Origin of the sequence: Pseudovibrio sp. Ad46 (genome assembly GCF_001623065.1) — a bacterium.
In the GTDB taxonomy this organism is placed as follows: Bacteria; Pseudomonadota; Alphaproteobacteria; order Rhizobiales; family Stappiaceae; genus Pseudovibrio.
In genome coordinates, this window is the sequence record NZ_LMCG01000005.1 from 344,259 (window position 1) to 399,413 (window position 55,155).

Genomic DNA, 55,155 nt, shown 5'->3' on the forward strand with positions numbered 1-55,155 from the left:
TCAAATGAGCGGGCTTTCTCGCAAAATCTATTGCTAGATCTTATTCGTCGTCGTTCTGCTTCTTCATAGCTGCAGCGAGGATGTCGCCGAGAGAAGAGGAAGCGTCAGAAGAACCGTACTGTGCAACCGCTTCTTTTTCTTCAGCGATTTCAAGTGCTTTGATGGATACACCAACGCGGCGGGTCTTCTTGTCGAACTGAGTGATACGAGCTTCGATCACATCGCCAACGTTGAAGCGGGTAGGATCCTGCTCACCACGTTCACGGGACAAGTCAGCGCGACGGATGAATGCAGAGAGGTCGCCGTCTACGAGTTTAACGTCGAGGCCACCGTCTTTGATTTCAGTCACTTCACACTTAACGATTGCGCCCTTACGAACAACATCGCCAGCGGATTCAAACGGATCAGCGTCGAGCTGTTTGATGCCGAGAGAGATACGCTCTTTCTCAACGTCAACGTCAAGAACGACTGCTTTAACAACGTCGCCCTTTTTGTACTCTTCGATGACCTGCTCGCCCGGACGGTTCCAGTCCAGATCGGACAGGTGAACCATGCCGTCAACATCGCCTTCAAGACCGATGAACAGACCGAATTCGGTCTTGTTCTTAACTTCACCTTCTACGGTGGCGTTAAGTGGGTACTGCTGTGCGAATGCATCCCATGGGTTCTGCAGAGTCTGCTTGAGGCCCAGGGAGATACGGCGTTTGGAAGCGTCCACTTCAAGGATAACCACTTCAACTTCCTGGGAAGTAGAAACGATTTTGCCTGGGTGTACGTTCTTTTTGGTCCAGGACATTTCGGAGACGTGGATCAGGCCTTCGATGCCTGGCTCCAGTTCTACGAATGCACCGTAGTCGGTGATGTTGGTAACACGACCGGAGAACTTGGAATCCAGTGGGTATTTGGCTTCGATGCCATCCCATGGATCGGTTTCCAGCTGCTTCATGCCGAGGCTGATGCGGTGTGTTTCCTGGTTCACACGAACGATCTGCACCTTCACGGTCTGACCGATTGTCAGAACTTCGCTTGGGTGGTTGATACGACGCCATGCAATGTCGGTAACGTGCAGGAGGCCATCGATGCCACCAAGGTCAACGAATGCACCGTAGTCGGTGATGTTCTTAACAACACCCTCAACGGTCTGACCTTCTTCCAGGCTCTGAACGAGTTCAGAACGCTGTTCAGCGCGTGTTTCTTCCAGAACAGTACGACGAGATACAACGATGTTGCCACGGCGCTTGTCCATTTTCAGGATCTGGAAAGGCTGTGGAGTGTGCATCAGAGGAGTAACGTCGCGTACTGGACGGATGTCTACCTGAGAGCGTGGCAGGAATGCTACTGCGCCGTCCAGATCAACGGTGAAGCCACCTTTAACCTGGTTGAAGATCTGACCAGTAACTTTTTCACCAGCTTCGAAAGCAACTTCAAGGCGAACCCAGCTTTCTTCGCGGCGAGCTTTGTCGCGGGACAGAACAGCTTCACCCATCGCGTTTTCAACGCGCTCAAGGTAAACTTCTACTTCATCGCCAACGGCCATTTCGCCGTCACGGCCTTTAGCGCCGAATTCCTTCATAGGAACGCGACCTTCAACCTTAAGACCTACGTCGATGACTGCGAGGTCTTTTTCGATAGCAACAACGATGCCTTTTACAACGGTGCCTTCAAAAAGGTCGGAAGTCGCAAAGGATTCTTCCAACAGAGCTGCAAAATCTTCAGCAGCAAAGTTTTGATTTTCCATAAAATCTCCTGATGCCATAAGAATGGCGCTCGCCGGCGGGTTTGTGTTAACACTAAAGGACAAGGGCTCCCGGTTTTCAACTCGCGTTGAAAAACAACCACTTACAAGTAAGTGGGCCGGCGAAAGCGGTCACACTTGTCCAAATTCGGTATCGTAACAGTCGCTTGATATAACAAACGCGAACTCCGAAGGCTGTTATGAAACAGCTGAATTCCGGGCGCGTTCGACGATATCCACAGCCGCACGAAATGCGGAGTCTATATCCATTTCTGTCGTATCAAGCAAGTGTGCATTTTCAGCGGGTTTTAATGGAGAGTCTTTTCTGGTGCTATCGCGCTCGTCGCGACGCTCCAGATCCACTAAGATTTCATTAAAATCTGCTGGAATTCCCTTGCCGTTCAACTCGTCTGTTCGGCGCTTTGCACGGGCTGCCGGAGAGGCGGTAATGAACAGTTTCGCGGTCGCGTCCGGGCATACAACAGTCCCGATATCACGGCCATCCAAGACTGCGCCCGGCTCTTGCTCAGCAAACGCACGCTGAAGGCTCACCAGTTCCTCGCGCAAGCCAGAAAGAACCGCAATGCGAGAGGCCGCCTCACCAATTTCATGGGAAGAGAGCTGATTGCGATCCAAATTACCCAGATCAAGGTTCTGGGCGACAGAGATTGCAACGTTTTCATCACCAAGTGGCAGGCCGCGCGCAAGCAGCGCAGCGGCGACAGCACGATACGTCAAACCAGTATCCAGATGGCGGAGTCCAAAATGCGCAGCGAGCTGGCGTGCGAGCGTTCCCTTGCCAGATGCCGCTGGTCCATCCAGAGCAATAATCATGCAGCTTCCTCATTTTTATTTTCAAGCTTGCCACCCAGCTCACCAAACATGGAGAGGAAGGTTGGGAAGCTTGTCGCGATTGGCGCTGCATCATCGACCTGAACCGGCTTGTGTGCAGCGAGCCCCAGAATAAGGAAGCTCATTGCGATCCGGTGATCCAGATGTGTTGTAACAGTGCCACCGCCAATATTGTTTGCCCCACCAGTAACAGTCAGACTGTCCTGTTTTTCAACGCACGGAATACCGTTTGCTTCCAAACCACGTGCAACAGCAGCCAGGCGGTCTGACTCTTTGACACGCAGTTCTTCAAGACCAAGCATGACAGTGTCACCTTGAGCAAAAGCAGCAGCAACAGAAAGAATTGGATATTCATCAATCATGGAAGGTGCTCGGTCCGCTGGAACCGTAATACCCTTTAATCGCGAATACTTGGCGTGAATATCGCCAATCTTTTCTCCGCCGCTTTCCCGTTCATTCGAGATGGTAATGTCTGCGCCCATTTCAAGCAGACTAGTAATAAGTCCAATGCGAAGCTCATTCAAAAGCACACCTTCAACGGTGAGATCAGAACCCGGTGTGATCAGGGCAGCAACAATCGGGAAGGCAGCTGAAGACGGGTCACCAGGAACCGTAATATCCTGAGGCTGCAGCTTCGGTTGGCCTTGCAGCGTGATGATACGCTCACCGCTCTCGTTCACTTCAACCTTCAGGTCTGCGCCAAAACCAACCAGCATTTTCTCTGTATGGTCACGTGTCGCAACAGGTTCGATAACAGTTGTTGTACCAGCGGTATTCAAACCAGCCAGCAACACAGCGGATTTCACCTGCGCAGATGCCATTGGCACGCGGTAAGTGATTGGAATTGGTGTGTCACTGCCGCGGATAGAGGCTGGCAGACGGTCGCCGTTACGCGCAACAACCTGAACACCCATCTCACGCAACGGGTTAAGGACGCGGCCCATTGGGCGTCCAGACAGCGAGGCATCGCCAGTCATGGTGACGGCAATCGGGTGGCTCGCAAAAATACCCATTGCCAGACGTACGCCTGTACCCGCGTTTCCAAAGTCAATTGGAGCTTCCGGCTCAAGCAAGCTACCCAGTCCAACACCCTCAACCGTCCATGTGTCATCTTCCTGACGAACACACTTGGCACCAACCGCATTCATAGCATTTGCTGTGCCAATCACATCTTCTGATTCGAGAAGGCCAGAGATGGTGGTTTTGCCAAGCGCCAATGCGCCAAACATCAGAGAACGATGGGAGATAGACTTGTCACCTGGAACTTTGATTTGACCATTGAGCGGAGAGCCGCTGTGAGCGGTCACAATTTGCGGTGACGAATTATGGGACATGTTCATTTCCGGGGTTGCGAGACTTAAAAAACTAGTTCCTCCTAGCACGGAAGAAAAAGACAGTCACCCTAGGGCGCATTGAACTATTGCGAAATTTCAGCAGTGAATGTACGACTTCGGGTAGATTTCTAAGATTTATCTTTGACATGATGGCCAACCTGAGGCTAAGGGGGCCGTCAACGAGATACAAACAAAGGTGAGAACCGTGGCAAGACCGGAACTCGGAACCAAGCGCCTGTGCGCGGCGTGTGGCGCTAAATACTACGATTTGAAACGTGACCCGATCATCTGTCCTAAGTGCGGCGACATGTTTGATCTGGGCATGACAGCAAAAACAGCCAAGGCTGTAAAAGCTGTTCAGAAAGAAGAAGCTAAGGAAGCATTGGTCAAAGACGATGCAGAACTGGTTTCTCTGGAAGAAGCAGACGCTGAAGCATCTGGTGAAGATATTCCTGAGCTGGAAGATGAAACTATCACTGATGATATCAGTGGTGATGACTCCGATGTGTTCCTCGACGATGAAGATGATGAAGACGCTGCCGTACCAGGCATCGTTGTGGCTCGCGACGACGACGAAGTCTAAAATTTCCACAGCTTGTGAAACTGCAGGCTGTTAAGAGAGTATTCTCTTGAAATGTGGGGGCGGCCCATCTATGTTCCGCCTCCATCGGCACACAAACTTCATTGAAGTTTCAGTGCCTAAGGAAGAAATGATGGGGCCTTAGCTCAGCTGGGAGAGCGCTTCGCTGGCAGCGAAGAGGTCAGGAGTTCGATCCTCCTAGGCTCCACCAAAGACATTTTGCAAAAAATGTCTGATGTTCTGCGAAGAATGTCTGGCATTTCGCAAGAAATGTATACCTTCCTTAAAGACTACGCAGCAGGGCAACCCAAGCCCGTTTTAAATGCTGCATGGTATGGGGCCTTAGCTCAGCTGGGAGAGCGCTTCGCTGGCAGCGAAGAGGTCAGGAGTTCGATCCTCCTAGGCTCCACCAAAATCCTTTTGCCAAAAATTCAGCTAAGAATATCCGGCTCTTTCAAAAAAGCTCCCAACAATGCTTTTAGATTATACCTGATCGTCCTCTCATCGTTTTTGGCTGACTTCACGTCGTTTTGGAACGTGTTTGACAAATCGAGCCAATCTCGCGGTAGTGACGGTTTGCGCACTATGAGAATTGAAGCTCTATCGCCATTGATACGCAAGGAAATTGCTATACATCTGCCGCAACTGGTTCTTTTGAGCAGAGGCTGTCGATGACTGCACCCGTTGTTATCCATTGGTTCCGTCAGGATCTTCGTTTGAGTGATAATCCTGCTCTGACTGCGGCCTGCGAGGCCGGCGCGGTTATTCCACTCTACATCCTGAGTGACGGTGAAAAAGGTGCGCGCGAACATGGTGGAGCGACGCAGAACTGGCTGCACCATTCTTTAAAAGCTCTCAATAAAAGCTTGAAGGGGCAGCTGTTGATAATGCGCGGTGACCCATCTGTCATTATCAAGAACCTTCTTCAGGAGACGGAAGGGACGGGCGTTTTCTGGAACAGATGCTACGAGCCCTGGCGCATAGAACATGATGCACAGCTGAAGTCTGATCTGGAAGAGATTGGCGTAACTGCTAAGAGCTTCAACGGTTCGCTTCTTTGGGAACCATGGCAAGTGGCAAAGCCAGATGGTGACCCATATAAAGTCTTCACTCCGTTTTATCGTAAAGGCTGTCTGCAAGCGGCTGAGCCGCGTAAGCCCTTACCTACCCCTGAACCCATGCGGTTACATCAGGTGAGTACAAATGGAGCGCTGTCTCTTGATGAACTGGGACTGATCGACAACTGTCCATGGTCAGTGCGACTGAGTAACTGTTGGGAGCATGGAGAGCAGGCGGCGCAAAACAGGCTCTATTCGTTTCTCGAAAACGGCATCTCCAATTACAAGGAGGGGCGTAATTTTCCCGCTCTCACGCATACTTCACGGCTTTCGCCTTACCTGCATTTTGGAGAGATTTCGCCCAATCAAGTCTGGTGGGCGCTCAGTATGCACGAAGAGACACATGACATTGACCATTTCCGGAGTGAGTTAGGCTGGCGCGAGTTCTCCTATTCCCTGCTGTTCCATAACCCAACGCTTCCTCAAAACAATCTCAATACTAAATTCGATCGCTTTCAGTGGGTTTCTGACGACCAACGCTTGTTGGCTTGGCAAAACGGGCAGACGGGTATCCCAATCGTAGATGCAGGTATGCGCGAGTTGTGGCAAACCGGTTATATGCATAACCGCCTGCGGATGGTCGTCGGCTCGTTCCTCGTAAAGAACCTGCTGCTGGATTGGCGCTCAGGTGAGGCATGGTTTTGGGATTGCCTGGTGGATGCAGATCTCGCCAACAACTGTGCAAGCTGGCAATGGATTGCTGGCTGTGGTGCAGATGCAGCCCCGTACTTCCGTATCTTCAATCCCGTGCTACAGGGCGAGAAGTTTGATGGCCACGGTGATTACACCCGTCGCTTTCTCCCGGAGCTCAAAGAACTGCCGGACAAATACCTCTACAAACCATGGGAAGCTCCCAAAGACATCCTGCAAGATGCGGGCGTTGTCCTAGGAAAAACGTATCCGTTGCCAATCGTTGACCTCAAAAAATCACGAAATGAAGCGCTGCGTGCTTTTGAGAAAACAAAATAAAATTCAGATCAGAGTGATCTGCCTTCAATTCCGGTCAGTATAAGAACTTGTGCGCGGCAGGATGTCGCAGCCAAATCTAATGTAATTCCCTGATTTACATCTCTGGGGAGTGGAGGGTTCTATGCGTTTATCTATGATTTCTTTTGTAAGCTCGCTTGTTCTTGCTGGATCAGTGAGTGCTAATGCAGGAACTATTGTAGAAGTAGCTCAAGGGGCAGGGCAGTTTAACACCCTTATCGCTGCAGCTCAGGCCGCTGGTTTGGACGGCGCATTAGCGAACGGTGAAAATCTGACGGTCTTTGCTCCGACCGATGAAGCGTTTGCTGCTCTTCCGGATGGAACAGTAGAAATGTTGCTGAAGCCTGAGAACAAGGATCAGTTGATCGCGGTCCTGAGCTATCATGTCCTGCCACGAAAGCTCGCGTCCACTGACCTTCCAGGCCGGACAATTCATGTGAAGACAATCAAGGGTTCTGGAGACAAGACACTTTCCGTCTCAAAAACATCGTCAGGTGTGACAGTCGACAAGGCAAACGTGATCAGCGCCGATATTCCTGCAGATAATGGAATTATCCATGTGGTCGATGCAGTATTGCTACCCTCCAACTAGTTTGGGGCATATCTTCAGTCTGAAGAAGCTCAACTTGGGGGCGTGGAGCGTAAGTTTCGCGCCTTCAGTGCTGTCACAAAACGCGATTAGATGACTCTATTTGATTGAAACGAATACATTTCATCTTTTCGAGCATGCAAACTTTTGCATTAGAAATTGCATTCGGTGAGTTGCACACAGTGCGCCTGTGGATAAGTTTGAGCGCCTTTCGCATTCGAAAAACTGCGCCTTAAAGCATTAAGACAGCTCATCCGCAGAAACGTGCAAGGCGCAAAAATAGATTTTATTCGCCGTCTAGGTATTTCTCCTTTATATCAAGTGATTAGCCGACAAATTTTTGCATAATGCTCAACATTCGAAATCTTTCGTATCGAATTTTTTCGAAACAAAACTTCCAATTTTAGACACTTCAATCATGCTGAACGGCAGAAAATATTGCATAAAAAACAGTCGCCTTGGATCGGTTTCACTTTTCCGAAACATGACAATCTCATGATAATTATGAAAAAAAACGAAGATCCAATTGCAATTCATCGAAACTTCAAGAAACTGTCATCCTAGTGTGAAACACCTAAGTGATATCGCAGATGAGGCGTAGGGGATGGATCGTCACTGCGATGGATCAGGTGTTAACTCCGCTTCGCATGTTAGATTTTTTCAACTTTCCCAATGGGGGGCAACAAAAATGACTCTTCGTAAAGCAACTGGTGTCGCAACCTTTGCAGCACTCGCAATGTCTTCAACAGCATCTTTCGCTGCGACAGAAATCAACTGGTGGCACGCAATGGGCGGCCGTCTGGGTGAAGTTGTCAACGAAATCTCCACCAAATACAATGCGTCTCAGGACGCGTGTCAGCTGACCCCAGTCTATAAAGGTAACTACGAAGAAACCTTGACTGCTGGTATTGCGGCATTCCGTGCTGGCGAACAGCCAAACATTCTTCAGGTATTTGATGCAGGTTCCGCTACCATCATCGGTGCAAAGGGCGCAGTTGTTCCAGCTGAAGACCTTCTGAAAGACGCTGGTGTTGAATTCAACATCGAAGATTACATTGCTGGTGTTCGTTACTTCTACGCTGACGCAGCTGGCAAAATGATCGGCATGCCGTTCAACTCCTCTACCCCGATCCTCTACTACAACGTAGAAGCACTGGCGAAAGTAGGCGTTGAAGCTCCTAAGACTTGGGAAGAGTTCGAAGCGATCGCTCCTAAGCTGAAGGCTGCTGGTTATATTCCTTTGGCACAGTCACACCTGCCATGGATCTTCACCGAAAACTTCATGTCCCGCCACAACCTGCCATTCGCAACCAACAACAACGGTTACGACGGCGCGAAAGGCACTAAGATCCTCGTGAACAACGATGCGATCAAAATGCACTTCACAAAGGTTAAAGGCTGGCTCGACGCTGAGCTGTTCGGTTACTACGGCACTGGCTGGGGTGACAACCAGAAGGTATTCCAGGACGGTTCCGCTGCAATGTGGCTCGGTTCTTCAGGTTCCTTCGGTGGCCTGACAAAATCCACAGACTTCAAATTCTCCGCAACCTACCTGCCTCATTGGGCTTCTGTTAGCGAAACAGGCACCAACACCTTCATCGGTGGCGCTGCACTCTTCGCAATGTCCGGTAAGCCAAAAGCAGAAAACGACTGTGTTGCGAACTTCTACTCCTTCCTGACTTCCGCAGAAATGCAGTACTACTGGCACCAGGAAACTGGTTACGTGCCAATCACCAACGCTGCATATGAGCTGGCAACTAAGGATGGGTACTACGACCGCGTACCTGCAGCTGAAATCGGCATCAAGCAGCTGACACTGCCAGGTGGAGACAACACCAAGGGTTACCGCATGGGCTTCTACGTTCAGGTGCGTGACGTGATGAACCGTGAATACGGTAAAATCTTCTCCGGTGACAAATCCGTAGACGACGCATTCCAGACCATCGAAGACGAAGCTAACAAGCTTCTGGCTCGCTTTGCTAAGACGTCTAACTAAGACTTAGCATTGAGACTTTCGCTAAGACCGGAGACGCTTTTAAGTGTCTCCGGTCTCAGGTTGTTTTGGAAATAGAATGTTCCCATGCGTCAAAGAGCGCAGTGAGCTTTTCTGAACAAGCGGTCAGGCTTGCTAAGCAACCGGCCACCACAACGAAAACAGCGACCAGGCCAGTCCATGAAACGAGTTCAATTCTCACATCCATTGATGCCATACATGCTGCTGCTTCCGCAGTTGGCAATTGTTGGCGTCTTCTTTCTGTGGCCAGCCGCAGAAGCAATCAGGGCGTCTTTCTATCTTGAAGACCCGTTTGGCTTCGGCTCCACCTTTGTTGGCCTAGACAACTTTAAAGATGTTGTTTCCGCGAGCGAGTACAGCAGAACTGCATGGTTCACGCTGATCTTCTCAGCTGCGGTGACATTCTTTTCTCTCAGCATTGCTCTTTTGCTGGCAGTCAAAGCAGACAACGTTATCAAAGGCGCCTCCACATACCGCACTCTGCTCATGTGGGTTTATGCGATCGCCCCTCCCGTCGCAGGCCTTGTAGGCGTGATGCTGTTTGACCAGCACATTGGCCCACTCAACGATCTTGCCCACGCCCTTGGTTGGAACATGCAGATCGGTGTGAACTATTTTGATACTGCATTTGCTATGACCGTGATTGCGGTTTGGAAGCAAATTCCGATCAACTTCATCTTCTTCCTCTCTGGTCTCCAGAGTGTTCCAAAATCCGTTCAGGAAGCAGCTGCGGTTGATTGTAGATCTTCTTCACGTCGCTTCTGGACTGTGACTTTCCCACTGTTGGCTCCAACCAGCTTCTTCCTGCTGATCATCAACATCACTTACGCGCTCTTTGATACATTCGGTATTATCGATCTGGTGCTTAAGGGTGAGCCAGGCAACAACCCTGTAACGCTCGTTTATAAGGTGTTCCTTGATGGCTTCCGCGGAAACGACCTTGGTGGGTCCTCAGCACAGTCTGTGATCTTGATGATACTCGTGTTCGCTCTCACTGTGGTTCAATTCCGCATGATCGAACGTCGCGTGCACTACAGTTAAGGAGGGATAGATGAAACGCTCACAGTTTTGGGATCACGTGATCCTCGTTCTCGGCGCCCTCTTTATGCTGGTGCCAGTTGTCTACGCACTCATGACGTCCAGTCATGATGCTGTATCCATTTACAAAGATGGCCTTCAGCTCTCTCCAGGCGGCCATTTCGTTGACACTTATAAGCAGGTGTTGACAGAAGCTGGCGGTTTTACCAAGTCTGTGACTGGTCTGACTATGCTGTGGAACTCTTTGGTTCTCGGCCTCGGCTTTGCCTTCGGTAAGATCATCATTTCCATGCTCGCGGCTTACGCAATCGTGTATTTCCGTTTCCCGCTTGGAACGTTCTTCTTCTGGATCATCTTCTCCACCCTGCTGCTACCTCTGGAAGTGCGCATTCTGCCTTCCTACGAGATCGTACAGGGCCTCGGTATGGCGAACACCTATTCAGGCCTGATCATCCCATTGATTGCGTCTGCAACAGGCACTTTCTACTTCCGCCAGTTCTTTAAGTCCGTTCCGGATGAGCTGGTTGAAGCTGCGCGTATCGATGGTGCAGGACCGCTGAAGTTCTTCATCGACATTCTTGTTCCACTCTCCAAGACCATGATTGCTGCAATCTTCATCATCATGTTCGTGTTTGGTTGGAACCAATACCTCTGGCCAACACTCATCACCACAGATGAAAGCCTCTTCACGCTGGTGCGTGGTATGAAGCAGATTCTGCAGGTGTGGATTGGTGCGCAGATCCCAGATACGAACCAGGCAATGGCGCTTGCAGTACTTGCAATGCTTCCACCTGTTCTGATCGTGGTGATCTTCCAGTCTTGGTTTGTTAAAGGGCTCGTGGAAAGCGAGAAATAAAAATGGCAGGCATTCAACTTAATACCCTTCGCAAAATCTACGCAGGCAACGTAGAAGCGGTAAAAGGCATCTCCATCGACATTAAGGATGGTGAGTTCATTGTTCTCGTCGGCCCTTCCGGTTGCGGTAAGTCCACTCTGCTGCGCATGGTGGCAGGTCTGGAAACCATCACAGATGGTGAGCTGTTCATCGGGGATCGCCTGGTCAACAATGTAGAGCCCGCTGATCGTGACATCGCAATGGTGTTCCAGAACTATGCGCTCTATCCGCACATGACCGTTTACGGCAACCTCGCGTATGGCCTGAAAAACCGCAGCATCCCTAAGGATGAGATCGAAAAGCGCGTTCGCAAAGCGGCTGAAATTCTGGAAATCGGAGATTTCCTTGATCGTCGGCCACGTCAGCTTTCCGGTGGTCAACGCCAGCGTGTTGCAATGGGTCGCGCGATTGTTCGCGAACCTGCCGCGTTCCTGTTTGATGAGCCTCTGTCTAACCTTGATGCAAAGCTGCGTGTGCAGATGCGCATGGAGATCAAGAAGCTTCAGAAAGAACTAGGCACCACAAGTCTGTACGTGACCCACGATCAGCTTGAAGCAATGACACTGGCAGATCGCCTCGTTGTTCTCAGCGGCGGTGTTGTAGAGCAGATCGGGTCTCCGATTGATGTCTACGAAAAGCCAGCGTCTACATTCGTTGCTACCTTCATCGGCTCTCCTGCGATGAACCTGCTGCCTCTGGCAAAGAGCGGCAATGAGTGGAAGCTCGACAATGGCGCAACCGTTGACGTGAAGCTAAACACAGATCTGTCTGACCTGATCCTCGGCGTTCGTCCGGAAGATCTGGTCATCGAAGAGCTGAGCGAGAAGTTCGACTCCGGACTGCACACTGCACTGACTGTGCATGTTGTTGAGCCTGTGGGCGCTGAGAGCTACGTTCACGGCACCATTGGTGAAGGCAGCGTTGACGTTGTTGTGCGTGCTCCTGGTAAGCTGCACTTCGAACCAGGCCAGATCCTGAAGGTGACAGCAAAGCCAGAAAAGCTTCACACGTTTGACACCAAATCCGGCAAACGTATCGAGCTGGAAGGCGCACTCGAAACAGCTTAAACGCTGCTCAGATATAACTTTCAAAAGGCCCGGCATCTGCTGGGCCTTTTTCGTGTGGTGCACATAGATGCAGTCGAAAACCTGTGCCATTTTATCGCACGTGAGCGAACTTCTCTTCTCAAAAACAAAACTTGATGTAGATACTCATATTTAGCCAGCGCATTGCGAGCCAACCAAATTAACAAAGCTAGGTTGACCGATGAAAGCTGCGCTGGAAAAGTTCTTCGCTCAGGAAACAGACGATCCTCTCCGCTATGCATTTGAGCGCCGTGGTGCCCATATGCCCGGCTCTGCTGGTGAGGCTGTGTCGGAAGAGGAGCACCAGCTTGTATGGCAGGAAATTCAACAATTCAAACGGTCAGGCATGGCCGTCATGTATTTGCATGTCCCATTTTGCGCCAATCACTGCCTGTTCTGCGGGTTCTACCGCAACAAATGGCATGAAGAACACTCAGCCCCATATGCTGATGCATTAATCAAAGAACTTGAATTAGAGGCATCTTCCCCCGCTTCTCAAAGCTCACCAATCAACGCCGTTTATTTTGGCGGCGGCACTCCGACAGCCCTACATGCGAAAGACCTCGCAAGAGTGATCCGTCGTATCCGAGAACTTTATCCTCTCTCAGCCGATTGTGAGATCACAGTTGAGGGGCGCATCTTCCACTTTGATGATGACAAGATTGATGCATGTCTGGATGCAGGTGCCAACCGCTTTTCAACTGGAGTTCAATCCTTCAACACTAAAGTCCGCAAGCGACAGGGCCGTAAGGCGAGCGGATCAGAAACAATCCGCTTTTTTGAAGGCCTGAGAGACCGCAACCGTGCTGCAATCGTCTGTGACCTGATATTAGGTCTGCCCTATCAAACCGCAGAAATCTGGCGTGATGATTTACGAACTGTTGTGGATCTGGGCTTGGATGGCGTCGATCTATACACACTCGCAGTCTTTCCCGGCAGTCCCCTTTCAAAAGCGATTGAGAAGGGGGCTTGCGACCCAGCAGCGACCTTACCGCAGCAGGGAGCCATGTACGGCGAGGGTTTAGAGTACATGCATCACCACGGCTGGAAACAGATTTCTTCCAGTCATTGGGGCCGACAGACCCGAGAGCGTAATCTTTACAACACATTGATCAAGTCTGGCGCAGACTGCCTAGCCTTCGGTTCCGGGGCAGGCGGCAACATCAACGGATATTCCTACGGCATCCATGGAGGAATCGTGGACTACATGCGGTGTCTGGAGGAGGGGGAGAAGCCATTGTCGCGTTTGCACAGAGCCGATCCATTGTCTTCTCCCCTCAATTTCCTGGCCGCTGGAATTGAAGAAATGCGCCTCGACCTCGGACATCTGGAGCGCACAGAAGTCAGGGCCCGTGGTTTTCGCAAATCCATAGACTCATTGTTGAGTAACTGGCAGTGCTCTGGCCTGATCGCGGGTGAGGAGATTATCTCCCTCACCACAGCAGGGCGCTTTTGGCACCAAACCCTTCTCACTTATCTCAAGGCTGCCTTTAAGCTGCACTCCGCAAGCTTGCAGCCAGAAACCAAAACCTATCAGGAAGAGGCAGCATGAACGCACAAATCGCAGAGCTAAAAGAGAAGCTTGCAGAAAACCCAGCAGGCATTCTGGAGAGCATTGCCAAAGAGCACGGCCTTTCAATGGCTGACACAATCCGCTGCCTGCCAGAAGAAATGTGGCGTGAACATTCAGGCGAACGTTTTGACGAAGTGATCAAGGCGATCCCTGCCTGGGGCAACGTCACAAGCATCGCAAACACTGGAGACATGATCTTTGAAGTGAAAGGTCCGTTCCCGGAAGGCAGCTATGCGCGCGGGTTCTATAATCTTAAGCAGACAGAAGGCGGCTTCTCCGGCCATATCAAGGCAGATGCGTGCCACTCTATCATGTTCTTGAAGCGCCCATTCTTCTCCAAGCTGGCGGTGTCCATCAATTTCCTGAATGCAGATGGTAACTGTTATCTGAAAATCTTCCTTGGCCGTGATGAGGAAGGTCAGATCAAGCCGGATCAGATTGAAAAATTTGATGAACTCGCGAGCTGGTGAGCCTGTGAGACGTCGAAAATCATAGACCACCGATTTCGCTCACGGTGATCTGTGAAAAGCAGAAGTCGGGGCATTGCCCCGGCTTTTCTGTTTGGGCGTTGAGGATCAAACAAGCATCGCCATTACGAGATAGCTGGCCATCCCATAAAGGCTGAGCAAGCTCAGGCTCATAAACAAGCCTCGTAGGCCGGTTTTGGCTGACAGATAACTGTAAGTGTAGCCAAGCCGGGCAACGGCAAATCCAACTATCCAAACCTGCACCATAAGAGTGGCAGGCGAAACGACAGCCACAACAGTTGCCAACAGCACAAAGTAGACCATGTTCTCGGTGGTGTTGCGATGAGCATTGTGACGACGTTCCAGCGCGTCACGAGCATCCTGAGCAATTGAAGACGGACGCCCGCCTTTCTGCTCCCATTCTTCTGGTGTTGTCGCCAGATCATGCTTAGCGCGCGTGAGCTCAGTGACAGTCATCAGCCAGGTGTGATTGCCAAGAAGCAGGACCGCAGCGATGATCAAGGCTTCGATTGCTTCTGGAGTGGGAAGAGTGATGACGAGCGGTTTAATGCCGAAGACGAACAGGTTGATGAGAAGGCTGATAGCGATCAGTGCAAACGGATAAGCCTTCACCATCAAAGTGGCACGTGAGTTATCTACCTCAGCAATGTCCATTCCTATCACTCCCCTTGAGGCAACATTCTCCAAAAGCAGACGCTACGATTTCTTAAGGGGGACGTAAACCTGTCATTCCCGGCATGGCAGCAGGGAAGGGAAACGAAGGACCAAACAGACCAAGGGCTCAAAGCAGCACTGTTTAAAGTCCTGCAAGTTTACCACCCAAGCTTGTTGTGGGGCCTGAGAATACCGTTGCGATCCGGGAGAATTAATTGAGTATCATTAAGTTAACTTGAAACCTTCGCCGCTAACCGCCATATTCCAGAGGAAAGACCGAGGGCGAGATGCTCTCACACCGGATGCCTAATGAGGGTCTGGAGCTGGGTCGCTTGAAGAAGGACTTGGATTATGACGCGAGTATCTGCGTTTTCGAGCCCATTTATGTTGGGGTTCGATGATATTGAGCGCGTATTGGACAGGGTGAGCAAAGCAGCCAATGATGGCTACCCACCCTACAATATTGAACGCCTCGTTGCCACTGAAGAGAAAGGTGAAGTCATCCGCATCACGCTTGCGGTTGCTGGCTTCACACGTGACCAACTGGATGTTTCTGTTGAGGAAAGCCAATTGGTAATCCGTGGTCGCCAACAAGAAGACAAAACTCGCCAATACCTACACAGGGGTATAGCTGCACGACAGTTCCAACGCGCATTTGTGTTGGCCGAAGGCATTGAGATTTTAGGGGCAGACCTGCGAGATGGTCTGTTGTCTATTGATCTTGCTCGTCCTGAGCCAGAGCGTATCGTTCGCCGGATTGAAATCTCGGCGGGGGACTGAATTAAAGGAGCAATCCTTTCTTCGCGCTGATCTGAATATTGAAGCGTATCTCCGGAAAGCGGAAAACCGATTTTTGGGCAAAGATGCGCGCGACTATAAAGACTTAGAGCTTGAAGCGAAAACATGCGCAGCCTGCTCTAGTAACTCTCAAGGAGAAGGCGATGACACGCGCCCCTTCTGTGCTGGCCGACGACCCGTACGAAAATTTTGAAGAACTCGGAGCTGGTGAAGTCGCCTATGTAAGGCGCGTTTCTCCAAATGACCTGAAGAAGATGTTCCCTGATGCAGAGCTGCAGGATGCAGACCTTCCTGCTTGGGCTCTTTTGGCTGCTGACGGAACACCACTGGTTCTGACTGATACACGCAATGCAGCAATTGCAAACGCAATTGAGAATGATCTGGAAGCTTTGAGCGTCCACTAAACCAATTACTGGGAGCTCTCAGAGGGAGTAATAGAGAAAGACAGCGTTTCAAAGCGTAGAAAAACTCTTCAGACCCAGTGAATTAGGCAAAGAAAAAGCCTGGATTGGAATGCGCCCGATCCAGGCTTTTTTGTTTTTGAGCTGACGTGCCTCAAGCTGCGTTAGGCGAAGCCTGTGGGTGGGTCAGAATAGAATAAATTGCAGCAGCATCTGTTGTTGCGCGCAGCTTGCTTGCAACATCAGAATCCCTCAAAAGTCGTGCAACACGTGCCAGAGCTTTCAAGTGGTCCGCTCCAGCGCCTTCTGGCGCAAGCAAAACAAAGATCAAATCAACAGGCTGGTCATCCAAGCTGTCGAACTCGATCGGTTTGTCCAGTCGCGCAAACAGGCCGTGTAACCCGTCAAGGTCCACGATTTTTCCATGCGGAATTGCAATGCCGTTTCCGACACCTGTAGAGCCGAGACGTTCGCGTTGCAGCAGCGTATCAAAGATATCGCGCTCAGTTTCTCCGCAAATCTCAGAGGCCCGTTCTGCAAGTTCCTGCAGGGCTTGTTTCTTGCTGTTTGCCTTGAGGTTGGCAATGACAGCCTCAGGACGAAGAAGTTCGTTCAGATCCATTCCTTGATCCGTGTCCATGCAAAATACAAAGCCGGTGAAAACCGGCTTTGTACAGGGTCGTGATGACCATGATTATCAGTTAGGAGCAGCCCCGTTAGCGAGATTTGGATCAATCCAGCCAACGTTTCCATCGTGACGACGGAATACGACATTTACCTCACCATTACCAGCGTTGCGGAACACTACAACGGGAGCTTCACTTAAATCTAGCTCCATAACTGCCATTCCGACAGTCAGTGTTTTCACTTTCGCTTCAGTTTCTGCAACCACAAGTGGGCTGTAGTCGGCAGGTACCTCTTCTTCCTGCTCAGGATCAGCAAGAACATACGATGTTGCGTCGTATGTTTCCCACTCTGCAGGGAGGCCATTTGTGTGGTGGTCGTTTAACTTTCTGTTGTAGCGCCTTAGCCTTTTCTCAATGCGTTCGGCTGCTTTGTCGAAACTTTGTCGCGGATCCTGACTGTCACCCGAAACCTGAAGCACAACTCCCGTGCTGAGGTGGACTGTGCAGTCGGATCGGAAGCCTGAGCCTTCGCGAGCGATTGTCACATGACCCGTGTATGCTCCTGGGAAATATTTATCCAGTGCATCGGAAATCCGGTCTTCAACGTGTGTCCTGGTTGCGTCACCAATGTCCACGTTCCTCCCCGAAATTCTAATTGTCATGGGAACCTCTTATGTTGTGTCGACTTATTCGCTGACAGGTTCTTCAGCCAAAGAGCAAAGAACCCTTCAACACATGTAGTTTGGACCAGCTAAGTTTAAAGTGCTACTGTTTTCGAGTTCTTAGAAAAATCTATGAGAACAGAGAAACATCCTATAGAGGTTATTAACTGATCGGGACCCTATTATGTCTCATTGAAACCATGAGAAATATCAGTGGGTTAGGTCAGGCTTTTCTTTTCTCTCCGACGCTGAACTGAGCTCGGAATCTTTAATGCTTCCCGATACTTAGCTACAGTTCGTCGCGCTATATCCACACCGTCGTCTTTCAAAATTTTTACAAGAGCGTCATCTGAAAGAATCTTCTTCGGATCTTCAGCGTCAATAAGTTGCTTAACTCGATAGCGGACTGATTCCGCTGAGTGCGATTCACCGCCCTCAGAAGAGGCAATTGCGGCAGAAAAAAAGTATTTCAGCTCGAAAATGCCACGTGGCGTAGCGATGTATTTGTTGGATGTGACACGGCTGACGGTGGATTCATGCATGCCAATGGCGTCTGCCACAACGCGCAGATTCATTGGCCGAAGGTGCTGTACACCATAAGTAAGAAAACCGTCCTGTTGACGAACAATCTCAGAGGACACCTTCAGAATTGTCCGCGCCCGCTGATCAAGGCTTTTGACCAGCCAGTTTGCGGTCTGCAGGCTATCGGTGAAGTACGCCAGTTCCTTATCGTTTCTGGAGCCCTGAGAAATCTCGGAGTAGTAACTCTGGCTCACCAGAACCTTAGGCAGGCTCTCTGTGTTGAGCTCAACGGTCCAGCCTCCATCTGAAGCAGGCCGAACAAATGCATCTGGCACAATCGGCTGGGTAATTTCCGTATTGAATGCAGCGCCAGGCTTCGGATTGAGCTCTTTTATCTCAAGGATCATGTCCTTGAGGTCTTCATCATCCACTTTGCAAATACGTTTGAGCTTTACGAGGTCATGCAAAGCCAGCAACTCAATGTTCTCGACCAGCGCCTGCATGGCAGGGTCGTAGCGGTCTTTTTCTTTGAGTTGCAGTTTTAGGCACTCAGACAAATCACGCGCAAACACACCAACCGGATCAAGCGCCTGCAAAGCAAGAATAACCCGCTCCAGATCTCGCTCTGAAACCCCGAGGCGCGCAGACATCTCAGCACCGTCAATGCGTAGATAGCCATTTTCATCAATGCAATCGACGAGTTGATAAGCGACCAGAACATCGGCAGGGTTCGTGAGCACAAAACCGAGCTGTTCTTGAAGATGCTCACTCAGGGAGATTTCTGCGGCGACAAACGCTTCAAGATTGTAGTCAGAGGCTCCTGAGGAAGTGCTGTGGCTCGGTGCCTGCCAGTTATCCGCCTTCTGCTGAACCGGATCAACGGCCTGGTGCTCGCCATTATCATCAGGGAAGACGTTAGAGAGTTCAGAATCCAGATTGCTCGATATTGCTTCCGGAGTTGTTTCCAGCTCGTTATTGAGCCAATCCCCCTCCTGCATCTCTGCAGGGCTATTGTCAGCTTCTGGAGTACTTTCTGAATTGGAGGTCTCTCCAGCGGGACCAGCGCCATCCGGGCTGTCATCTCGCTCTAGAAAGGGGTTACTTTCCAACTCACTATTAACGTGTGCAAGCAGGTCCACATTCGACAGCTGCAACAGCTTGATCGCCTGCATCAGTTGCGGCGTCATGACAAGCTGTTGGCTTTGTCTGAATTCCAATTTTGGACCGATTGCCATAGAGTTATTTCGTCCTCCAAGTGCTGCAAGCTAGCCTGCAACACTCTTCTACGCAATTCGGCATAGGTTGGAAATCAAAGAGTGAACTGTTCCCCGAGATACAAACGCCTTACATCCGGATCTGCAACGATCTGATGTGGCTTGCCTTCTGTCAGAACTTCACCTGCCGCGATAATATAAGCGCGGTCAATCAGCCCAAGCGTTTCACGAACGTTGTGGTCTGTAATCAGCACGCCAATACCGCGTTGGGTCAAATGACGTACGAGCTGCTGAATGTCACCCACCGCGATCGGGTCAATACCCGCAAACGGCTCATCAAGCAGCATAAAGGACGGGCGAGTTGCCAAAGCGCGCGCAATCTCGACACGGCGGCGCTCACCACCACTGAGTGCGATACTTGGCGATTTACGCAGGTGTGTGACACCAAATTCAGTTAGAAGCGAGTCGAGATCTTCCTCACGACGCTTCTTGTTCGGCTCCACCACTTCTAAAACAGCACGAATGTTGTCTTCAACAGAGAGACCACGGAAAATCGAGGCTTCCTGAGGCAGATAACCAACTCCCAGACGCGCACGGCGGTACATTGGCAGCTGCGTCATGTCGAATTTATCGAGGCGAATTGAACCATGATCCGGACGAATGAGACCGGTGATCATATAAAAGCAGGTTGTCTTACCAGCTCCGTTTGGACCCAGTAGTCCCACAGCTTCGCCACGCCGTACATTCAAGCTGACATGTTTGACAACCTGACGACGTCCGTAACTCTTGCCGATGCCATCAACTTCAAGCACCGCCTCTGATGGGTCGGCGTACTTGATGCCTTCTGGCTGGTGCGTTGGGATCTGAGGATCAATTGGGTGTGCACTCAAGAGCGTGGCCTATTTTGCTTTAGTTCTTATTTTCAAGGCTGTTCGGCTGCAAAAGCATCCGCACACGACCGGTGTTACCGCCAGTTTCGCTAGAATCCAGATTTGCTTTGCCTGTTTCCAGGTTGATCACAAGGCGCTTGCCAACAATTACGTTTGGTCCCTGGCTGAGAACAACGCGCTTACCGGTCATCACAACAACCTGCTTGTCCATGTCAAAGCTGGCATCGTCACCAGTTGCGACCTGATCCTTGGAGGAAATCAGGACCTTACCTTTTGCTTCAAGACGGGAAATGGACTGCTGAACGGCCTGGCCATCCGCTGTACCATTGGCCATGGAGCCAGCATAAAACACGATCAAGCGCTGGGTTTCCAGCTTAGTTTCACCTTGGGTAACAACAACATTGCCGCTGAATATAGCGCTTTTGTCTTTGTCACGAACCTGAAGGTTCGTCGCTTCAATCTCAATAGGTTCTTTATTGTTAGAACCAAATCCGGCAAATGAATCGGAGAACGTTTGTGCGTGGGCCATTCCAGCCAGCCCGAATGCCATAAGACAAGATAGAGAGAATATTCTCATCCGGTTAATCATTGACCGTTCTCCAGTGCCCAGGGCAGAAGCTTCATCTTGACGCCCCGGCGAAAATTCAAAACATTGTTTTTCTGATCAAATTCCATAGATCCAGCATCGATATAGCCACCATCAGACATGACATCAACTGTATCGTTGGTCTGGATTGTACCTGTCTTCATATCAATATCGAGATACTCAAATTCTGCGGAATAGCCTTTACTGTACGCGACCGTAATCCCATTGGTGAGATTCAGGGTTTCCATCTCTGTATCAAACGTCCCGTTTCGAGAGGTGATACTAACAGTTTCCCCGGGAGCTATTGTGATTTCGGCCACAATATTCTCCAAATCAATCACTTGCGGGTTTGTGATACGCTGAATAGCCCGATCCGCCTGAACGTTGTATGAACGATCACCATCATTTCCCGACAGATGCGGGTTGGACATGACCAGTCCTTCGGTTGTCAGGCTGATATCTCCAATGCTCAGGCCGGCAAGAATGTTTTGGAAAACGATCATGCCAATCACACCAGCGGCGATCAGTAATCCGCCAGCAGGAAGAGCAAATCGGAGAATGCGAACGAGAATGGAATGTCGACGCGCAGATTTGCGCGCTTTTTCAAGCCGTGTTTGCGCTTCATTCGCAAACTCTTTGGGCATGTTTTCCATTGTTGTCATTCATAGTCCTGGAACATTCTGGACGCGATACAGACGGGGATCGCTGTCCGGTTGCCATTTTCCGGTCTCTCGTACAGTGAGTAACCAGTATCTTACAGGCACAAGCCGCTTCCGTTGATACGCAAATTTTCAGGTAAAAACCCGAAAGGAAGCAGTAAGTACACACTAGCTGCCTAAATGGGGGGGCTTCAACAAATTACAAATGCTGAAGCCCATTAAACCGCAAATACTGGTAGAAAACTCGAGTTTCACTTAAGAATGTGCGAAAATATCGTTCTCAGGCCATCCTGCAAGGTCAAGCTGCGCGCGTGTCGGCAGAAATTCGAAGCACTTCTGCGCAATTTCGGTACGCTCTTCACGTTCCAGCATAAATTCAAGGCGTTCTTTAAGCTTATGAAGGTGCAGAACATCTGATGCAGCATAGGCCAGCTGTGCATCTGTCAGCTTTTCAGCTGCCCAATCAGAGCTCTGCTGCTGTTTGGAAAGGTCAACGCCAATCAACTCGCGGCAAAGATCTTTCAGACCGTGACGGTCTGTGTAGGTACGCACGAGCTTGGAAGCGATTTTTGTGCACCAGACCGGAGAAACGGAAATGTCCAGGTACTCTTTCAATATGGCAACATCAAAGCGGGCAAAGTGAAAAATCTTTGGCTTGCTCTCATCTTCAAACAGCGCTTGCAAATTAGGAGCAACCAGCTGGCCGCGCTCAATCTGCACCACGTCAGCAGAGCCGTCGCCAGAAGAAAGCTGCACAACGCACAACCGATCCCGGTGTGGGTTCAGACCTAGAGTCTCGGAGTCTACTGCAACAGCGTCAGCTGAAGCATAATTGGAAAGGTCTGGAAGATCGTTCTTGTGATATCTGATTGTCATTGTTGCTCTCGAAGAATAAGCGCGATTTGGTACATGAGACGTGTTTTGTCTCTTCTACACCAAACGGTCAAGTTACTCTGTAATTTTTAGGGAGAGCTTTGTGAAGAAAAGATGGTGCCCAGAAGAGGACTCGAACCTCCACGCCCTTGCGGGCACTAGCACCTGAAGCTAGCGCGTCTACCAATTCCGCCATCTGGGCATATCATCTTTTTCTTTCAGAGGGTTGCTGCTTGGCAGCGCCGCTCTGTGAGGCTGGGTTCTAGTGATCTGGGTTGAGATTGTCAATCACACATTTGCAAAGAGTTTTAATTTCTCCACAGAGTGCCTTCACATCCCAAAACCTTGAGCGTATTAACATCCCATGAATTATAGCTTTTTTGAGGGTTATGCGCGCTAATACGCGTACCTGCAAAATTTTGGCAAAGGTGGATGAAAATGGCGCAAGCGCTTAACGGGAAACTTATAACCGTTTTTGGCGGGTCAGGATTTATTGGTCGTCACGTTATCAGGATCTTAGCAGAGCGCGGATACAGCGTCCGCGCCGCTGTTCGTCATCCTGATCTTGCAGAGCATTTGCAGCCGCTGGGGGCTGTTGGGCAAATCATGCCTGTCGCTGCGAGCGTGCGTAACAAAAAATCTGTCGAGCGCGCCGTTGAAGGCGCCTGCGCAGTTATCAACCTTGTGGGTATTCTCTATGAGAGTGGTGCTCAGAAGTTTGACAGTGTTCAGGCAAAAGGCCCTGCAACAGTGGCTGAGGTCTGCAATGAGCAGGGCATTGATAATCTGGTGCACGTTTCTGCAATTGGCGCGGATGAAAATAGCCCAGCTGTTTATGCAAGAACAAAAGCTGCAGGCGAGAAGGCCGTTCTGGATGCAATACCAGATGCCGTCATCTTCCGTCCGTCCATCGTATTCGGTCCAGAAGATGATTTCTTCAACCGCTTCGGCAGCATGGCGCAGCTCTTCCCGGTATTGCCTCTGATCGGCGGTGGTCACACCAAATTCCAGCCTGTTTATGTGGGTGATGTTGCACTCGCTATTGCGAATGCCATCGAGGGCAAGGCTGAAGCTGGCAAAATTTACGAGCTAGGCGGCCCTCAGGTCGCGACCTTTAAGGAATGCTTGCAGCTGCTGATGCAGGTCATTCATCGCAAACGCATGCTGGTTACTTTGCCGTTCCTGATCGCCCGTATTCAGGCAAAGTTCATGCAGATGCTGCCAAAGCCAATGTTGACTGTTGATCAGGTCAATCTGCTGAAGAGCGATAACGTTGTAAGCAAGGAAGCTCAGTCAGAAAAGCGTACTTTTGAAGGGCTCGGCATTGAGCCGCATTCCATGGAAGCAATTCTACCAACGTATCTCGATAAATTCCGCCCACATGGGCAGTACGATGCAAAAAGACCTGCTAAGTCATAGTGGTTTTGTAGATTTTAAGCCACAAAGCCCCGCCTCTGGCGGGGTTTTTTCGTGCCTGAAATGACTGTGATTTGCGTAGTCGCAACCTCAATGGAGCGGCTCATTCAATTTTAACCTAAGCTCACAGGTGCTGCATAAGCATATGTTCACCACCAGTTCTAAAAGCCGTCCTGCCTTCATCATACTAGCGCATATTGTTCGATACTAAGTAGTTTCCTTAGCAGTAGAGCTTTCAAAACTGGAATGAGACCATGCCGCTGACCGACTTGACCCCAGAAGAGCATCGATGGACAGAGGATATGTTTAAACTCCTGCGTATCAATGCAGGCGGTGCAGAAGGTGCAGAGACAGGCGAAGCATCAGCTGAAGCTGCCTTACCTGCGGACTTTTCTCAGCTAGAGCATTCTATTTCTGAACTAAATGCTAAAAGTGACATTCTGAGAAATTATAAGGCACTGAATTCATCTTTCAAAAAATGCGATAAAGCGACTCAATCCGCTCTCAAGGCGGCTTTGGCTGCGATCCATGATAAGAATGAGAATGCTGTTATCTCTTCCGTCTCCCTCTTGCAAAGGTGCGTTTCGGAACACTCAAAACTGATCAATGATGCAGAAAGAACGCTCTCTGAACTGTCAGATGAAGTGGGCGGTCTGCGAGAAGAATACAATGAACATGCAGACCGTAAGGGCGAGTTTGTGAAGCGTGCTTATTTTAGTAAGGCCAATGCTAAAAAGCTTAGCAAGTTCACATCAGCTTGTGAGGATATAAACAAGGAGCTCACCCACGCAGAAGCATGCGTTCAGGCCCGCAACATTGATGATGTCAACAAGGCACTTAAGTCAGGCAACAAATCCCTTCAAAAGCTCCGTAAAGAGATGGATTGGCTGGATTCAGCGGAAGCAAGCAAGCCTGAAAGCAAGCGTGTGGGCGATGAAAAGCTTCAGGGTAGCCTTACTGCTGACTATGACAAAAAGAAAGAAAGCTGGCGCCCGCAGGTTTGCTACAACGCGGCAATGAAAGTCGGTGTCATAGAGGGCAACCTGCCAGAGTTTTTGCGATCGAGCCTGATGGGGGAGAACAAGGTAAATGGCTACCCGGAAGGATATCCTGAGTTGATGGGCGTATCTCCCGAAACAGTCGAAAAAGAGTTCGACCACACCAAAGTGGAAGAGTCTGGTGTTCTCAATTTTGTTGATGATAAAACGGGCCACATCTCTCATACCGCCTATCTTCAAAAGACGGACAAAGGATCCGTCGAGCTTTATCACACCAACTGTCAAACACTGGACATGGCCTTGCTGCGTAAAGATCAGGATATTCCAAAGTCTGGACTGGTTACTCATTACGAGCTCAGCGATCCCGACACACAAAACAGGTTTCAGGAATGGTTGAACAAAGGGTACAGCTTCAAACATACCCCGGCTTCTGATCTGAAATAAAAAAGCGCCGCATGTTTGCGACGCTTTGAAGATGATTTGTAGATGCGGTTAGCTCTGAGTGAGAATGAGACCCAACAGTCCAAGCCCGCCTACAATGATGCGCCACCAGCCGAACAGCGCGAAGCCGTGTCTGGAGACATAATCCAACAAGCTGCGCACAACGAAGAAACCGGCAATGAAGGAAGAGACAAGCCCGATGATAATCAGGGTCCAGTCATCCTGCCCCAAGGCGTCCTTGTTCTTCAGAAAATCAAAAACAAACGCACCAACCATGGTCGGCATTGCAAGGAAGAATGAAAACTCCGCCGCAGACCGCTTGTCCGTGCCCATCAGCAAGGAAGCGACAATCGTAGCGCCACTACGAGACACGCCGGGGATCATAGCCATGCACTGAGCAAAGCCGATCTTGATGTAAAGCGAAAGTGGGTAGTCTTCCACGTTGGTATAGCGCGCTTGCAAAGGCATTTTATCAATCAGCAGCATGATGATGCCACCGAAAATCAGCGTCACGCAGACCAGAGCGGGAGTTTCAAACAAAACCGCTTTGATGAAATCGTAGGCCAGTGCGCCAATCGCTGCAGCAGGCAGAAAAGCAAGCAGAACGCCAAGTGTGAAATGCCGGGCTTTTGCACTTGTTGGCAGTGCAACTGCAATTCTTGTGAGCCGTGTGAAGTAGACAGTCAGGATAGCTGCAATAGCTCCAAGCTGGATCATCACCTCAAAGGCGCGACCTTCACTTTTAAACCCAATAAAATGCCCGATCAGCAGCAGATGCCCTGTGGAGGAAACTGGGATGAATTCAGTCAGGCCTTCAATGATGCCGAGCAGCAATGCGCCGACGATACTTTCAGTTGTCATTAAACGATGGTCTCCACGAATTTTCCCCAGATGACATTGGTGAGGTTGTCCCCGTGTTTTCGTATGGTTTACCGTCTCAAGACTCTTTTGAGACAAATTACGTTTCTATAGCAACCTTTTAGTTACAGGTTTGCTCATAAATCAGAACAATGCTCAAGCTCTATCATCATCCTTTCTCTCCTGAATCGCGCTTCGCACGCTTAGCGCTCGGAGAATATGGAACTCCGTTTGAATGTCAGACGGAGTACCCTTGGGCACGTCGTCACGACTTCCTCATGATGAACCCAGCAGGAACGCTCCCCGTTCTGAAGGAAAATGATGGCCCTGCTGTGTGCGGGCCCATGGTTATCATGGAATACTTGGACGAAACTCGCGGCTATGCGATTCCTAACAGCCGCTTGTTGCCGGATCATCCTGAAGCACGTGCAGAAACGCGTCGTCTCGTCTCTTGGTTTTTGCAAAAATTCCTCGGTGAGGTTATTGGCTACATCGTGCAAGAACGCATTTACAAACAGGAGATGCCGGATAGCCAGGGTGGCGGACAGCCAGACTCAAGCATTCTTCGGATTGCACGGGTCAATATGCTGAACCACTTGCGCTACATCGGATACCTTGCTGCGACACGAAAGTGGCTGGCTGGTGATCGGCTCACATTCGCTGATCTGGCTGCAGCAAGTCTTCTTTCCTGTGCAGACTATCTTGGTGAAGTTCCATGGTCCGAGGACGAAAACGTGAAGAGCTGGTACGCACGGATGAAATCTCGTCCGAGCTTCCGCCCAATTCTGGCGGACAAGATGCTCGGCATGCCAGCAGCAAAGACCTACGCGGATCTGGACTTCTAAAATCTCATTCAGACACTCAGTTGACGGAGAAGCAAGCTGCACGCGTCAAGGCGGATCTGATCAAACGCGCACGTGCAGTCGGGTTCGATGACATCCGCATCACCACAGCGGATGCAATCCCACTTGCGCCAGAGCGCCTGCATCACTTCATTGAGCAGGGTTATCACGCCACAATGGAATGGATGCCGGAAACCGAAGTCCGGCGTTCAAGCCCGTTAGAGTTGTGGCCGGAAGCCCGCTCTGTTGTCATGCTGGCGATGAATTATGGGCCTGACATTGACCCGATGGAAATGCGCGATAAGCCAGATAAAGCGCACATTTCAGTCTATGCTCGCAACCGCGATTATCACGACATCGTCAAAGGCAAAATGAAAGAGCTGGCCAGCCTGTTGGTTTCCAAAGGCGGTGGGGATGTAAAGGTGTTTGTAGACACGGCCCCGGTAATGGAAAAACCTCTGGCTCATTCCGCTGGGCTCGGCTGGCAAGGCAAGCACTCCAACCTCGTGTCCAGAGAGCTTGGCTCCTGGTTCTTCCTCGGGGCGATTTTCTCAACACTGGACTTGCCATTGGATGAGCCGGAAGTCGACCATTGTGGCAACTGCAAACGCTGCCTCACAGTTTGCCCGACGAAGGCTTTCCCAGCGCCGTATCAAGTAGATGCTAACCGCTGCATCTCCTATCTGACCATTGAGCACCACGGCCCAATTCCGCTGGAATTCCGCAAACCAATTGGCAACCGCATCTATGGTTGCGATGATTGCCTTTCCGTCTGCCCATGGAACAAGTTTGCCCAGTCCGCCAGTGAGGCCAAATTACAGGCCCGCGAAGACCTGATGGAACCAGCCCTTGCAGAGCTGCTGCAAATGGACGATCCAACCTTCCGCAAGTTCTTCTCTGGTTCTCCGGTTAAGCGCATTGGCCGTAACCGCTTCATCCGCAACTGCCTCATCGCAGCAGGCAACAGCGCAGAAGAAAAACTCATCCCCCACGTGCTAAACCACCTGCAAGACGAAGACGAAACCGTCCGCGCCACAGCCGTCTGGGCTTTGGCCCAACTTGTCTCTGCTGACGAGTACAATAAGCACAAGTCAGCAGCACTCTCTAATGAGCAGAGCGAAACGGTTAAAGCTGAATGGGACCAGGGCGCCTCTTCCTAGGGTGCCACACCCTCAGGCATTTTCGGTGGCTTTGGGATATTGAAACTCAGTGAGTTCCTCCGAAACTGCCCAGAGCTTCTCTTGCACCTTTTCGTCAATAGCTAGACCGGAAAGCTTGATTGGGGTTGGGGCGCCCCACATGCCAAAGCGCGGACCGAGGAAGGTGCAGGCGGGAAGGTCAGGGTTTGTGGCTACCATCATCTGAGGGCGAGCGCCAAATGAGACGGGCCGTGCCATTACACGGGACAACCATCCGCCAATGCCAATAGATTGTTGCCGCTCTGTCGCCGCAAGGCCGGGATGAGCAGACATAGACTTAGCGGATGAGCCAGCCGCATCAAATCGGCGTTGCAAAGCAGACATGAACAGGAGATTGGCAAGTTTACTCTCTGCGTAGCTGCCAATCCGTGCATATGGGCGGTTTTCCCAATGCAGGTCATCAAAGTTCATTTTTGCAGCTTTGTATGCACCACTGGAAACGGTCACCACGCGTGCATCAGGTGTTGCAACGAGCGTTTCAAACAACAAACCAGTCAAAAGAAAGTGCCCTAGATGGTTGGTTGCGAAGTGAATTTCCCAACCTTCTTTGGTGCGTGCCAGCTCTTTCAGGTTCACGACACCTGCATTGCTGAGCAGAATATCCAGTCGGTCATGCTTGCTGCTGAAAACCTGAGCAAACTGGTGAATGTTGTCCCGGTCGGTCAGATCAAGCGGTATCACCTCCAGAGAAGCAGAACTCACCTTTTTGGTGAATCCTCGCCATTGCTGTCTCGCCTTTTTCAACGGACCGGCAAGCAATCACTACATGTGCACCGCTCTCAGCTAATTCCAAAGCAGATTGAAAATCGAGACCCACATTACCGCCCGTAACCACAGCCGTTTTGCCTGTAAGGTTTTGACTGTTTTTATTATTTGGCTGTTGTTGCAAAGTATCTCTCCTGAGATTGTCAAAATAACAAAACGCCGGTAGTTTATTTGGAGAGTTTGTGAGAGTCAATAACCGACCATTGGTCGTTTATGTGGTGTGCCGAAGAGTGATTGAGAATATGAGCGAAAAATCAAAGGCTTATAAGCGTGCGCGGACAGCGGAACATTTTGCTGAACGAGAGAAGATGATCCTCACATCAACGCGCATCTTGATGGATAGAGAAGGTATTGAAAACACGAGTCTTTCCGCTGTTGCGCGGGAGGTTGGCCTCGCAAAATCCAGTCTCTATCGATACTATGAAAGCCGGGAGCAAATTCTTGTCGCGCTGCTTCAGGAAGAGGCAGATCTCATGATTGCCGACTTCGAAAAGTCCCTGAGTGAGCCTAAAAGCCAACGAGATCTCAAAGGTATTGCAAAGCTTTGGGCCAAGGTGTGCTTTGCGCATCCGCGCTTGTGTTTGTTGGTCAGCCAGCTTTCGCCAATTCTGGAGCACAATCTCTCAACAGAGCGCATTGTAGAAGCGAAGCTGCAGTTCCTGCATCGCCACCGACAGATGGCAGAGATATTGACCGCTGCCCTTCCACACATGAGTGAGGCAGGAGCTCTTGCAGCAGTCCAGTACGTTTTCACAATTGTTGCAGGGCTTTGGCCGATGAAAGCAGACCGCAAAAATTCGCTGGCAGCGCTGGAGCATCCTGAACTGGCTCATTTGAAGATGAACTTTGAGGATACGCTGGCCAGCGCTATCGAGCTGTGCTTGCTCGGTATTCTGGCGAAAGAGCAGAACTGGGAGCCGGTGTTGGAATAACAGCGGCTACTGCCGCTGCCTCAACCGTTTCTTTATCTGACGCTTTTCCCAATCGCCACCAAAGGGATTGATGACCTCGAACACACTCAAACCATGAGCAACAAGGCCGATGCCAAACCCAAAAGCAACCCACAGGAACCAGAGGTAACCCGGCGATGTGAGCAGGTTCAGCACCGCCAGAGCTGTAATCACAACGGCGTACTGGATCAGGTTCATGTAAAAGCTTCGTATATCCCGCACATACTCCATAGCTTCCTGCTCCCTGCCGGAAAGCTCGGGTAAAATTCCATTGGATGCTGAGGGCATGTCCTGTTCCTTCCTGAGATCACCAAAATCCGTGTCCAGAGCAGAAGCAATGCATTTCAGGGTTTCGGGGCTCGCATTCGCGCCGCGCTCGATACGCTGCAGTGTCCGCGTGCTGATACCTGCCATGTGTGCGAGCTGCTCCTGAGAGAGCCCTTTTTCAATGCGTAATTTTCTGACAATCACGGAAAAATTCCTGTTCTTCAACTAGGAGCAATCTGGAAGCTTCTTAAATAAAATACCACGACAAACAGCCGACATGACCACGACACGAGCAGGACATTTAAATCTAACGCCCTGTAAAATAACAAAATATATTCAGAGCATCGTCCGAAGCACTTTCACCAGTGTGGTACATTCTTCAGAGGTTCCGATAGAAATACGCAGCCAGTCGTTGATCTGCTCTTTCTTGAAGTGCCGAACCAGAATGCCGTGGTCTCGCAAGTCGGCATGTAACCGCTCCGCCGGAACATGCGCGTGAGAGGCGAAAATGAAGTTTGTTGAAGATGGCAGCACCGTAAAGTCGAGCGCCTGAAGGTTCTCGGTGAGCTTCTCTCTATCTGCAACAATCTGGTCGCGTGTCTTTTCAAACCACTCCGTGTCCTCCCAGGCAGCAAGTGCGCCTGCAAGTGAAAGCCTGTCGAGGGGATAGGAGTTGAAGCTATCCTTGACCCTGTGCAATCCCTCAATCAAATGCGGTTGCCCCACGGCAAACCCAACACGCATTCCTGCAAGGCTGCGGGACTTTGAGAAAGTCTGCACCACGAGCACGTTGTCGTAATCTGGTACAAGCTGAGCCGCGCTTTGCCCACCAAAATCGATGTAAGCCTCATCAACAAGAACCACCACATCCGGGTTTGCCTTGAGGATTGCCTCGATATCCTCCAATGGCATGGCAAGACCGGTTGGCGCATTCGGATTTGCGATGACCGCACCGCCACAAGTCCTGGAAAAGTCGCTGGGGTTGATACGGAAGTCATCGCCGAGAGGCATCAGCCGATGTTCAATCGAGTAAAGCTTACAATAGGTTGGATAGAACGCGTAGGTGATCTCCGGAAAGAGAATTGGATCTTTCCCGCTGAAGAAGGCATGAAACGCATGCGCCAACACCTCATCACTGCCATTGCCTGCAAAGATATGGTCAGAAGTCAGCTGAAGAGAGGATGCAATACTCGCTCTCAGGTCAGAAGCAGACGGGTCAGGATATAACCGTAACGCATCGCCTGTGGCCGCAGCAATTGCTTCTAATGCACGCGGAGAAGGCCCCCATGGGTTCTCATTGGTATTCAGTTTGATAAAGGTCTTTTGCTTTGGTTGTTCACCCGGGATGTAGGGTTCCAGTTTTTGGACAATCGGGCTCCAGAACCTGCTCATATCTCAATCCAATCTCAGCAAACCGCAATCAATCGTGCATCTTTAAATTCGTGGATCCTAAGAGCGCTTGGACAATGCGTCATTCAAAACGCACTGCATGCGATAATAGGTTTCCACCTCTTCCTCGGAAAATACCTTCGCGAACTCTTCTATCCGTTTCATCTCGGCCTTGCGAACTTTTTTAATCAGCGCTTTGCCTGATGGTGTCAAACAATAGAACACGGAACGCTTGTGCCGCGGATTGCTCACTTGTGCTACTTGCTCCTTGTCCAGCAATTCTTTGAGGACCTTGGCCACAAACTGGCGCTTCAGCTGCAGAAAATCAGTGAGTTGTGGCGCTGTTGCCTGCTCCAAAGCAAGCGCAGCTTCCAGCACAGCACGCTGACCGACAGTTAGATCGGTTCCTTCAAGATCCGCCTCAACCCGATTGCTAATGGTACGGAGTAACGGTCGGGTCATCTGAATGCCAGCATAAAGCATTTCGGGTTTGGATTCTGGTTTTTTAAGCATTTGATTTACTTGCTTTAATTCGTTTTATTGTCAATAAAATTGACAAATATCGTGTTCTGACTTACGTCTACCCTACAGATTTTCAGGTGATCTCAAAGGAAAATGAGTACAGATCATGGGTTTTAAAAATCTTGCAGAGCGGCAAATCCTAAAAGCACAAGCAGAAGGGCAGCTGAATAATCTTGAGGGAGAAGGTAAGCCGCTGCCAGCACGTGCACCCGGTTCTCTTGATACAGCTGCAGGCATGAGGATCATGGCTGATGCCGGGGCTGTACCTCGCGAGATTGAATTGAAGAAAGAGATAGATGCTCAGCGGCTTGTTGTTCAAAAAGCTGTAGGCACGCCAGATTGGAAATCCGAAATGGCAAAACTGGCAGACCTGCAACTCCGTCATGCGATCGAGCAGGAAGCCCGAAAAAAGTTTTTCACATGAGTTGCCGAGCGCATTCCAAATGTATGCGCTAAGCAAAACCTGATGGTTGCCGATATTCTACGTACTAGGAAAGTCCACAGGGGCGAGATGGTACAACATCTCCAAGCCGTATCAGCTTGTGAACTCAGAGAACGCTTCAACCACATCCAGATAGACTTGGTGCTTGAACGGGATCACAAGGCCGGCAAGGTTCTCGGCTTTTTCCCAGCGCCACTCACAAAACTCCTGCGCATGCCCGTCAGGTGGAGTCAGGATGTTGATTTCGCTGTCATCACCATCAAAGCGGAATGCAAACCAACGTTGTGTTTGGCCGCGATACTTAGCCTTGCGTACTTGGCGTTGAATTTCCTCAGGGAAATCGTAGGAGAACCAGTCAGGTGCTTCTGCCAGTAATGTGATGGACTTCACAGAGGTCTCTTCATAAAGCTCACGCTCCGCAGCTTCCAGCGGGTCTTCCCCTTTGTCCAGCCCACCCTGCGGCATCTGCCAGGCAAACTCTTCTGGAATTGGCTGCTTGTCTCCATAGCGTTTGCCAGCCCAGACAAGCCCATCCCTATTGATAAGCATGATGCCAACACAAGGGCGAAAAGGAAGAGCGCTGTAATCGGTCATGTCTGGTCCAATAAAGAGAGTTGAGTACGTAGTCCCGAAAACCGGAGCTATCTTTCGGGACTACGCGCAGAAGAAAGATTGGAGCATGATGCGTGAGTTCATATGAACGCAACAGGCTCTAGCGTGTGGAATTGATAGCAGAGCTGATTGGAACGAGAGAAAGACCACGCTCCTCCAGTCGCTGCGACCACGCCTCCAACGCATTCAACGTAACAGGGAAAGCAGTCGCAGTTGCGACGGCAATGCCGCGTTGACGAGCAATTGTTTCCAGTTCCAGCAACTGTGTACCAATGGCTTCGGCGCTCAGGTTCTGGTCCAGAACCAGATCGGCCTGCACAAATGGCACTTTCTGCGTCCCGGCAACCTCGCTTGCTCTGGAGCGGGGAGACGAACCGTCATCAACATACATCAGACCACGATCACGAACCTTGCTGAGGAACTCACTCATACGGGTCTCGTTAGAGGTGAAACGGTCGCCCATGAAATTGACAAGCCCTACATAATTGCTGGTCTGCCCAAGAACCCAGGAGAGGCGCTCCTCGTTCTGCTTCCTGTCCAGATTGGTCAACAGGCTTTGCGGGCCAGCGTCGTTGTCAGGATAATCAAACGGCTCCATTGGAGCTTGAAGAAGCACTTCATGCCCAGAAAGGCGTGCGGATTTCATCCAGCTGTTGATGTCATCACCATATGGAGAAAGCCCCAAAGAGATGTCAGCCGGAAGATCCTCAATGGCCTTGAGCGTCATATCGGAGTTGAGCCCGATACCATTGATCAAAATAGCAATCCGCGCCTGTGTCAGCGCTGCAGGGTTAGGCCGCCGTGCATAGACATCCAGCGGGCGAATACCCTCAGCAGAGATCTTAGGAAGGGAGCCGAACTTGTTGGGCTCAAGCAGCTGATCAATTGGGTCGGTAGAAAGCGACTCGCTTGAGAAGCCACCATCCAGCCCCTCATAATCAACACGCCGGGCCAAGTCGACGAGTGATGTTGGTCCACTGGCCTGATCCTGCGCGTTTGCACCAGCCGGACGAGAGGGACGATAGCTGCCATCCTGTCCAAAGCCATTGGCATTAAACTGGTCAGACCCAATCTGGGCCAGTTGAGAACCATCCGGTAGGTCAACAATCTCGATATCACTGGGAGCAACACCATCAAGAGCACTGGAAAGCTCGATAGTCGCCATCGGCTCGCCACCGTTGGGATCGTCAACAATGCCGATCCAGATAAAACCGGTGGTGAAAATAACAGTCATGATGGCGACACCAATCAGGCCGAGCGGCAATCGCCCGATGCTCCGACGCTTGTTCATTCCAAGCGGAGCTGTCAAATCGCTCCTAACCATTGGTGCCCCCACCCTGTCATAAAATTCCGCCGCGCCAAACGAAGGTTTAGCGCGGCGTCCTTAATCACTTTATAGCATATCCCCGAAATGTGGCTACCGGTTTTCGGAGGGGTATATGCCTGAAAACAAATAGATAGAAATCGAGCGCTTCAGATGAAGCGCTCGATACTCTGAATTATTTGGATTCGTTTGCTGCACTGTCTGCACTTGGTGGGAAGGCTGCATCAGTCTTCTCGCCGCGGAGCAGGGATTTTGCCAGGTTCAGCTGTACATCTTTGTCTTTGTCCTGTGGCACGTAAGCCTGACTACCAGAACCTTCATCGCCTTCTTCAGCCTGAAGGTGACCACGCAGACCTGCTTCGCCTTTGGTTTCAGCACGGCCTTTCAGCTCATCAGGCAGTTCCTGCAAGGAAATGATGTCAGGGCGGATACCCTTAGCCTGAATGGAGTTGCCAGACGGTGTGTAATAACGAGCAGTTGTCAGACGAATAGCACCATTCGCACCAAGTGGAATGATGGTCTGTACAGAGCCTTTACCGAAGGAACGTGTACCCAGAATAGTTGCGCGGCGATGATCCTGTAGAGCTCCGGCTACAATCTCGGAAGCTGACGCAGAACCACCATTCACCAGAACGATCACAGGCGCGCCTTCAGTCAGGTCACCATTGCGAGCGTTATAGCGCTGGGTCTCTTCAGCATTACGGCCACGGGTAGAAACAATTTCACCACGGTTCAGGAACGCATCAGAAACAGCAATCGCCTGATCCAGCAAACCGCCTGGGTTGTTGCGCAGATCCAGCACAAAGCCCTTCAGATTATCTTCGCCGATTTCAGCAGTCAGCTCATCAACAGCGTTTTCCAGACCATCAAAGGTCTGTTCGTTAAACTGCGTGATGCGGATGTAACCGATGTCATCTTCTTTGTTCCAGCGAACAGAGCGAATGCGGATCACATCACGGGTGATGGTGATATCGGTTGGTTCGTTGATACCTTCACGGCGCACTGTAATGACGATGTCTGTGTTCACCAGACCGCGCATTTTCTCGACAGCCTCATTCAAGGTAAGGCCCATAACCTGTTCCCCATCAAGGTGGGTAATCAGGTCACCTGCCTGTACGCCTGCTTTGTAAGCCGGAGTGTCGTCGATAGGAGCAACAACCTTCACAAGGCCGTCTTCCATGGTCACTTCAATACCAAGGCCGCCAAACTCGCCGCGGGTCTGCACCTGCATATCGCGGAAGCTCTTTGGAGGCAGATAGCTGGAGTGCGGATCAAGGCTGGTGAGCATGCCGTTGATAGCGGTCTCGATCAGCTTGGAGTCAGCTGGCTCCTCTACATAATCAGAGCGCACACGTTCAAACACGTCGCCAAACAGATTGAGCTGATTGTAGGTATCAGGAGACGCAGCAGAAGCTGGTTCAGCAAATCTGAATGGTGCCTGAGAATATGTTACGACCGCCGTAGCCCCCATGACTACGCCAACCAACAAAAGCGATGCTTTCCGTATCATCCGCGAACCTTTTCGTTTTCGGCGCGTGACCACCATGGGTTGGGGTCGATTGCAGTGCCGTCTTTCCTGAATTCTACATATAAAACCGGCTGGTCCAAACTAAAATTAAGGTTATTAGCGCTTGCGAGGCGCGTTTCTCCCATTTTAGCGATTGGCTCTCCAGCTAGAATAAACTGCCCTAACTCCACCATGACATCGTCCAGCCCGGACATAAGGACATGGTATCCGCCGCCTGCATTAACAATTACCATCTGCCCGTAAGAGCGGAAATCCCCTGCATACACCACCCAACCATCAGTGGGGGAGGTGACCTGGGCATTCGGGCGTGTCGCAATGGATTGGCCAGTCGTTACGTTGCCAAAACCATCTGCAACCCCAAAGTCTTGCAGGAGCGTTCCAGACACCGGATCAGGCAAAAGCCCAAGGGTATCCGAAAAAGCAACAACCGGTTTCAATCGGCTCGGATCAGCAAACGGATCACCGGAGGCGATCCGGTTTTGCCGCTCAATGTCCGCAAGTCGCGCTGCTTCTGCCGCACGACGGCTGCTATCCACTTCTCTTTCAAGGTTAGCAAGCAACTCTTTCAAAGAGGTTGCCTTTTCGGCAAGTTCCCTGGCGCGAGCCTTCTCGGCTTCCAGCGCTGCAAGGCTCTCCTGCCGTGCTGCCTTCTTCTTTTCTAAAAGCAATTCAACACGATGGCGCTCTTCCGCCATCTGTATTGCACCACTTCGAACCCGGTTGCGCTCTGCTTCAATTTTTGCTCGAAGCCGAGACAATTCAGCAAGATCACTCGCCAGCGCTTCCGCCTCAATCCGCACTTCCGGCATGATTGAGTTGAGCAGGATCGCACTGCGTACCGCACCAAGAGCATCCTGAGGACGCACGACCATTGCTGGCGGCGGGCGATGACCGATCCGTTGCAAAGCGCTTAAAACTTCAGCTAAAACATCTTTACGTTCATTCAATGACGCCCGGACAGATTGCTCATTTTTTCTATGCCGGCCCAAACGCGCTTCAGTGGCTTCCAACTGGTTTTCCAGTTTCTTCATGCGCTCACCGGTACGGATCAACTCTCCGCTCAGGCTCTCGCCATCACGCTCCAGCGCACGAATGGATCTCTGAATTTCTTCACGTTTTTCTTTGGAGAGGGAGATATTCTCATTCAGGCTGCGAAGCTCTTTTTCCCGTTCCTTTTTTTGGAGCAGGGCAATCGCAGCCGGATCTTCGGGATCAATCTTGCCATCTTCAATTTTAAAGGAAACGTTCGTCAGTTTTTGCGCAGTACTTTGCAGCGGCAGAACAAGCGCTACCGCAAAAAACAAGGCAAAGCTTGTCACCAATCGGAGGATCAGGTTTCCCCTAAGACGCAACAACTGAACTCCCAAAGTGCAGCGCAGAGCAAAACGCTGACCTTAATACTAAAATATCGACGTAGACCAACCCTGCAAAACAACAGGCACGCAGCCCCAAAGTTAACGCCGAGGATAATGCTCCAGACAGCGTTAAGGAAGTGTCAACCACGTTGAAGGCTTAGCGACTTCCAATAAAAACATCAATATCTACACTGAACCCTCAGCCGAGCGAGGTTCAAGGAGCAAACGGAATGCAGCTACTTATTTGAAAGAAACAATAAGTGATTGTATCTTCTTTATTAGTCAGTCTCGCGCGGGTCGGAAAATGCCGCCATGCATGCCGCATTAAGGTCTTTGTGTAGTGCGTGTTTCTTAGGGTCAACAGCTTCGATTTTCTGTCTATCCTTTGCCCAGCTGGTGTTGATTGACCAGAAATGACACATCCTACCTGCTTTGAGAAAAGGTCTAAGTCTAGAAAAGAATGGATGAAATAAAGCTTGATGCTTCGGCTCAGGCCTAATCCCGTGAGCTTTGAACTGCATACCCCGAGGTATCCTTGAAGGAACAGCAACCCATTTGGGATTTGTTTTCGAGGGGGGATTGCTTGTGTACTGGAACATGAAGTGACGACGGTTTTCGATTGATGCTAGTTTTTCAGGCGCAAGTTGAGTTGCGGGCTCAATCCAGGTTCCACGAAGCATGTAATATCCAAGGAAGCTCTTTTTGACATGATCAAAAATGGACTGCCTATCGTCGCAGATGATAAGTTCATCAATGTCACAGAACAACAGTGCTTCTGAAGTCTGTACGTATTTCCAACGAACTAGCTGTAGTATTGATCTTTGCAGGAATTTGATTTCATGAGGATATGGTGGCCCATATTTAAATGGGGCGTGAACTATCTCATGTTCAATATCTAAGTCAGCGTCTTCAATGGCACGATGAATATTTTGTGCGTGTTCAAGGTCAATACTATTCTCGAATAGTACAACAGCATTTGCGCCATGATTTACTACATGAAATTTTATCCAGTCTAAAATCCACGGAATTGGAGTGTCTACGCACAAAGTTGAAAGTACGCGCTTTCCTTTGAAACGCGAGGAGGTTTCTTGCGCCACTTTTAGCTCAACCTGGACATTGTTCATTTCCATTACGAGAGAGGTAATTTCTTTGTCCACTGGAACCTTGATCCAAATTTCATGGACCCGCTTTAGTTTCCTCTGTTTTACTTTCAGTTTTTTGCCTTCAAGAAAGAACTTCGCAGCAGAGAGCTCTTTCTCATATCCAATTGGTTTAGGACCGATAAGAATTATGTGCTGACAATCATGCGATCTGAAAACATCATAAAAAAGTGTAGTAGTGTCGTATTTATCTCTATGCTCAGAAAAGCTGCGTCCCTCCATTTTAGGAAATATTCTCTTCAAGCCGAATGGCTTAAGGTGTATGGAGCGGTCAAGTAATTGTGTAAGCATACAAAAATTTACTTCTGATCTAAGCATAAGATACATGCTTGATTAATAATATTCCGCCAACTTAGACAGACATGTAGGATGTGTTTTCCCATTAACAACCAAATTAGTGGGGGTTTTGTATTGTTAAAGAGAGGTAACCTCCGCACCATTCACGCCCGATGATACGGATGCCCTGTCAGTATGGTGATTGCGCGGTAGATTTGCTCGCCGCACAGGATCCGGACGAGTTGGTGTGGCCATGTCATGGAGCCCAGAGCGAGCTTCAGGTCTGCGCGTTGCAGCAGTGCCTGGCCGTGGCCGTCGGCTCCGCCAATGGCGAGCACCATATCCGAAATACCCTGATCGGCCCAACCGCCAACCTTTTTGGCAAAGGCTTCGCTGGAAAGTGCCTTGCCGTGCTCATCCAGTGCAATCAGGATCGCACCGGAAGGAAGCGCATTGAGCAACAGTTGCGCTTCTTCGTCTTTTCGATCACTCGTACGGGCAGCCCGGCTCTCTGAAAATTCGACCACGGACACAGAAGTAATGCCAACGGAACGGCCAGCTTTGCGGGCTCGGTCCAGATAGCGTTCAAGCATGTCCTTTTCCGCGCCAGCTTTCATTTTGCCGACGCAGGCAATCGTGACTTTCATAAAGTCTCCGGGATTAGATCGTAGTGACCCACAAAAAGATCTCATGCAGATGGAGCAGCACCTGCATCAGCGGCATTTGCCCAGACTCCCTCATTCCCCCAAAGGGGCAGAGAATTGACTGGTGTAATAGTCAGTGCTTCAAAGAAGCACTGATACTATCCGATGAACTGCGTCGGTGCAGAGCTATCCGCAGACCACATTTTTTCTACATTGTAGAAACTGCGGACTTCTGGGCGGAAAATGTGAATGATTGCATCACCGATATCGATGAGCACCCAGTCACAATGCGGCATGCCCTCAACGCGAGCGTTACCGTAGCCAGCATCTTTCAGATCACGGAGCAGGTAGTCGGCAACAGCACCCACATGGCGATGAGAGCGGCCAGAAGCCACAACCATGTGATCAGCCAGAGCAGATTTGCCTGTAAGATCTAGAGATACGATATCCTCAGCCTTGGAATTCTCCAGGCTGTTGAGGATCAGTGCAAGCACGTCCCCCTCATTGGTGGGATCATGCGGTTGAAGAGGAGCGATGGTGTCCGTCCCTTCATGTTGAGTTGTCATGGTCAGCTTAAGAGCCCTCGCCATGGTTAGAGAAAGCAGTACTCTGCCGGTCGAAAAGCCTGAAATGCACAAACTCAAGCCTTCCGTCAAGAAGAATACTCAGGTCCCTATGGCATTTTCAAGACACTACTTGCCGTAAAAAGCGTAAAGTTACCCTCGGGTGTGTCCTCTATTCCTCAGGAGGGTGGAAGAGGTTTCATCCAGCGGACCACGTAAAATGGTCCAGCACGGGGCTTTGCACTCAGGCAGTTGGTCTGCACTTTTTTCTTTTAATTGAGCAAAGGCATACCTTTGGCAAACTTGAGCGGAAAGAGACGAAAGGGTCGCTTTGGGCCGGTCAACAATTGCCACAGGCACCCCTTCTATAATGCTCTGCCAGTTTTGCCAATGGTGAAAATTGGAGAGATTGTCTGCACCCATAACCCAGACAAAATTCAGATGCGGTCTGCGCAGCTTTAATTGCTCCACCGTACTTGCCGTGTAAGAGGTGCCAAGTACCTTCTCATAGGCCGTCACCTTCATGCGTGGATGTCGTGCCAAAGCCTGCGCAGCGGCAACACGTTCTTCCAGGGGCGCGAGGTTTCGGTGAGACTTCAGTGGGTTTCCGGGCGTGACCAACCACCAGATCTGATGCAGGTTCAAGCGCCGCAACGCCGTCTCCGCCACCATAAGATGGCCGGGATGTGGGGGATTAAACGACCCGCCAAACAAACCAATGCGATTGCCCGGTGCAGCATAGGGAAGGCGCATCCAGTCTGGTTGCACAATCCCAAGCTTGCCGTGGCTATCGCCCATTGTGGGGTCGGGGTTCGTCATGGACGTGTTTGGCCGTTCCCGCGAACCACGTATTTGAAGCTGGTCAGCTGTTCCACACCAACAGGTCCGCGTGCATGCATGCGGCCAGTTGCGATGCCAATTTCGGCGCCCATGCCAAACTCACCACCATCTGCAAACTGTGTGGATGCATTGTGAAGAACGATAGCCGAGTCCACTTCTGCAAGGAATTTGCGGGCCGCAATCTGGTCTTCTGTGATGATGCAGTCCGTGTGATTGGAACCGTAGATCCCAATATGCTCAATCGCATCTTCCAGACCGCCAACAATCTTCACAGAGATGATCGCATCTAGATATTCAGTCGACCAGTCGTCATCAGTCGCCTCAGAAGCGGTTGGGCAAAGCATCATAACGTCTTCATCACCGCGTATCTGGCAGCCCTTCTGTTGAAGAGCAGCAAGAATTGGCGGCAAAATGGTTGCTGCCACAGCTTCATCAACCAGTAGCGTCTCGGCAGCACCACAAATGCCCGTCCGGCGCATCTTGGAATTGACGCTGATTTCAATCGCCTTATCCAGATCAGCCTTTTTGTCGATGAAGATATGAACCAGACCTTCCAGATGCGCAAACACAGGCACACGGGCCTCATCCTGAACACGTGCAACAAGGCTCTTGCCACCACGTGGAATGATTACATCAAGATTACCGTCCAGGCCTTTCAGCATTTCACCAACAGCAGCACGGTCTTTCACCGGCACAATCTGTATGGCATCTACCGGCAGTCCGGCGTCTGCAAGGCCAGCCTGCAAAGCTTTATAGATAGCAAGGTTGGAGTTGATGGTGTCAGAACCACCGCGCAGCACAACAGCATTACCAGCCTTCAGGCACAGTGCTCCTGCATCCGCAGTCACGTTCGGGCGGCTCTCATAGATAACGCCAATCACACCAAGAGGCGTGCGAACGCGAGAGATGTCCAGACCGTTCGGGCGTTTCCAGTCCGCAATCGTAGAACCGACAGGGTCGTCCAGCTTGGCAATGTCTTCCAGCGCGCAGGCAATGGCCTCAATGCGCTCTTCGTTCAATGTGCCGCGATCAACAAAGGATGCCAGCTGACCATTGGCCTGCATGCTCTCCAGATCAATCGCATTCGCTTTGAGGATCTCAGGGGTTGCAGAGCGAACGGCAGCTGCCATCGCTTCCAGGCCTTTGTTCTTCTGGCTTGTGGGGGCAATGGCTAGAGTACGTGCAGCAGCGCGTGCTTGTCTGCCAAGAGTTGCCATCAGGTCGCGAACATCGGTGTTGTCCGCATTTGCCACTTCAGAAGTATTCAGCATCTGCAAAACCCTTAAGTCATCACTGGTTGAACTTGGTCAACCTAAACAGTTTCTATGAATTGTCCAAATCAGATGTAGAGAGCACAAGGTCGTCCGTATGGACCATTTCTGCCCGTCCCGGATAGCCAACAATGGCTTCAATTTCTTTGCTGTTGCGCCCGATGATGAGAGAGGCCTCACCGTAATCATAGGCCACAAGGCCGCGACCCACATCATGCCCGTCCACATCTATTATACGCACAGCATCACCACGTGTGAATGTGCCATCCACTTTGGTCACCCCTGCTGGCAGCAGGCTCTTGCCCGCCTTCACAGCTTTCAGCGCACCTGCATCCAGCTGAATGGTGCCATGCGGCTTCAGGTGACCGCTGATCCACGTTTTGCGGGCGCGGGCGGGTGAGGATGGAGCAGGGAACCATGTCGCCCGTGCGCCATTTTCAATCGCGTTGAGTGGGTTCATGGTCTTGCCACTGGCAATGATCATGGATGTACCAGCGCTCTGCGCAATCTTGGCTGCATCAATCTTGGTCTTCATGCCGCCAGAGGAGAAGGCTGTTCCCGGCGCTCCGGCCATAGCCTCAATCTCCTGCGTCACCTGAGGGACCTCAGGCAGGAAAATGGCATCAGGATCTGTCTGCGGAGCGGCGGTGTAAAGCCCGTCCACATCAGACAGCAGCACAAGAAGATCCGCACTCGCCATGGTCGCCACACGGGCGCCCAGACGGTCGTTATCGCCATAGCGGATCTCAGAGGTCGCAACGCTGTCATTCTCATTGATGATCGGGACAGCGCCCATCTTCAGCAGAGTGCCAATCGTCTCGCGCGCATTGAGGTAACGGCGACGCTCTTCCGTGTCGCCGAGCGTCAGCAGAATCTGGCCAGCCGTTAAACCACGCGCACCGAGAATTTCAGAATACGCCTGAGCAAGTGCAATCTGGCCCACAGAAGCGGCGGCTTGCGCCTGCTCCAGTTTGAGCGGACCAGCTGGCAGACCAAGCACACCACGACCAAGAGCAATGGAACCGGAAGAGACCACCAGCACTTCTTTCCCAGCTTCGGAAAGAGCCTGAAGGTCATCTGCCAGCGATTCCAGCCACTCACGCTTCAACCGGCCTTTTTCTACCAGAAGGGCAGAGCCGATTTTGACGGTGATGCGCTTATAGTCGCTCAGACTTCGAGCCATTACGGGCGCCACTCCTCAATTCCATCAGAAGGAATGGCATTGGCCTCGTCTTGCTTATCCTTGTCAATTGCACGAATGATCATGCGCTGAGCAGTGTCGATGTTTTCACCACTAGCAGACGAAATGATCAAAGGCTTCTGACCGCAGGCTTCTTCAAGAGACTTAAAGCGCTCTTCGCGCAGCTCTTCTGTCAGTGCATCTGCTTTGGAAAGACAAACAATCTCAGCCTTCTCATCCAAGCCATGGCCATAAGCTTCCAGCTCACCGCGAATGGTGCGGTAAGAATCTGCCGGGTCTTCTTCGCCAGAGCCATCCACCAGATGCAACAGAACGCGAGTCCGCTCCACGTGGCCAAGGAAACGGTCGCCAAGACCATGACCTTCGTGTGCACCACGAATGAGTCCCGGAATGTCAGCGAGCACAAAGCCGCGATTGTCGAGTTCACACACACCCAGGTTCGGGTGCAGCGTGGTGAACGGATAATCCGCAATCTTTGGGCGTGCTGCTGATACAGCGGAGAGGAAGGTGGATTTGCCAGCGTTTGGCAGACCCACAAGGCCAGCATCCGCAATCAGCTTCAGGCGCAGCCAGATCCACTTTTCTTCACCTTCAAGACCAGGGTTCGCATGGCGCGGTGCCTGGTTGGTTGAGGATTTGAAGTGCGCGTTACCGAAACCGCCATTACCACCTTTCAGAAGCAACAAGCGCTGACCAATCTCGGTCATGTCCGCCTGAACGGTCTCGTTGTCTTCTTCAAGAATCTGAGTGCCTACAGGAACACGAAGCACAACATCGTCGCCCTTGGCGCCGGTTCTGTTGCGGCCCATGCCATGCATGCCGATTTTTGCTTTGTAGTGCTGTGCGTAGCGATAGTCGATCAGTGTGTTGAGGCCATCAACGCACTCAACCCATACATCGCCACCACGGCCACCATCACCGCCGTCGGGTCCACCTTCGGCAACATATTTCTCACGGCGGAAGCTGACGCTGCCCGCGCCACCATCACCAGACTTTACAAAGATCTTTGCCTGATCGAGGAATTTCATTTTATTCTCTTTCGTCCACCTGTGACGTTCTTTGGAGGACGTCATAAAGCCCTATTGCGCTCCCGCCAAGGGCGGAACGGCAAATCTGGCTAATTTTATTGCTTAAGCGTGTTCCCGAAAAGTGTCTAGCGCTTTCCGGAAAAGAATAAGCAACCTGATTTATGGTTTACTGCCCTGAACAGCCAAAAGGCTCACGAACATCAATTCGCAAGCCTTTCAAAATCCAGATGCGCAAGAACAAATCTCTAAAGACAAGCTGCTTTAGAGACTGGACCGTCAGGCTGCAATCGCCTGCATTGATGTCCATCTGTCCCGGGTCAGCGTAACTGTGGTGTAATCCATTTTGAGATCGCCACGTGCGCGGTTCTTCTCTTTAGTCTCGCCAGTCACCTCAAACCCGTTCTTCTGAAGCACATTCAGAGACTTCGGATTAATGGTGAACAGGCCGGTGTTCATCGCAGCTGCATTCAGCCGGTTGAACACGTAATCGCAAACCAGGTTGGTTGCTTCACTGGCATAACCTTTACCCCATTGGGATTTAGCCAGCCAGTAACCGAGGTGCGGTGTTGTCGAGACATTGCGGATGCCAATGACGCCGACAAGGCCTTCGCCATTGTCGATCACCCAGTTGATCTCTTCGCTGTGAGATGTCGTGCGGCAATGGTCAAACCACCAGTCACCATCATCCTTTGTATAAGGATGCGGAACGACAGTCAGCATCTTGCTCACATCGAAATCATTCAAAGACGCATTATGAATATCAAAATCACTCTCGCGAAAATCGCGTAGGATCAAGCGCTCGGATTGTAACTCCGGGAACATGACAATCTCTTCTTATTCTTCTTGGAACGCTTGGCTTGTTGTCGCTGGCGCTCATTCTCTTAAGTACACGAAGATAGCGTCAAACCCGTCGAGCCATGTGCTCGCAACGCGCCGGTGCTATCCAACCCTTGCTTTTGGTTCCTGAAATCTCAAGTGAATCCCTGCCACGAGTGCTGGGTACGATCACAAAGGGACGAGGGAGCAAAAGGCTGTTGCCGCAACCTTGCTCAAAGACCCTATCCTGCCATCTGCTGAAAGTCGCGGAACGCATAAACAGGCGCGCCAGCCAGATCAGAGGAGCAGGACCCATCTTCAATTGCCCGATAAACACACACAGATCGGAGAATCAAAGGTGATCAATGCCTGCACCTTTATTCACAGGGGAACAAAGTAAGCAGGCAACAGCATCTTGGAGGTTTCAAAATCCGAGAGGAACTTAAAAACTTGGGGCGGTCACTATCTCGGACCACTCCCTATTGCAAGCGCTTAGAGCATGTTCATGGAATTTTTTTCACATAGTGAGGAATATTCGCACGAATATCGGCAAAACCCGCAATGCAACCACAAGGTGACCTAACATCGGGTTTTCCCTCAACTTTTATGCGTTTTGTGAAAACATCAGGGAATAAGTTAGGATTTGACTCAGTAAAAACACAGAGAATTTAAAAAAATTGGTTCTACAGGCATCAAATGGAAAGCTGGATCTTTACTTATCAGTCAATATGTGGAATGCCGTCTCTACGTTAAGACTATCGACACCCTGTCTCCTTTTTAGGCGTCAGTGCACTCGATTTCGCCCTGACGCAACCAAAGCCATCTGCATGTCGCAGCGGCACACTAACTAGGAGATATCACGATGGCTAAAGGCACCGTGAAATGGTTCAACAGCACTAAAGGTTTCGGTTTTATTGCACCTGAAGATGGAAGCAAAGACGTATTTGTTCACATCTCTGCAGTAGAGCGCTCCGGTCTGTCTACTCTGGCTGATGGCCAGGACGTAACTTACGAACTGGAAGCTGGTCGTGATGGCCGTCAGAGCGCTGTAAACCTCGAAACCGTATAATTCGAGCTGTTCAGTGAAAAAGAGCGCAGCAATGCGCTCTTTTTTTTGTCTGGAGTTTGGCCCAGACATCAATAAACCAACAATGAGATAGCCATCAGGCTTCCATTCAGCCAAAACGCCTCTCTTACAGAATACCATCCTCCCAAAATCCGGCTCCCAACATCATGCTTCGCCGTGATGTCAGCTGATGCCTCCACACTCCATTCCCTTGCAATCTTGTTTCTCCTCACCAAACTCACTAGAGCTTAGTGTAAGATACGGTATCGTACCCACGTGAGAGACGGAAAACCTGCATGGAATCAGAGAAAAAGGTATCACGCGGCGAAAAGCGGAAAAATGAGCTTTTAGAAATTGCAGCTGACGCGATCATCGAACTTGGCTATGCCAACACCTCGATGGATGAGATCGTCAGACGCGCCCGCGCCTCCAAAACCACAGTCTACAGACACTTCAAAAACAAAGAAGCAATGTTGGCAGAGATTGTCAGCAACTTGTCTGAAGGGCCTGTCCTCTCCATTAAACCTCTCGACTCAAACGAAGATGGCGGCTCCCGTCAGGAGCTTGAAGAGATTCTTTTTGTCTTTGGCAAGGCCGTTCTGACCCTCATCTATGATGACAGAACTCTGGGCCTTTGGCGCATGTTGATAGGTGAGGGCAGTCGCGCTCCTCATATTACCAAATCATTCTTCCAGCTTGGCCCCAAACGGGCAACCTCCAGCATTGCACAGCAGCTCCAACTGGCGAGCAGTCTGGGCATCGTCGCCATCGAACATCCTGAAAACGCAGCGGCCATCTTCATGGGTATGTTGCGCGAGGACACTCACCTCGCTCTTCTACTGGGCGTTCAATCCGCACCGACTCTACAGGAAATCTCAGATCATGTTCGCCAATGTGTGCATGATTTCATGAAAGCATATGGCGCCTGATCTCAGCCAGCGCCGACCAGCTGAAAACAGTCATGCTTGACGAAAGTGATTTTTATCTGCTAAGTGTACGGTACTGTATCGTACACTTACGGAGGTAGAGATGCTTGATAATAACACTGTGACACATCCCATCGTGACCCGGGCAGCGGCCATGCCAACGCCCCAGCACATCAGCTTAAACAAAATCAAAAAGTCGAAAGACGGCATGGAGCTTGAGGTCGATTTCCTCGCAGAGCTCACAGGCGACGGCTTGGTCAAGACCGGCGTGGTCCAGCCCAACGTCCCTGGCTTTGGCGCGTTTGAAGTTCTCTGCGACGAAGGCTCATCCATTGGCGGCACGGATACAGCTCCCGCACCATTGTCTTACTTGGCAGCTGGTATCGGCTTCTGCCTGCTCACGCATGTGCATGGGTTGGCTCAGTCCCGGAAGCTGAACATCTCCTCCATCAAGCTGGAGCAGAAAATGAAGTTCCAGTCCAGAATCCCGGGAATGACCGCTGAAGAAGGCTCGGACATGCTTGGTGTTTCAAAAGGCGTTGAGACAGTCATCATCATTGAATCGCAAGAAGACCCATCTCTGATTGCCTCTTTGGTGGAGGCGAGTGAGAAAGCCTGCATGGCGCTTCAAACCGTCGTAAATGCAGTCCCGGCATCGACCACCATCATCAACAACGGCCAGAAACTCTGAGCCAGAATTGATGTGTAGGGCAGCCTCTCAAGTGAAATCGTTTGAGATGTTGCCCTCCTCTCCATTTCACCTTCTCAACAATGTCTCCGAGAAGGCGGAGGAAATACAATGACATCCTCTTCCCAACACAACTACTTCCCCACCACCTTTCGCAACCAGCTCATGGCAACAATCGTCTGGGCTCAGGTCTTTGTTCTCTATTGCATTGGCCTGTTGGTTTTCACCGAACAGGACACAAGTCAGATTTTCTGGGCAGATCCGTTCATCAAGATCGTGCCGATTTACGTCTCTACCTGGCTCATCATTTTCACCTCGCTGCTTTTGGGCTGGTTTTGCTTTAACAAACTCGGCTGGGCAGGCTTGATAAAGCACACGCCCGGTTTGCAGGTCGTGAGCGGTGTAAGCACAGCAATCATCATCACATGCATTATCTGGGCGTTTTTCGGGAGTGAACTGCCTGACTTTGTCCCGGCAGAAGAAAGCTCACGTCCAGGCTATCTCTTTGGCATGGTGGCTGGTTACGGCGAAGAGCTCGTCTTCCGCATGTTATTGAGTGCGCTGGTCTTCTTCGGAATGTTCAAACTGCTGGCAGGCGTTGAGTACAGGTATCGTGTGTTCTGGTCTGCTGGCACTGCAATCCTCATCGCAGCACTTGCTTTTGTCTTCCTTCATGAGCTTGGAGAACTGGATAGCATCTTATTGTGGAACTTGATCGCCACACGCATTCTCGTTCCCGGCATCATAATGGGGAGCCTGTTTTTTCTGGCCGGTCCGGGTTTTCTCATCTTCATGCACAGCACCATGCACATCATGATACCGCTGCTATTCGACTAATCCCAAAACTTGTCGCGCGCACCCATCGGCACGCGACAAGCAATTCATCTTCAAACCGTCACCGCCCGCATGGCTTCCCATAAATGCCGGGTGAGCTCCACGTTGATGAGAGTGACTTCTTCTTCTCCGCGAGCGCGACTTTTTTCTGGCTCCGAGCCGATTGTCTGAAAACCGTTCTTCGCCAGCACATTCAGGGACCCGTCATTTTCTTCAAAGGCGCCGGAAGTCACTTTGCTCACACCCAGTTCCTCAAAGCAGTAATTAACCACCGCCTCAGTTGCCTCGCTCATATAGCCTTTGCCCCAGAACGGTTGACCCAGCCAATAACCAATGCGCGGGAAGCCATCTTCTGGGATGCGTATTCCAATGACGCCTGAGAACCCGTGTTCGGAGTCAATAACCCAATTCGTCTCTTCGCTTAGCGGTGTCTCCTTGATGTGGTTCAACCACCATTCCCCATCCGCTTTTGTGTAAGGATGGGGCACCACAGTCAGCATCTTGCTGACTTCGAAGTTGCTGATGTATTCGCAGATCGATTTCAGATCATCCTGCTGAAACTGGCGGAGTGTCAGGCGGTTTGTTTTGAGTTCAGGAAACATCATCATTACTCACGATTTTTTGTCTGAATTAGTCAGTCGAAGAAAGTCATTGCGGGTCACTTGCAGCTGGATCTCATCGAGCTCCACATTGCCCCGCGCGCGGCAGGCGTGCTTGGCCTCACCAGTAATCTTGAAACCCATCTTGGTCAGCACCCGCAGGGAGGCCGGGTTCTCCTTGAACACTCCGGTCCGCACCACATGCAGCGCCCGCGCTTCAAACAGATAATCAAGAACAACACGCAAAGCCTCACTCATCAGCCCTTTGCCCCAATGCTCGCGCCCAAGCCAGTAGCCAACGCTCGCAGCTCCACGCAATTCCTTCGCTTTAAAACCACCACAAAACTGCCCATCAAGCTCAATTGCCCAGGTCACATTCTCAGCTGTGTTGTTGGCAAGCGCCTGCTCAATATAATCCCGCCCATCCGCTTCCAAAAACGGATGCGGTTGACTGCTCAGCGACTTGGAGACTTCAAAATCCCCTAGGTATGCACAAAGCCTCTCCAAATCCTCAGGCCGCATCTCGCGCAAGACTAGGCGCTCGCTGCGTAGAACGGGGAAGGTTGTGTAAGTGCTGTTTCGTTGTTTCATCACAGCAACTCTTTATCTTTAAAAGGCGAATGTTCGTCACTTTCCGTCCGGAACTGGTCAATGGAAACTTTCAAAAACTCCTCTTCCAGCTCCTCACCGCCCCTCGCATTGCTGGTATTGGTGCGTAGCCCTTTGGTAACGAAACCAACTTTCTGCAACACACGCAAAGAAGCTGGATTGCAACGAAACGCGCCAGTTTGCAGTGTTTCGAGGCCTCGTTTTTGGAACAGATAAGTCAGGGCTAAATGCAGCGCCTCACTCATCAGCCCTTTGCCCCAATGAGGTTTGCCAAGCCAATATCCGATGCCAGCATGAGTGGTCAGGTAGTTTGCTTTGAAGTAACCGCAGAACTGCCCTTCATGCTCAATTGCCCAATGGATCTCCTCTGTCAGATCGCCGCCCATTGTTTGTGCCAAGTACTGCTGCCCGTCCTCAAGGGAGAATGGATGCGGTGGGCTACAGAGCATCTTCGCTACGTCATAATCACTTAGATACTCAGTAAGCCTCTCCAAATCAGCTTCCCGCATCTCCCGCAAAACAAGTCGCTCGCTGCGTAGAACAGGAAAGGTGCTTTGGGTTGTCATGGCGCTCAACCTTCCGCTTCTGCGAGGTCCACAAAATCGGCTTTGGGCAATGCAAGCCGGAGATGTGGAACCATGATATCACCGCGTCCTTTAGAGGGGATAGTTTCTTCGCCTACTTTGCTGAAGCCCATCTTATCCAACAAGTGAGAGGAGGCGGGATTGTCGGCAAACACACCGGCCCCAAAGTTCGTAATAAAGCGCTGCTCAAATCCGAAACGCAGAACTGTACGCAGAGCTTCGCTCATGTAGCCACGCCCCCAATAAGGCTCACCCATCCAATAACCGGTCCAGCCAGTACCATCCTCAAACTTTGCCCAGATGCAACCGACAAGGCCAGTCCCATCGTCAATGGCCCATAACACAACACTGTCAGGATCATTGGTTTTGCCGCGATGTATGTAGAACCTGCCAGTCTCTTCTGTAAACGGATGCGGCATGCCAGAGAGCATGCTCGCAATCGCGTAAGAGTTCGCCAGCTGGACAAGGCGATCCAGATCACCGTCTTCAATCATGCGCAATCGAAGACGGTCTGTTTTCAGCTCTGGAAAAGCCATCCTATCTTATCCCCGCCACGGCAAGCTGTGGTTGCTCAGCAGACTGTGCCAGCTTGAGTTCGAAATTTTGGGTCTCAATTTCGTCGGACTCTCTGGAAGCGCAGGAATGCGTGCAGACAGAGGTTGGAACGAAGCCGTTCTTCATAAGAACGCGAAATGACGCAGGATTCTCCAAAAAAACGCACGCATCAACGTTTTCAACGCTACGCTCATTTTGTAGATAGTTTACAACGGCTTGCACGGCTTCACTCATATAACCCCGCCGCCAGTAGTATTTTCCAAGCGCATAGCCCAAAGAAGCAGATTTGCCGATCCGGTGTGCACCAATGGATCCGATGAAGCCGGTACCATTATCAATCGCCCAAACCACATCCGAATTCAGATCATTAGAATGACTACGAGTGATAAACTCATGCGCCCACTCATTAGTGATCGGATGCGGAAAGCTGGCAGTCATCCGCGCCACATCAAAATCAGAAAACAGGAACCGCAGCCGAGGATAATCATCTGGCTGAAGTGCTCTTAAAATCAAACGGTTGGTTTGTAATTCCGGAAAAATCATTGCGCTGCCTCCTGCGCTCTGGACTGCTGTGCACTGATGAAATCAAGCGGGGATATGAGGAACTCTTCTGTCGGATAATTGCCCGCGAGGCGGGCACGGCTTCGTCCCTCATTCTGTCCGGTATGAACAAATCCAAGTTTTCGGATCAGTGCCTGAGATCCCGCATTGTCGCTAAAGGCATCGGCAAAGATGGAAGGCAGCTCACGTTCCAGCAGCAGGTAACGAAGAACCTCACTAACTGCCTCATACATAATGCCTTTTTTCCAATGTTCTTCTGCAAGCCAAAAGGCGAGTTCAGGTTTTCTGGAAAGGTGGCCAGCACCAACGCCACCAACCACTTCCCCCTGCAGCTCAACGGCCCAGTTCACTCCATGACCAAGGTCTCTGGGCATAAACCTTTGCAGAAAGACCTCAGCATCCGCTTTCGTATAAGGATACGGAGCACTCGCCAGCATTCGCGTAACATTCTGATTTTGCAGCAATTTGAGAATGCGAGGCGCATCCATCTCTCTCCACTCCCGAAGTGTCAGACTGGCTGTTCTCAAACGAGGAAAAGTGGTCATTGTGCTGCCTCCTGCACTCTGAGCTGTTGTGCTGCAATGAAATCAAGCGGGGATATGGCGAACTCTTCTGTAGGATAATTTCCGGCCAGACGCGCCGCGCTGCTGCCCGTCCCTTGCCCAGTATGAACGAAGCCAAGCTTACGCATAAGCGCTTGAGATCCCTTGTTATCGCTGAAAGCATCGGCGACGATTTTGGGGAGCTCGCGTTCAAGAAGAAGATAGCGTAAGGCTTCACTAGTAGCCTCAAACATAATGCCTTTTTGCCAATGTTCTTCAGCAAGCCACCAACCCATGTCTGGTGTTTTATCAAGCGGTCCGGCTCCAATACCACCAACCACTTCTCCTTTAAGCTCGACTGCCCAATTCAAAACTTCATTCAAATTGTGAGGCATAGCCTTATGCAAAAAGGCCTCGGCATCTGCCTTTGTAAAGGGATGTGGCTTGGAGGTTAGCATGCGTGTAATATTCTGATTTTGAAAGAGTTTTAGCGCGCGAGGTGCATCCGTTTCTCTCCACTCCCGAAGTGTCAGACTGGCTGTTCTTAAGCGAGGAAAAGTGGTCATAGTGCTGCTCCCATCATCACATGCGCATCACCATGCAACGCCTCAAACCGATCCCGCGGCAGATGCATGATGATATTCTCAACGTCTTGTTGCAAAGGTTTAGAGTACCGAAGGCAAACACCAGCAGGCTCAAAGCCTAGCTTTTTCAATACCTTCTGTGAAGGATAGTTCGTCGCAAACACACGAGCGGCGAAGGTGTCACATGCAGCGCGCGCAAAGCCCCAATGCAGCGCAGCAACACATGCTTCAGTGATATACCCTTGGCCATGTGCGGCTTCGGAAAGCCAATAGCCAATGGTTGGTAGCTCCGGGAACTCTTTGAGATCACCGGATTTTTGGACTTCAACGCCGCCTATAAGCTGTCCGTTACAGTCGATGGCAAACGGAAATGAGTCCGTTTTAGCATTTGCAAGGCACGCCTGTTCTATAAAGGCTTCGGCTTCCATCATGATTGGAGGCCACGTTAACCCGGTGAGCCAGCGTGCTATTTCATAGTTAGAAGGTCCGATCTCCCAAAAGCGAGGGAGATCGTCAGATTGGAACGGGCGCAGCTGCAGCCTTTGGGTATCTATAGTTGTGGTGAGCATTGTAAAAGGCCTTGTAAATCAAACTCATATTTTTCTAATCGTTCGTTGGAGTAGGTAAGTGAGGGTAAAACGCAGCATGGCCTCGATGACCCGGATTGCAGACAGAGCGACTGCATCAGGATCAGGTTAAAGCCTGCTGGTTTTGTGTGGTTGAGGGTAAGCCGTTACAGCCAAACAACAATCACGCTGCCGGAAGCAGGTTGCTGTCACTGCAACCCGCTGATCTGGCATCACTTAACCAGCAGAGCCCCATCGCGTATTCGCGATCCATTGGCTGCGGGTTAGTGTAAAGCGTGTGGCATCCACCACGGCCATAGCGCCGAGAGAATGCAGCTTTGTCGTTCCGTCCTGCTTAAAGCCGCACTTGGTCAGCACGCGGTGCGAGGCAGGATTGCTCACGCGACAAGAAGCGGAGAGCTCCTTAACGCCGTTAGCAAACGCGAATTCGATAACAGACTGAACAGCTTCTGTCGCATATCCCTGGTTCCAGAATGGCTCGCCCACCCAATAACCCAGGTGCACAGCACCAAAGTCTTCGGCAAGCGGGTTGAAACCGATAGCGCCAATAATACGGCCAGTGTTCTTCATGCGGATCGCGAACGTCGCCTGAGATGGCAACTGCACATCACACCGTTTCACGAGCGCTTTAGCGTCTTCATACGTGAAGGGATGCGGCATGTTCGTCAGTTTCTCAGCGATCCGACGGTTGTTGGCTAAAAACAGGATGTCAGCCAAATCATCCTTGCGCGCTCGGTCGATGACAAGACGCGCGGTGTCCTGCGGCGACCCGGCCGCAACGCAACTGCTTTCCTCTGGGATTTCTTCGTATTCAACTACCATGGTTTTAACTCCGGTCTACTGCCCATCCCACTGGACAAAGAAAAAGGGAAGATGGCGTCCCATCTCCCCTTTTTCTGATCTTTCGATCTGAACCGGATTTTTCCAAATCCGTCGGGGTCTGATGAGACGCCGACGATTTGGATTATCACGTCAGCGTTACTCGGCGGCGAGTGCCACCGGCATCACATTAATAAATGTTCGGCCATTGCGTTTCTCTTCGAATGCAACTTTGCCTTCGACGGTCGCAAAGATGGTGTGATCTTTACCAATGCCAACACCTGCGCCTGGGTGCCACTTAGTGCCACGCTGACGTGCAATGATGTTGCCAGGAATCACGGCTTCGCCACCGAACTTCTTGATACCAAGGCGACGACCAGCTGAGTCGCGACCGTTGCGGGATGAACCGCCAGCTTTTTTATGAGCCATAACGAAGTACTCCTCGTTTAATCTCTAGGACAGAAACTTGCGCGAATTACTTCGCTGCGAGTTCCTTAGCCTGTGCAACCCAGTTATCACGTTCGAAGCGGCCTTTAGTGCCAGTTTCTTCTTCAACGCGGGCGATGTCTTCAGCAGAAAGAGCTGCGATCTGTGCGTAGGTAGAGATACCTGCAGCATTCAGCTTTTTCTCAATTGCTGGGCCAAGACCCTGCAATTTTTTCAGATCGTCGGAGCCTTCAGCAGCTGGTGCAGCGGCAGCTTTCTTAGGAGCAGCGGCTTTTTTAGCTGGCTTAGCGCCACTGGTCAGGATGTCGGTGATTTTCACAGTAGTGAAAGCCTGACGGTGACCATTACGACGACGGGAGTTCTGACGACGACGTTTTTTGAAGATGATGATCTTACGATCACGACCCTGCTCAACAACCTCAGCTACAACAGAAGCGCCTTCAACGGTTGGTGCACCAATGGTGGTTTCAGCATCTGAACCAACCATGAGAACTTCGTCAAAAGTTACTGTTTCACCAGCTTCGGCAGAAACTTTTTCGATCTTCAGAAGATCGTCAGCAGCAACAGTGTACTGTTTACCGCCTGTTTTGATGACTGCGAACATGCGCATGTCCTTCTTATCTAAGCGCACCCTTTGGCGTCGCAGCAAACTGCGAACTTTGTCGACCGTTTCCTTTATGCTCTAGGAACGTCCCGTTTCGGGGAGATCGACCGCAAACTCTGGAAAAAACCAGAAGGCGGTTTCGATGTCTTGCCTCGGACAGCGCGAAAACACGGGTTTCCCCGCAATTTATGAGCTGCTGGAATATACGCAGGCATTCTGGAATGTCAACGCAGAATCTCGCCAATTATATTAGAAATACGAGAGGTGAGA

At 50.8% G+C, this 55,155-nt stretch carries 61 protein-coding genes and 3 tRNA genes; 23 read left to right on the forward strand and 41 right to left on the reverse strand.

Going from position 1 to position 55,155, the window contains the following annotated elements; all coding sequences use genetic code 11:
• Positions 1-40 precede the first annotated feature (40 nt).
• The 3 genes from rpsA to aroA all read right to left on the reverse strand — a co-directional run bounded on the left by rpsA (position 41) and on the right by aroA (position 3,921).
• Positions 41-1,738, reverse strand: coding sequence for a 30S ribosomal protein S1 (rpsA, locus tag PsAD46_RS03145; protein WP_063286510.1), 1,698 nt, complete (start codon positions 1,736-1,738; stop codon positions 41-43).
• 195 nt (positions 1,739-1,933) lie between these two features.
• Positions 1,934-2,569, reverse strand: coding sequence for a (d)CMP kinase (cmk, locus tag PsAD46_RS03150; RefSeq protein WP_063286511.1), 636 nt, complete (start codon positions 2,567-2,569; stop codon positions 1,934-1,936).
• A complete protein-coding gene (gene aroA / locus PsAD46_RS03155; protein WP_193757816.1) occupies positions 2,566-3,921 on the reverse strand; it encodes a 3-phosphoshikimate 1-carboxyvinyltransferase in 1,356 nt (451 codons plus the stop codon). Before aroA ends, cmk begins: the two co-directional genes overlap by 4 nt.
• Before the next feature lie 205 nt (positions 3,922-4,126).
• On the opposite strand from aroA, the gene PsAD46_RS03160 reads away from it, so the two are divergent.
• The 11 genes from PsAD46_RS03160 (at position 4,127) to hutX (ending at position 14,270) form a co-directional block, all read left to right on the forward strand.
• Positions 4,127-4,504, forward strand: coding sequence for a TIGR02300 family protein (locus PsAD46_RS03160; RefSeq protein WP_063286512.1), 378 nt, complete (start codon positions 4,127-4,129; stop codon positions 4,502-4,504).
• Between the two features lie 132 nt (positions 4,505-4,636).
• Positions 4,637-4,712: transfer RNA gene (locus PsAD46_RS03165), tRNA-Ala, on the forward strand.
• Between the two features lie 125 nt (positions 4,713-4,837).
• Positions 4,838-4,913, forward strand: a tRNA-Ala gene (locus tag PsAD46_RS03170).
• A 259-nt stretch (positions 4,914-5,172) separates the two neighbouring features.
• Positions 5,173-6,588: a deoxyribodipyrimidine photo-lyase gene (locus tag PsAD46_RS03175; protein WP_063294220.1), complete on the forward strand. Its 1,416-nt coding sequence runs from the start codon at positions 5,173-5,175 to the stop codon at positions 6,586-6,588.
• Between the two features lie 121 nt (positions 6,589-6,709).
• Positions 6,710-7,198, forward strand: coding sequence for a fasciclin domain-containing protein (locus tag PsAD46_RS03180; protein ID WP_063299468.1), 489 nt, complete (start codon positions 6,710-6,712; stop codon positions 7,196-7,198).
• Between the two features lie 685 nt (positions 7,199-7,883).
• The gene (locus PsAD46_RS03190; protein WP_063286516.1) at positions 7,884-9,191 is read left to right on the forward strand and encodes an extracellular solute-binding protein; all 1,308 of its coding nucleotides are present in this window, start codon (positions 7,884-7,886) and stop codon (positions 9,189-9,191) included.
• A 177-nt stretch (positions 9,192-9,368) separates the two neighbouring features.
• A complete protein-coding gene (locus tag PsAD46_RS03195; protein ID WP_057462725.1) occupies positions 9,369-10,250 on the forward strand; it encodes an ABC transporter permease subunit in 882 nt (293 codons plus the stop codon).
• Positions 10,251-10,260: 10 nt separating this feature from the next.
• Positions 10,261-11,103 carry a sn-glycerol-3-phosphate ABC transporter permease UgpE gene (gene ugpE / locus PsAD46_RS03200; protein ID WP_057462726.1) on the forward strand — a complete coding sequence of 281 codons (843 nt, stop codon included), beginning with the start codon at positions 10,261-10,263 and terminating at the stop codon, positions 11,101-11,103.
• A gap of 2 nt (positions 11,104-11,105) precedes the next feature.
• Positions 11,106-12,209 (forward strand): sn-glycerol-3-phosphate import ATP-binding protein UgpC, encoded by a 1,104-nt coding sequence (locus PsAD46_RS03205; RefSeq protein ID WP_057462727.1) that lies wholly within the window; start codon positions 11,106-11,108, stop codon positions 12,207-12,209.
• A 199-nt stretch (positions 12,210-12,408) separates the two neighbouring features.
• Entirely contained in the window at positions 12,409-13,779 is a 1,371-nt protein-coding gene (gene hutW / locus PsAD46_RS03210; protein ID WP_063306112.1) for a heme anaerobic degradation radical SAM methyltransferase ChuW/HutW, read from the forward strand.
• A complete protein-coding gene (gene hutX / locus PsAD46_RS03215) occupies positions 13,776-14,270 on the forward strand; it encodes a heme utilization cystosolic carrier protein HutX (RefSeq protein WP_057462729.1) in 495 nt (164 codons plus the stop codon). Before hutW ends, hutX begins: the two co-directional genes overlap by 4 nt.
• A 105-nt stretch (positions 14,271-14,375) precedes the next feature.
• Here hutX and PsAD46_RS03220 read toward each other — a convergent pair whose 3' ends face one another.
• Positions 14,376-14,942 (reverse strand): MAPEG family protein, encoded by a 567-nt coding sequence (locus PsAD46_RS03220; protein ID WP_063306113.1) that lies wholly within the window; start codon positions 14,940-14,942, stop codon positions 14,376-14,378.
• A 351-nt stretch (positions 14,943-15,293) separates the two neighbouring features.
• Between PsAD46_RS03220 and PsAD46_RS03225 the strand changes: the two genes are divergently transcribed.
• The gene (locus tag PsAD46_RS03225) at positions 15,294-15,722 is read left to right on the forward strand and encodes an Hsp20 family protein (protein ID WP_057462731.1); all 429 of its coding nucleotides are present in this window, start codon (positions 15,294-15,296) and stop codon (positions 15,720-15,722) included.
• 161 nt (positions 15,723-15,883) lie between these two features.
• A complete protein-coding gene (locus PsAD46_RS03230) occupies positions 15,884-16,144 on the forward strand; it encodes a DUF1150 domain-containing protein (protein WP_008548441.1) in 261 nt (86 codons plus the stop codon).
• Between the two features lie 151 nt (positions 16,145-16,295).
• Here the strand turns inward: PsAD46_RS03230 and ptsN are convergent, their stop codons facing one another.
• The 8 genes from ptsN to PsAD46_RS03270 all read right to left on the reverse strand — a co-directional run bounded on the left by ptsN (position 16,296) and on the right by PsAD46_RS03270 (position 22,375).
• Positions 16,296-16,763, reverse strand: a complete 468-nt coding sequence (gene ptsN, locus PsAD46_RS03235; RefSeq protein WP_057462732.1) for a PTS IIA-like nitrogen regulatory protein PtsN — start codon at positions 16,761-16,763, stop codon at positions 16,296-16,298.
• Positions 16,764-16,838: 75 nt separating this feature from the next.
• Positions 16,839-17,429, reverse strand: a complete 591-nt coding sequence (gene raiA / locus PsAD46_RS03240; RefSeq protein WP_084404313.1) for a ribosome-associated translation inhibitor RaiA — start codon at positions 17,427-17,429, stop codon at positions 16,839-16,841.
• Between the two features lie 218 nt (positions 17,430-17,647).
• Positions 17,648-19,186, reverse strand: a complete 1,539-nt coding sequence (gene rpoN / locus PsAD46_RS03245; protein WP_063294215.1) for an RNA polymerase factor sigma-54 — start codon at positions 19,184-19,186, stop codon at positions 17,648-17,650.
• Between the two features lie 74 nt (positions 19,187-19,260).
• Positions 19,261-20,004: an LPS export ABC transporter ATP-binding protein gene (lptB, locus tag PsAD46_RS03250; protein ID WP_244273169.1), complete on the reverse strand. Its 744-nt coding sequence runs from the start codon at positions 20,002-20,004 to the stop codon at positions 19,261-19,263.
• 70 nt (positions 20,005-20,074) lie between these two features.
• Positions 20,075-20,644 (reverse strand): lipopolysaccharide transport periplasmic protein LptA, encoded by a 570-nt coding sequence (gene lptA, locus PsAD46_RS03255; protein ID WP_208981640.1) that lies wholly within the window; start codon positions 20,642-20,644, stop codon positions 20,075-20,077.
• Positions 20,641-21,303, reverse strand: a complete 663-nt coding sequence (gene lptC, locus PsAD46_RS03260; protein WP_208980846.1) for an LPS export ABC transporter periplasmic protein LptC — start codon at positions 21,301-21,303, stop codon at positions 20,641-20,643. Before lptC ends, lptA begins: the two co-directional genes overlap by 4 nt.
• Positions 21,304-21,555: 252 nt before the next feature.
• Complete coding sequence (locus tag PsAD46_RS03265) at positions 21,556-22,176, reverse strand: ribonuclease D (protein ID WP_057462737.1); 621 nt, start codon at positions 22,174-22,176, stop codon at positions 21,556-21,558.
• A 112-nt stretch (positions 22,177-22,288) separates the two neighbouring features.
• Positions 22,289-22,375: transfer RNA gene (locus tag PsAD46_RS03270), tRNA-Leu, on the reverse strand.
• 230 nt (positions 22,376-22,605) lie between these two features.
• Here PsAD46_RS03270 and PsAD46_RS03275 point away from each other — a divergent pair.
• Complete coding sequence (locus PsAD46_RS03275) at positions 22,606-23,592, forward strand: complex I NDUFA9 subunit family protein (protein WP_084404314.1); 987 nt, start codon at positions 22,606-22,608, stop codon at positions 23,590-23,592.
• A 251-nt stretch (positions 23,593-23,843) separates the two neighbouring features.
• The gene (locus tag PsAD46_RS03280) at positions 23,844-25,031 is read left to right on the forward strand and encodes a hypothetical protein (protein WP_063306115.1); all 1,188 of its coding nucleotides are present in this window, start codon (positions 23,844-23,846) and stop codon (positions 25,029-25,031) included.
• A 48-nt stretch (positions 25,032-25,079) separates the two neighbouring features.
• On the opposite strand, the gene PsAD46_RS03285 is transcribed toward PsAD46_RS03280, so the two are convergent.
• Positions 25,080-25,889 (reverse strand): undecaprenyl-diphosphate phosphatase, encoded by an 810-nt coding sequence (locus PsAD46_RS03285; protein ID WP_063294213.1) that lies wholly within the window; start codon positions 25,887-25,889, stop codon positions 25,080-25,082.
• Positions 25,890-26,038: 149 nt separating this feature from the next.
• On the opposite strand from PsAD46_RS03285, the gene PsAD46_RS03290 reads away from it, so the two are divergent.
• Together PsAD46_RS03290 and queG are read left to right on the forward strand one after the other, a co-directional pair.
• Positions 26,039-26,731 (forward strand): glutathione S-transferase family protein, encoded by a 693-nt coding sequence (locus tag PsAD46_RS03290; protein ID WP_057462740.1) that lies wholly within the window; start codon positions 26,039-26,041, stop codon positions 26,729-26,731.
• Positions 26,732-26,751: 20 nt separating this feature from the next.
• Positions 26,752-27,888, forward strand: coding sequence for a tRNA epoxyqueuosine(34) reductase QueG (queG, locus tag PsAD46_RS03295; protein WP_063306116.1), 1,137 nt, complete (start codon positions 26,752-26,754; stop codon positions 27,886-27,888).
• Between the two features lie 12 nt (positions 27,889-27,900).
• Here the strand turns inward: queG and PsAD46_RS03300 are convergent, their stop codons facing one another.
• Both PsAD46_RS03300 and PsAD46_RS28315 read right to left on the reverse strand, forming a co-directional pair.
• Positions 27,901-28,629 (reverse strand): SDR family NAD(P)-dependent oxidoreductase, encoded by a 729-nt coding sequence (locus PsAD46_RS03300; protein WP_208981642.1) that lies wholly within the window; start codon positions 28,627-28,629, stop codon positions 27,901-27,903.
• On the reverse strand, positions 28,595-28,816 hold the full coding sequence (locus PsAD46_RS28315; protein ID WP_208981643.1) for an SDR family NAD(P)-dependent oxidoreductase: 222 nt from the start codon (positions 28,814-28,816) through the stop codon (positions 28,595-28,597). The genes PsAD46_RS03300 and PsAD46_RS28315 overlap by 35 nt, the downstream gene beginning before the upstream one ends.
• A gap of 118 nt (positions 28,817-28,934) precedes the next feature.
• Between PsAD46_RS28315 and PsAD46_RS03305 the strand changes: the two genes are divergently transcribed.
• Entirely contained in the window at positions 28,935-29,624 is a 690-nt protein-coding gene (locus PsAD46_RS03305) for a TetR family transcriptional regulator (protein ID WP_063306117.1), read from the forward strand.
• Positions 29,625-29,630: 6 nt separating this feature from the next.
• Here the strand turns inward: PsAD46_RS03305 and PsAD46_RS03310 are convergent, their stop codons facing one another.
• The 3 genes from PsAD46_RS03310 to PsAD46_RS03320 form a co-directional block, all read right to left on the reverse strand.
• Positions 29,631-30,113 (reverse strand): helix-turn-helix domain-containing protein, encoded by a 483-nt coding sequence (locus PsAD46_RS03310; RefSeq protein ID WP_063294209.1) that lies wholly within the window; start codon positions 30,111-30,113, stop codon positions 29,631-29,633.
• Positions 30,114-30,245: 132 nt separating this feature from the next.
• A complete protein-coding gene (hisC, locus tag PsAD46_RS03315; protein ID WP_063306118.1) occupies positions 30,246-31,301 on the reverse strand; it encodes a histidinol-phosphate transaminase in 1,056 nt (351 codons plus the stop codon).
• Between the two features lie 57 nt (positions 31,302-31,358).
• On the reverse strand, positions 31,359-31,811 hold the full coding sequence (locus tag PsAD46_RS03320; RefSeq protein WP_057462746.1) for a MarR family transcriptional regulator: 453 nt from the start codon (positions 31,809-31,811) through the stop codon (positions 31,359-31,361).
• Between the two features lie 115 nt (positions 31,812-31,926).
• On the opposite strand from PsAD46_RS03320, the gene PsAD46_RS03325 reads away from it, so the two are divergent.
• Entirely contained in the window at positions 31,927-32,244 is a 318-nt protein-coding gene (locus tag PsAD46_RS03325) for a DUF1992 domain-containing protein (RefSeq protein WP_063299458.1), read from the forward strand.
• A 111-nt stretch (positions 32,245-32,355) separates the two neighbouring features.
• Here the strand turns inward: PsAD46_RS03325 and PsAD46_RS03330 are convergent, their stop codons facing one another.
• The 12 genes from PsAD46_RS03330 to PsAD46_RS03385 form a co-directional block, all read right to left on the reverse strand.
• Positions 32,356-32,856: an RNA pyrophosphohydrolase gene (locus tag PsAD46_RS03330; RefSeq protein WP_063299457.1), complete on the reverse strand. Its 501-nt coding sequence runs from the start codon at positions 32,854-32,856 to the stop codon at positions 32,356-32,358.
• Positions 32,857-32,974: 118 nt separating this feature from the next.
• Positions 32,975-34,198 (reverse strand): divergent polysaccharide deacetylase family protein, encoded by a 1,224-nt coding sequence (locus tag PsAD46_RS03335; protein WP_208981644.1) that lies wholly within the window; start codon positions 34,196-34,198, stop codon positions 32,975-32,977.
• A 175-nt stretch (positions 34,199-34,373) separates the two neighbouring features.
• The gene (locus tag PsAD46_RS03340) at positions 34,374-35,708 is read right to left on the reverse strand and encodes a S41 family peptidase (RefSeq protein ID WP_057462750.1); all 1,335 of its coding nucleotides are present in this window, start codon (positions 35,706-35,708) and stop codon (positions 34,374-34,376) included.
• Positions 35,705-37,081, reverse strand: a complete 1,377-nt coding sequence (locus tag PsAD46_RS03345) for a peptidoglycan DD-metalloendopeptidase family protein (RefSeq protein WP_208981645.1) — start codon at positions 37,079-37,081, stop codon at positions 35,705-35,707. The genes PsAD46_RS03340 and PsAD46_RS03345 overlap by 4 nt, the downstream gene beginning before the upstream one ends.
• Positions 37,082-37,359: 278 nt before the next feature.
• A complete protein-coding gene (locus tag PsAD46_RS03350; protein ID WP_153040669.1) occupies positions 37,360-38,559 on the reverse strand; it encodes a hypothetical protein in 1,200 nt (399 codons plus the stop codon).
• A 122-nt stretch (positions 38,560-38,681) separates the two neighbouring features.
• Positions 38,682-39,164 (reverse strand): 23S rRNA (pseudouridine(1915)-N(3))-methyltransferase RlmH, encoded by a 483-nt coding sequence (gene rlmH, locus PsAD46_RS03355; RefSeq protein WP_057461558.1) that lies wholly within the window; start codon positions 39,162-39,164, stop codon positions 38,682-38,684.
• A 155-nt stretch (positions 39,165-39,319) separates the two neighbouring features.
• Positions 39,320-39,727 carry a ribosome silencing factor gene (rsfS, locus tag PsAD46_RS03360; RefSeq protein ID WP_244271711.1) on the reverse strand — a complete coding sequence of 136 codons (408 nt, stop codon included), beginning with the start codon at positions 39,725-39,727 and terminating at the stop codon, positions 39,320-39,322.
• A gap of 150 nt (positions 39,728-39,877) precedes the next feature.
• Positions 39,878-40,522, reverse strand: a complete 645-nt coding sequence (locus PsAD46_RS03365; protein WP_153040673.1) for a nicotinate-nucleotide adenylyltransferase — start codon at positions 40,520-40,522, stop codon at positions 39,878-39,880.
• 17 nt (positions 40,523-40,539) lie between these two features.
• Complete coding sequence (locus tag PsAD46_RS03370) at positions 40,540-41,835, reverse strand: glutamate-5-semialdehyde dehydrogenase (RefSeq protein ID WP_063306119.1); 1,296 nt, start codon at positions 41,833-41,835, stop codon at positions 40,540-40,542.
• Positions 41,836-41,887: 52 nt separating this feature from the next.
• Positions 41,888-43,018: a glutamate 5-kinase gene (gene proB, locus PsAD46_RS03375; RefSeq protein WP_063294204.1), complete on the reverse strand. Its 1,131-nt coding sequence runs from the start codon at positions 43,016-43,018 to the stop codon at positions 41,888-41,890.
• On the reverse strand, positions 43,018-44,064 hold the full coding sequence (gene obgE, locus PsAD46_RS03380; RefSeq protein WP_057461561.1) for a GTPase ObgE: 1,047 nt from the start codon (positions 44,062-44,064) through the stop codon (positions 43,018-43,020). The genes proB and obgE overlap by 1 nt, the downstream gene beginning before the upstream one ends.
• Before the next feature lie 276 nt (positions 44,065-44,340).
• A complete protein-coding gene (locus PsAD46_RS03385) occupies positions 44,341-44,886 on the reverse strand; it encodes a GNAT family protein (protein ID WP_063294202.1) in 546 nt (181 codons plus the stop codon).
• A gap of 856 nt (positions 44,887-45,742) precedes the next feature.
• On the opposite strand from PsAD46_RS03385, the gene PsAD46_RS03390 reads away from it, so the two are divergent.
• The 4 genes from PsAD46_RS03390 to PsAD46_RS03405 all read left to right on the forward strand — a co-directional run bounded on the left by PsAD46_RS03390 (position 45,743) and on the right by PsAD46_RS03405 (position 48,397).
• A complete protein-coding gene (locus PsAD46_RS03390; RefSeq protein WP_057461563.1) occupies positions 45,743-45,949 on the forward strand; it encodes a cold-shock protein in 207 nt (68 codons plus the stop codon).
• A gap of 293 nt (positions 45,950-46,242) precedes the next feature.
• Positions 46,243-46,875: a TetR/AcrR family transcriptional regulator gene (locus tag PsAD46_RS03395; protein WP_057461564.1), complete on the forward strand. Its 633-nt coding sequence runs from the start codon at positions 46,243-46,245 to the stop codon at positions 46,873-46,875.
• A gap of 100 nt (positions 46,876-46,975) precedes the next feature.
• Positions 46,976-47,563, forward strand: a complete 588-nt coding sequence (locus tag PsAD46_RS03400; protein WP_063286536.1) for an OsmC family protein — start codon at positions 46,976-46,978, stop codon at positions 47,561-47,563.
• A gap of 108 nt (positions 47,564-47,671) precedes the next feature.
• Positions 47,672-48,397, forward strand: coding sequence for a hypothetical protein (locus PsAD46_RS03405; RefSeq protein WP_063306120.1), 726 nt, complete (start codon positions 47,672-47,674; stop codon positions 48,395-48,397).
• 50 nt (positions 48,398-48,447) lie between these two features.
• Here the strand turns inward: PsAD46_RS03405 and PsAD46_RS03410 are convergent, their stop codons facing one another.
• From PsAD46_RS03410 to rplU, 11 genes are all read right to left on the reverse strand, one after another.
• A complete protein-coding gene (locus tag PsAD46_RS03410) occupies positions 48,448-48,999 on the reverse strand; it encodes a GNAT family N-acetyltransferase (RefSeq protein ID WP_208981646.1) in 552 nt (183 codons plus the stop codon).
• Positions 49,000-49,005: 6 nt separating this feature from the next.
• Positions 49,006-49,584, reverse strand: a complete 579-nt coding sequence (locus PsAD46_RS03415) for a GNAT family N-acetyltransferase (RefSeq protein WP_063294199.1) — start codon at positions 49,582-49,584, stop codon at positions 49,006-49,008.
• The gene (locus PsAD46_RS03420) at positions 49,584-50,168 is read right to left on the reverse strand and encodes a GNAT family N-acetyltransferase (protein WP_063306121.1); all 585 of its coding nucleotides are present in this window, start codon (positions 50,166-50,168) and stop codon (positions 49,584-49,586) included. Before PsAD46_RS03420 ends, PsAD46_RS03415 begins: the two co-directional genes overlap by 1 nt.
• 5 nt (positions 50,169-50,173) lie before the next feature.
• Positions 50,174-50,722: a GNAT family protein gene (locus PsAD46_RS03425; RefSeq protein WP_063306122.1), complete on the reverse strand. Its 549-nt coding sequence runs from the start codon at positions 50,720-50,722 to the stop codon at positions 50,174-50,176.
• Position 50,723: 1 nt separating this feature from the next.
• Entirely contained in the window at positions 50,724-51,284 is a 561-nt protein-coding gene (locus tag PsAD46_RS03430; RefSeq protein ID WP_063286541.1) for a GNAT family N-acetyltransferase, read from the reverse strand.
• On the reverse strand, positions 51,281-51,847 hold the full coding sequence (locus PsAD46_RS03435; protein WP_084404316.1) for a GNAT family N-acetyltransferase: 567 nt from the start codon (positions 51,845-51,847) through the stop codon (positions 51,281-51,283). Before PsAD46_RS03435 ends, PsAD46_RS03430 begins: the two co-directional genes overlap by 4 nt.
• Positions 51,844-52,410 carry a GNAT family N-acetyltransferase gene (locus tag PsAD46_RS03440; RefSeq protein ID WP_063306124.1) on the reverse strand — a complete coding sequence of 189 codons (567 nt, stop codon included), beginning with the start codon at positions 52,408-52,410 and terminating at the stop codon, positions 51,844-51,846. Before PsAD46_RS03440 ends, PsAD46_RS03435 begins: the two co-directional genes overlap by 4 nt.
• Positions 52,407-52,997 carry a GNAT family N-acetyltransferase gene (locus PsAD46_RS03445; protein ID WP_084404317.1) on the reverse strand — a complete coding sequence of 197 codons (591 nt, stop codon included), beginning with the start codon at positions 52,995-52,997 and terminating at the stop codon, positions 52,407-52,409. Before PsAD46_RS03445 ends, PsAD46_RS03440 begins: the two co-directional genes overlap by 4 nt.
• 234 nt (positions 52,998-53,231) lie before the next feature.
• Positions 53,232-53,837, reverse strand: coding sequence for a GNAT family N-acetyltransferase (locus PsAD46_RS03450; RefSeq protein ID WP_057461575.1), 606 nt, complete (start codon positions 53,835-53,837; stop codon positions 53,232-53,234).
• Between the two features lie 156 nt (positions 53,838-53,993).
• Positions 53,994-54,263, reverse strand: a complete 270-nt coding sequence (rpmA, locus tag PsAD46_RS03455) for a 50S ribosomal protein L27 (RefSeq protein WP_057461576.1) — start codon at positions 54,261-54,263, stop codon at positions 53,994-53,996.
• A 46-nt stretch (positions 54,264-54,309) separates the two neighbouring features.
• The gene (rplU, locus tag PsAD46_RS03460; RefSeq protein ID WP_057461735.1) at positions 54,310-54,885 is read right to left on the reverse strand and encodes a 50S ribosomal protein L21; all 576 of its coding nucleotides are present in this window, start codon (positions 54,883-54,885) and stop codon (positions 54,310-54,312) included.
• Between the last annotated feature and the right edge of the window lie 270 nt (positions 54,886-55,155).

What these genes read in the sequence shown, in the direction of transcription:
- rpsA (WP_063286510.1), bottom strand. Translation starts at nt 1,738, where the DNA reads ATGGAAAATCAAAACTTTGCTGCTGAAGATTTTGCAGCTCTGTTGGAA.
- cmk (WP_063286511.1), bottom strand. Translation starts at nt 2,569, where the DNA reads ATGATTATTGCTCTGGATGGACCAGCGGCATCTGGCAAGGGAACGCTC.
- aroA (WP_193757816.1), bottom strand. Translation starts at nt 3,921, where the DNA reads ATGTCCCATAATTCGTCACCGCAAATTGTGACCGCTCACAGCGGCTCT.
- PsAD46_RS03175 (WP_063294220.1), top strand. Translation starts at nt 5,173, where the DNA reads ATGACTGCACCCGTTGTTATCCATTGGTTCCGTCAGGATCTTCGTTTG.
- PsAD46_RS03180 (WP_063299468.1), top strand. Translation starts at nt 6,710, where the DNA reads ATGCGTTTATCTATGATTTCTTTTGTAAGCTCGCTTGTTCTTGCTGGA.
- PsAD46_RS03190 (WP_063286516.1), top strand. Translation starts at nt 7,884, where the DNA reads ATGACTCTTCGTAAAGCAACTGGTGTCGCAACCTTTGCAGCACTCGCA.
- PsAD46_RS03195 (WP_057462725.1), top strand. Translation starts at nt 9,369, where the DNA reads ATGAAACGAGTTCAATTCTCACATCCATTGATGCCATACATGCTGCTG.
- ugpE (WP_057462726.1), top strand. Translation starts at nt 10,261, where the DNA reads ATGAAACGCTCACAGTTTTGGGATCACGTGATCCTCGTTCTCGGCGCC.
- PsAD46_RS03205 (WP_057462727.1), top strand. Translation starts at nt 11,106, where the DNA reads ATGGCAGGCATTCAACTTAATACCCTTCGCAAAATCTACGCAGGCAAC.
- hutW (WP_063306112.1), top strand. Translation starts at nt 12,409, where the DNA reads ATGAAAGCTGCGCTGGAAAAGTTCTTCGCTCAGGAAACAGACGATCCT.
- hutX (WP_057462729.1), top strand. Translation starts at nt 13,776, where the DNA reads ATGAACGCACAAATCGCAGAGCTAAAAGAGAAGCTTGCAGAAAACCCA.
- PsAD46_RS03220 (WP_063306113.1), bottom strand. Translation starts at nt 14,942, where the DNA reads ATGGACATTGCTGAGGTAGATAACTCACGTGCCACTTTGATGGTGAAG.
- PsAD46_RS03225 (WP_057462731.1), top strand. Translation starts at nt 15,294, where the DNA reads ATGACGCGAGTATCTGCGTTTTCGAGCCCATTTATGTTGGGGTTCGAT.
- PsAD46_RS03230 (WP_008548441.1), top strand. Translation starts at nt 15,884, where the DNA reads ATGACACGCGCCCCTTCTGTGCTGGCCGACGACCCGTACGAAAATTTT.
- ptsN (WP_057462732.1), bottom strand. Translation starts at nt 16,763, where the DNA reads ATGGATCTGAACGAACTTCTTCGTCCTGAGGCTGTCATTGCCAACCTC.
- raiA (WP_084404313.1), bottom strand. Translation starts at nt 17,429, where the DNA reads ATGACAATTAGAATTTCGGGGAGGAACGTGGACATTGGTGACGCAACC.
- rpoN (WP_063294215.1), bottom strand. Translation starts at nt 19,186, where the DNA reads ATGGCAATCGGTCCAAAATTGGAATTCAGACAAAGCCAACAGCTTGTC.
- lptA (WP_208981640.1), bottom strand. Translation starts at nt 20,644, where the DNA reads ATGATTAACCGGATGAGAATATTCTCTCTATCTTGTCTTATGGCATTC.
- lptC (WP_208980846.1), bottom strand. Translation starts at nt 21,303, where the DNA reads ATGACAACAATGGAAAACATGCCCAAAGAGTTTGCGAATGAAGCGCAA.
- PsAD46_RS03265 (WP_057462737.1), bottom strand. Translation starts at nt 22,176, where the DNA reads ATGACAATCAGATATCACAAGAACGATCTTCCAGACCTTTCCAATTAT.
- PsAD46_RS03275 (WP_084404314.1), top strand. Translation starts at nt 22,606, where the DNA reads ATGAAAATGGCGCAAGCGCTTAACGGGAAACTTATAACCGTTTTTGGC.
- PsAD46_RS03280 (WP_063306115.1), top strand. Translation starts at nt 23,844, where the DNA reads ATGCCGCTGACCGACTTGACCCCAGAAGAGCATCGATGGACAGAGGAT.
- PsAD46_RS03285 (WP_063294213.1), bottom strand. Translation starts at nt 25,889, where the DNA reads ATGACAACTGAAAGTATCGTCGGCGCATTGCTGCTCGGCATCATTGAA.
- PsAD46_RS03290 (WP_057462740.1), top strand. Translation starts at nt 26,039, where the DNA reads ATGCTCAAGCTCTATCATCATCCTTTCTCTCCTGAATCGCGCTTCGCA.
- PsAD46_RS03305 (WP_063306117.1), top strand. Translation starts at nt 28,935, where the DNA reads ATGAGCGAAAAATCAAAGGCTTATAAGCGTGCGCGGACAGCGGAACAT.
- hisC (WP_063306118.1), bottom strand. Translation starts at nt 31,301, where the DNA reads ATGAGCAGGTTCTGGAGCCCGATTGTCCAAAAACTGGAACCCTACATC.
- PsAD46_RS03320 (WP_057462746.1), bottom strand. Translation starts at nt 31,811, where the DNA reads ATGCTTAAAAAACCAGAATCCAAACCCGAAATGCTTTATGCTGGCATT.
- PsAD46_RS03325 (WP_063299458.1), top strand. Translation starts at nt 31,927, where the DNA reads ATGGGTTTTAAAAATCTTGCAGAGCGGCAAATCCTAAAAGCACAAGCA.
- PsAD46_RS03330 (WP_063299457.1), bottom strand. Translation starts at nt 32,856, where the DNA reads ATGACCGATTACAGCGCTCTTCCTTTTCGCCCTTGTGTTGGCATCATG.
- PsAD46_RS03335 (WP_208981644.1), bottom strand. Translation starts at nt 34,198, where the DNA reads ATGGTTAGGAGCGATTTGACAGCTCCGCTTGGAATGAACAAGCGTCGG.
- PsAD46_RS03340 (WP_057462750.1), bottom strand. Translation starts at nt 35,708, where the DNA reads ATGATACGGAAAGCATCGCTTTTGTTGGTTGGCGTAGTCATGGGGGCT.
- PsAD46_RS03350 (WP_153040669.1), bottom strand. Translation starts at nt 38,559, where the DNA reads ATGCTTAGATCAGAAGTAAATTTTTGTATGCTTACACAATTACTTGAC.
- rlmH (WP_057461558.1), bottom strand. Translation starts at nt 39,164, where the DNA reads ATGAAAGTCACGATTGCCTGCGTCGGCAAAATGAAAGCTGGCGCGGAA.
- rsfS (WP_244271711.1), bottom strand. Translation starts at nt 39,727, where the DNA reads ATGACAACTCAACATGAAGGGACGGACACCATCGCTCCTCTTCAACCG.
- PsAD46_RS03365 (WP_153040673.1), bottom strand. Translation starts at nt 40,522, where the DNA reads ATGGGCGATAGCCACGGCAAGCTTGGGATTGTGCAACCAGACTGGATG.
- PsAD46_RS03370 (WP_063306119.1), bottom strand. Translation starts at nt 41,835, where the DNA reads ATGCTGAATACTTCTGAAGTGGCAAATGCGGACAACACCGATGTTCGC.
- proB (WP_063294204.1), bottom strand. Translation starts at nt 43,018, where the DNA reads ATGGCTCGAAGTCTGAGCGACTATAAGCGCATCACCGTCAAAATCGGC.
- obgE (WP_057461561.1), bottom strand. Translation starts at nt 44,064, where the DNA reads ATGAAATTCCTCGATCAGGCAAAGATCTTTGTAAAGTCTGGTGATGGT.
- PsAD46_RS03385 (WP_063294202.1), bottom strand. Translation starts at nt 44,886, where the DNA reads ATGTTCCCGGAGTTACAATCCGAGCGCTTGATCCTACGCGATTTTCGC.
- PsAD46_RS03390 (WP_057461563.1), top strand. Translation starts at nt 45,743, where the DNA reads ATGGCTAAAGGCACCGTGAAATGGTTCAACAGCACTAAAGGTTTCGGT.
- PsAD46_RS03395 (WP_057461564.1), top strand. Translation starts at nt 46,243, where the DNA reads ATGGAATCAGAGAAAAAGGTATCACGCGGCGAAAAGCGGAAAAATGAG.
- PsAD46_RS03400 (WP_063286536.1), top strand. Translation starts at nt 46,976, where the DNA reads ATGCTTGATAATAACACTGTGACACATCCCATCGTGACCCGGGCAGCG.
- PsAD46_RS03405 (WP_063306120.1), top strand. Translation starts at nt 47,672, where the DNA reads ATGACATCCTCTTCCCAACACAACTACTTCCCCACCACCTTTCGCAAC.
- PsAD46_RS03410 (WP_208981646.1), bottom strand. Translation starts at nt 48,999, where the DNA reads ATGATGTTTCCTGAACTCAAAACAAACCGCCTGACACTCCGCCAGTTT.
- PsAD46_RS03415 (WP_063294199.1), bottom strand. Translation starts at nt 49,584, where the DNA reads ATGAAACAACGAAACAGCACTTACACAACCTTCCCCGTTCTACGCAGC.
- PsAD46_RS03420 (WP_063306121.1), bottom strand. Translation starts at nt 50,168, where the DNA reads ATGACAACCCAAAGCACCTTTCCTGTTCTACGCAGCGAGCGACTTGTT.
- PsAD46_RS03425 (WP_063306122.1), bottom strand. Translation starts at nt 50,722, where the DNA reads ATGGCTTTTCCAGAGCTGAAAACAGACCGTCTTCGATTGCGCATGATT.
- PsAD46_RS03430 (WP_063286541.1), bottom strand. Translation starts at nt 51,284, where the DNA reads ATGATTTTTCCGGAATTACAAACCAACCGTTTGATTTTAAGAGCACTT.
- PsAD46_RS03435 (WP_084404316.1), bottom strand. Translation starts at nt 51,847, where the DNA reads ATGACCACTTTTCCTCGTTTGAGAACAGCCAGTCTGACACTTCGGGAG.
- PsAD46_RS03440 (WP_063306124.1), bottom strand. Translation starts at nt 52,410, where the DNA reads ATGACCACTTTTCCTCGCTTAAGAACAGCCAGTCTGACACTTCGGGAG.
- PsAD46_RS03445 (WP_084404317.1), bottom strand. Translation starts at nt 52,997, where the DNA reads ATGCTCACCACAACTATAGATACCCAAAGGCTGCAGCTGCGCCCGTTC.
- PsAD46_RS03450 (WP_057461575.1), bottom strand. Translation starts at nt 53,837, where the DNA reads ATGGTAGTTGAATACGAAGAAATCCCAGAGGAAAGCAGTTGCGTTGCG.
- rpmA (WP_057461576.1), bottom strand. Translation starts at nt 54,263, where the DNA reads ATGGCTCATAAAAAAGCTGGCGGTTCATCCCGCAACGGTCGCGACTCA.
- rplU (WP_057461735.1), bottom strand. Translation starts at nt 54,885, where the DNA reads ATGTTCGCAGTCATCAAAACAGGCGGTAAACAGTACACTGTTGCTGCT.